Source organism: Klebsiella sp. KTE92, assembly GCF_000398905.1.
GTDB lineage: Bacteria > Pseudomonadota > Gammaproteobacteria > Enterobacterales > Enterobacteriaceae > Klebsiella > Klebsiella variicola.
Genome location: NZ_KB976100.1, coordinates 1,918,270 through 1,975,558 on the forward strand (window position 1 = coordinate 1,918,270; position 57,289 = coordinate 1,975,558).

The 57,289-nt window shown below is 51.5% G+C and carries 57 protein-coding genes and 4 pseudogenes (2 of these 61 running past the window's edge); 53 read left to right on the top strand and 8 right to left on the bottom strand.

Annotated elements, in window-relative coordinates; all coding sequences use genetic code 11:
• On the bottom strand, positions 1-193 hold the 5' portion of the coding sequence (locus A1WC_RS27450; RefSeq protein ID WP_064160814.1) for a hypothetical protein. It extends 143 nt beyond the left edge of the window; 193 of the gene's 336 nt are visible here — the first part of the coding sequence; it begins with the start codon at positions 191-193; its stop codon lies beyond the left edge, outside the window.
• Between the two features lie 1,022 nt (positions 194-1,215).
• Here A1WC_RS27450 and A1WC_RS16280 point away from each other — a divergent pair.
• From A1WC_RS16280 to A1WC_RS27875, 4 genes are all read left to right on the top strand, one after another.
• Positions 1,216-1,431 (top strand): class II holin family protein, encoded by a 216-nt coding sequence (locus tag A1WC_RS16280; protein WP_016160648.1) that lies wholly within the window; start codon positions 1,216-1,218, stop codon positions 1,429-1,431.
• Positions 1,431-1,928 carry a lysozyme gene (locus A1WC_RS16275; RefSeq protein ID WP_016160649.1) on the top strand — a complete coding sequence of 166 codons (498 nt, stop codon included), beginning with the start codon at positions 1,431-1,433 and terminating at the stop codon, positions 1,926-1,928. Before A1WC_RS16280 ends, A1WC_RS16275 begins: the two co-directional genes overlap by 1 nt.
• A complete protein-coding gene (locus A1WC_RS16270; RefSeq protein WP_016160650.1) occupies positions 1,925-2,275 on the top strand; it encodes a hypothetical protein in 351 nt (116 codons plus the stop codon). Before A1WC_RS16275 ends, A1WC_RS16270 begins: the two co-directional genes overlap by 4 nt.
• A gap of 942 nt (positions 2,276-3,217) precedes the next feature.
• On the top strand, positions 3,218-3,367 hold the full coding sequence (locus tag A1WC_RS27875; protein ID WP_181402670.1) for a hypothetical protein: 150 nt from the start codon (positions 3,218-3,220) through the stop codon (positions 3,365-3,367).
• Here A1WC_RS27875 and A1WC_RS16265 read toward each other — a convergent pair.
• A complete protein-coding gene (locus tag A1WC_RS16265) occupies positions 3,351-3,551 on the bottom strand; it encodes a hypothetical protein (protein ID WP_016160651.1) in 201 nt (66 codons plus the stop codon). The genes A1WC_RS27875 and A1WC_RS16265 overlap by 17 nt on opposite strands.
• 324 nt (positions 3,552-3,875) lie before the next feature.
• On the opposite strand from A1WC_RS16265, the gene A1WC_RS26010 reads away from it, so the two are divergent.
• The 9 genes and pseudogenes from A1WC_RS26010 (at position 3,876) to A1WC_RS16230 (ending at position 9,253) form a co-directional block, all read left to right on the top strand.
• Positions 3,876-4,238 carry an HNH endonuclease gene (locus tag A1WC_RS26010; protein ID WP_014228901.1) on the top strand — a complete coding sequence of 121 codons (363 nt, stop codon included), beginning with the start codon at positions 3,876-3,878 and terminating at the stop codon, positions 4,236-4,238.
• Positions 4,190-4,507 carry a hypothetical protein gene (locus A1WC_RS16260; protein ID WP_016160653.1) on the top strand — a complete coding sequence of 106 codons (318 nt, stop codon included), beginning with the start codon at positions 4,190-4,192 and terminating at the stop codon, positions 4,505-4,507. Before A1WC_RS26010 ends, A1WC_RS16260 begins: the two co-directional genes overlap by 49 nt.
• Complete coding sequence (locus A1WC_RS16255; protein ID WP_016160654.1) at positions 4,504-4,935, top strand: hypothetical protein; 432 nt, start codon at positions 4,504-4,506, stop codon at positions 4,933-4,935. Before A1WC_RS16260 ends, A1WC_RS16255 begins: the two co-directional genes overlap by 4 nt.
• A 248-nt stretch (positions 4,936-5,183) precedes the next feature.
• The gene (locus A1WC_RS16250; RefSeq protein ID WP_016160655.1) at positions 5,184-5,618 is read left to right on the top strand and encodes a phage terminase small subunit P27 family; all 435 of its coding nucleotides are present in this window, start codon (positions 5,184-5,186) and stop codon (positions 5,616-5,618) included.
• A pseudogene (locus tag A1WC_RS16245) lies at positions 5,618-6,262 on the top strand (terminase large subunit domain-containing protein); the annotation flags it as partial. The gene A1WC_RS16250 and the pseudogene A1WC_RS16245, both read left to right, overlap by 1 nt.
• Positions 6,263-6,427: 165 nt before the next feature.
• Positions 6,428-7,663, top strand: coding sequence for a tyrosine-type recombinase/integrase (locus A1WC_RS16240; RefSeq protein ID WP_016160657.1), 1,236 nt, complete (start codon positions 6,428-6,430; stop codon positions 7,661-7,663).
• Complete coding sequence (locus A1WC_RS16235; RefSeq protein ID WP_016160658.1) at positions 7,656-7,874, top strand: helix-turn-helix transcriptional regulator; 219 nt, start codon at positions 7,656-7,658, stop codon at positions 7,872-7,874. Before A1WC_RS16240 ends, A1WC_RS16235 begins: the two co-directional genes overlap by 8 nt.
• A gap of 62 nt (positions 7,875-7,936) precedes the next feature.
• Positions 7,937-8,176 carry an AlpA family phage regulatory protein gene (locus A1WC_RS26015; protein ID WP_016160659.1) on the top strand — a complete coding sequence of 80 codons (240 nt, stop codon included), beginning with the start codon at positions 7,937-7,939 and terminating at the stop codon, positions 8,174-8,176.
• 318 nt (positions 8,177-8,494) lie between these two features.
• On the top strand, positions 8,495-9,253 hold the full coding sequence (locus A1WC_RS16230; RefSeq protein WP_016160660.1) for a hypothetical protein: 759 nt from the start codon (positions 8,495-8,497) through the stop codon (positions 9,251-9,253).
• Positions 9,254-9,667: 414 nt separating this feature from the next.
• Here the strand turns inward: A1WC_RS16230 and A1WC_RS27880 are convergent, their stop codons facing one another.
• Positions 9,668-9,838 (bottom strand): hypothetical protein, encoded by a 171-nt coding sequence (locus A1WC_RS27880; RefSeq protein WP_162881841.1) that lies wholly within the window; start codon positions 9,836-9,838, stop codon positions 9,668-9,670.
• Positions 9,839-9,985: 147 nt separating this feature from the next.
• Here A1WC_RS27880 and A1WC_RS26020 point away from each other — a divergent pair, with 147 nt between their 5' ends.
• The 39 genes and pseudogenes from A1WC_RS26020 to A1WC_RS28255 all read left to right on the top strand — a co-directional run.
• Positions 9,986-10,264 carry a host cell division inhibitor Icd-like protein gene (locus A1WC_RS26020; protein WP_071599406.1) on the top strand — a complete coding sequence of 93 codons (279 nt, stop codon included), beginning with the start codon at positions 9,986-9,988 and terminating at the stop codon, positions 10,262-10,264.
• Positions 10,257-10,511 (top strand): hypothetical protein, encoded by a 255-nt coding sequence (locus tag A1WC_RS16225; protein WP_016160661.1) that lies wholly within the window; start codon positions 10,257-10,259, stop codon positions 10,509-10,511. Before A1WC_RS26020 ends, A1WC_RS16225 begins: the two co-directional genes overlap by 8 nt.
• Positions 10,508-10,876, top strand: coding sequence for a hypothetical protein (locus A1WC_RS16220; RefSeq protein WP_016160662.1), 369 nt, complete (start codon positions 10,508-10,510; stop codon positions 10,874-10,876). Before A1WC_RS16225 ends, A1WC_RS16220 begins: the two co-directional genes overlap by 4 nt.
• Positions 10,873-12,675: a DNA primase family protein gene (locus tag A1WC_RS16215; RefSeq protein WP_016160663.1), complete on the top strand. Its 1,803-nt coding sequence runs from the start codon at positions 10,873-10,875 to the stop codon at positions 12,673-12,675. Before A1WC_RS16220 ends, A1WC_RS16215 begins: the two co-directional genes overlap by 4 nt.
• A 292-nt stretch (positions 12,676-12,967) precedes the next feature.
• On the top strand, positions 12,968-13,309 hold the full coding sequence (locus A1WC_RS0125005) for a hypothetical protein (protein ID WP_032691155.1): 342 nt from the start codon (positions 12,968-12,970) through the stop codon (positions 13,307-13,309).
• A gap of 55 nt (positions 13,310-13,364) precedes the next feature.
• Positions 13,365-14,837: a YecA family protein gene (locus A1WC_RS16210; protein WP_016160664.1), complete on the top strand. Its 1,473-nt coding sequence runs from the start codon at positions 13,365-13,367 to the stop codon at positions 14,835-14,837.
• Between the two features lie 230 nt (positions 14,838-15,067).
• Positions 15,068-16,234 carry a phage major capsid protein gene (locus A1WC_RS16205; protein ID WP_016160665.1) on the top strand — a complete coding sequence of 389 codons (1,167 nt, stop codon included), beginning with the start codon at positions 15,068-15,070 and terminating at the stop codon, positions 16,232-16,234.
• 50 nt (positions 16,235-16,284) lie between these two features.
• A complete protein-coding gene (locus A1WC_RS16200; RefSeq protein WP_016160666.1) occupies positions 16,285-16,845 on the top strand; it encodes an HK97 family phage prohead protease in 561 nt (186 codons plus the stop codon).
• Position 16,846: 1 nt separating this feature from the next.
• The gene (locus tag A1WC_RS16195; protein WP_004174256.1) at positions 16,847-18,082 is read left to right on the top strand and encodes a phage portal protein; all 1,236 of its coding nucleotides are present in this window, start codon (positions 16,847-16,849) and stop codon (positions 18,080-18,082) included.
• Complete coding sequence (locus A1WC_RS16190; RefSeq protein WP_016160667.1) at positions 18,079-18,417, top strand: phage head closure protein; 339 nt, start codon at positions 18,079-18,081, stop codon at positions 18,415-18,417. The genes A1WC_RS16195 and A1WC_RS16190 overlap by 4 nt, the downstream gene beginning before the upstream one ends.
• A complete protein-coding gene (locus A1WC_RS16185) occupies positions 18,410-18,703 on the top strand; it encodes a head-tail connector protein (protein WP_016160668.1) in 294 nt (97 codons plus the stop codon). The genes A1WC_RS16190 and A1WC_RS16185 overlap by 8 nt, the downstream gene beginning before the upstream one ends.
• Positions 18,703-19,146, top strand: a complete 444-nt coding sequence (locus A1WC_RS26025; protein WP_032691156.1) for an HNH endonuclease — start codon at positions 18,703-18,705, stop codon at positions 19,144-19,146. The genes A1WC_RS16185 and A1WC_RS26025 overlap by 1 nt, the downstream gene beginning before the upstream one ends.
• 275 nt (positions 19,147-19,421) lie before the next feature.
• Positions 19,422-19,778 carry a phage terminase small subunit P27 family gene (locus tag A1WC_RS16180; RefSeq protein WP_016160669.1) on the top strand — a complete coding sequence of 119 codons (357 nt, stop codon included), beginning with the start codon at positions 19,422-19,424 and terminating at the stop codon, positions 19,776-19,778.
• Positions 19,762-21,423, top strand: a complete 1,662-nt coding sequence (locus A1WC_RS16175; RefSeq protein ID WP_016160670.1) for a terminase large subunit — start codon at positions 19,762-19,764, stop codon at positions 21,421-21,423. Before A1WC_RS16180 ends, A1WC_RS16175 begins: the two co-directional genes overlap by 17 nt.
• A 295-nt stretch (positions 21,424-21,718) precedes the next feature.
• Positions 21,719-22,024: a DUF3892 domain-containing protein gene (locus tag A1WC_RS26035; RefSeq protein WP_071599408.1), complete on the top strand. Its 306-nt coding sequence runs from the start codon at positions 21,719-21,721 to the stop codon at positions 22,022-22,024.
• 296 nt (positions 22,025-22,320) lie between these two features.
• A pseudogene (locus A1WC_RS16170) lies at positions 22,321-23,421 on the top strand (terminase large subunit); the annotation flags it as partial.
• Positions 23,415-23,594: a hypothetical protein gene (locus tag A1WC_RS26040; protein ID WP_017898992.1), complete on the top strand. Its 180-nt coding sequence runs from the start codon at positions 23,415-23,417 to the stop codon at positions 23,592-23,594. The pseudogene A1WC_RS16170 and the gene A1WC_RS26040, both read left to right, overlap by 7 nt.
• Positions 23,594-24,853, top strand: a complete 1,260-nt coding sequence (locus A1WC_RS16165) for a phage portal protein (RefSeq protein ID WP_012542166.1) — start codon at positions 23,594-23,596, stop codon at positions 24,851-24,853. The genes A1WC_RS26040 and A1WC_RS16165 overlap by 1 nt, the downstream gene beginning before the upstream one ends.
• A gap of 36 nt (positions 24,854-24,889) precedes the next feature.
• Positions 24,890-25,810 carry a S49 family peptidase gene (locus A1WC_RS16160; RefSeq protein ID WP_016160672.1) on the top strand — a complete coding sequence of 307 codons (921 nt, stop codon included), beginning with the start codon at positions 24,890-24,892 and terminating at the stop codon, positions 25,808-25,810.
• A gap of 77 nt (positions 25,811-25,887) precedes the next feature.
• The gene (locus tag A1WC_RS16155) at positions 25,888-27,174 is read left to right on the top strand and encodes a phage major capsid protein (protein WP_004148013.1); all 1,287 of its coding nucleotides are present in this window, start codon (positions 25,888-25,890) and stop codon (positions 27,172-27,174) included.
• A 58-nt stretch (positions 27,175-27,232) separates the two neighbouring features.
• Positions 27,233-27,493: a hypothetical protein gene (locus A1WC_RS16150; protein WP_016160673.1), complete on the top strand. Its 261-nt coding sequence runs from the start codon at positions 27,233-27,235 to the stop codon at positions 27,491-27,493.
• On the top strand, positions 27,474-27,791 hold the full coding sequence (locus A1WC_RS16145) for a head-tail connector protein (RefSeq protein ID WP_016160674.1): 318 nt from the start codon (positions 27,474-27,476) through the stop codon (positions 27,789-27,791). The genes A1WC_RS16150 and A1WC_RS16145 overlap by 20 nt, the downstream gene beginning before the upstream one ends.
• Complete coding sequence (locus A1WC_RS16140) at positions 27,788-28,126, top strand: head-tail adaptor protein (RefSeq protein WP_014228910.1); 339 nt, start codon at positions 27,788-27,790, stop codon at positions 28,124-28,126. Before A1WC_RS16145 ends, A1WC_RS16140 begins: the two co-directional genes overlap by 4 nt.
• A complete protein-coding gene (locus A1WC_RS16135; RefSeq protein ID WP_016160675.1) occupies positions 28,107-28,487 on the top strand; it encodes a hypothetical protein in 381 nt (126 codons plus the stop codon). Before A1WC_RS16140 ends, A1WC_RS16135 begins: the two co-directional genes overlap by 20 nt.
• Positions 28,488-28,491: 4 nt before the next feature.
• On the top strand, positions 28,492-28,905 hold the full coding sequence (locus A1WC_RS16130; RefSeq protein WP_016160676.1) for an HK97-gp10 family putative phage morphogenesis protein: 414 nt from the start codon (positions 28,492-28,494) through the stop codon (positions 28,903-28,905).
• Positions 28,906-28,925: 20 nt separating this feature from the next.
• Positions 28,926-29,405, top strand: coding sequence for a hypothetical protein (locus A1WC_RS16125; protein WP_016160677.1), 480 nt, complete (start codon positions 28,926-28,928; stop codon positions 29,403-29,405).
• Between the two features lie 14 nt (positions 29,406-29,419).
• Positions 29,420-29,764, top strand: coding sequence for a hypothetical protein (locus tag A1WC_RS16120; protein WP_016160678.1), 345 nt, complete (start codon positions 29,420-29,422; stop codon positions 29,762-29,764).
• 228 nt (positions 29,765-29,992) lie between these two features.
• A complete protein-coding gene (locus A1WC_RS16115) occupies positions 29,993-32,989 on the top strand; it encodes a phage tail tape measure protein (protein WP_016160679.1) in 2,997 nt (998 codons plus the stop codon).
• Positions 32,989-33,339, top strand: a complete 351-nt coding sequence (locus tag A1WC_RS16110; protein WP_016160680.1) for a phage tail protein — start codon at positions 32,989-32,991, stop codon at positions 33,337-33,339. The genes A1WC_RS16115 and A1WC_RS16110 overlap by 1 nt, the downstream gene beginning before the upstream one ends.
• A gap of 12 nt (positions 33,340-33,351) precedes the next feature.
• Positions 33,352-33,711, top strand: coding sequence for a hypothetical protein (locus tag A1WC_RS16105; RefSeq protein ID WP_016160681.1), 360 nt, complete (start codon positions 33,352-33,354; stop codon positions 33,709-33,711).
• A gap of 92 nt (positions 33,712-33,803) precedes the next feature.
• Entirely contained in the window at positions 33,804-34,553 is a 750-nt protein-coding gene (locus A1WC_RS16100) for a phage minor tail protein L (RefSeq protein WP_016160682.1), read from the top strand.
• A 2-nt stretch (positions 34,554-34,555) separates the two neighbouring features.
• Positions 34,556-35,263: a C40 family peptidase gene (locus tag A1WC_RS16095; RefSeq protein ID WP_016160683.1), complete on the top strand. Its 708-nt coding sequence runs from the start codon at positions 34,556-34,558 to the stop codon at positions 35,261-35,263.
• Positions 35,253-35,852: a tail assembly protein gene (locus tag A1WC_RS16090; protein WP_016160684.1), complete on the top strand. Its 600-nt coding sequence runs from the start codon at positions 35,253-35,255 to the stop codon at positions 35,850-35,852. Before A1WC_RS16095 ends, A1WC_RS16090 begins: the two co-directional genes overlap by 11 nt.
• A gap of 1,959 nt (positions 35,853-37,811) precedes the next feature.
• Positions 37,812-48,500 carry a phage tail tip fiber protein gene (locus A1WC_RS16085; protein ID WP_181402671.1) on the top strand — a complete coding sequence of 3,563 codons (10,689 nt, stop codon included), beginning with the start codon at positions 37,812-37,814 and terminating at the stop codon, positions 48,498-48,500.
• A 61-nt stretch (positions 48,501-48,561) separates the two neighbouring features.
• Complete coding sequence (locus tag A1WC_RS16080) at positions 48,562-49,986, top strand: tail fiber domain-containing protein (RefSeq protein ID WP_016160686.1); 1,425 nt, start codon at positions 48,562-48,564, stop codon at positions 49,984-49,986.
• Positions 49,987-50,408: 422 nt separating this feature from the next.
• Positions 50,409-51,467 (top strand): diguanylate cyclase, encoded by a 1,059-nt coding sequence (locus tag A1WC_RS16075; RefSeq protein WP_016160687.1) that lies wholly within the window; start codon positions 50,409-50,411, stop codon positions 51,465-51,467.
• Positions 51,468-51,823: 356 nt separating this feature from the next.
• A complete protein-coding gene (locus A1WC_RS16070) occupies positions 51,824-52,516 on the top strand; it encodes an EAL domain-containing protein (RefSeq protein ID WP_032691158.1) in 693 nt (230 codons plus the stop codon).
• 5 nt (positions 52,517-52,521) lie between these two features.
• Positions 52,522-52,845, top strand: a complete 324-nt coding sequence (locus A1WC_RS26045; RefSeq protein ID WP_071599409.1) for a hypothetical protein — start codon at positions 52,522-52,524, stop codon at positions 52,843-52,845.
• A gap of 317 nt (positions 52,846-53,162) precedes the next feature.
• A pseudogene (locus A1WC_RS28255) lies at positions 53,163-53,279 on the top strand (hypothetical protein); the annotation flags it as partial.
• Positions 53,280-53,551: 272 nt separating this feature from the next.
• Here the strand turns inward: A1WC_RS28255 and A1WC_RS16065 are convergent.
• The 5 genes and pseudogenes from A1WC_RS16065 to A1WC_RS16050 all read right to left on the bottom strand — a co-directional run bounded on the left by A1WC_RS16065 (position 53,552) and on the right by A1WC_RS16050 (position 56,604).
• Positions 53,552-54,265 (bottom strand): ArsR/SmtB family transcription factor, encoded by a 714-nt coding sequence (locus A1WC_RS16065; protein ID WP_016160689.1) that lies wholly within the window; start codon positions 54,263-54,265, stop codon positions 53,552-53,554.
• Positions 54,262-54,654 carry an amino acid-binding protein gene (locus A1WC_RS16060; protein ID WP_012542152.1) on the bottom strand — a complete coding sequence of 131 codons (393 nt, stop codon included), beginning with the start codon at positions 54,652-54,654 and terminating at the stop codon, positions 54,262-54,264. Before A1WC_RS16060 ends, A1WC_RS16065 begins: the two co-directional genes overlap by 4 nt.
• The gene (locus A1WC_RS16055) at positions 54,647-54,970 is read right to left on the bottom strand and encodes an antibiotic biosynthesis monooxygenase family protein (RefSeq protein ID WP_012542151.1); all 324 of its coding nucleotides are present in this window, start codon (positions 54,968-54,970) and stop codon (positions 54,647-54,649) included. The genes A1WC_RS16060 and A1WC_RS16055 overlap by 8 nt, the downstream gene beginning before the upstream one ends.
• Positions 54,971-55,171: 201 nt before the next feature.
• A pseudogene (locus A1WC_RS26050) lies at positions 55,172-55,303 on the bottom strand (DUF1272 domain-containing protein); the annotation flags it as partial.
• A 107-nt stretch (positions 55,304-55,410) separates the two neighbouring features.
• Positions 55,411-56,604, bottom strand: a complete 1,194-nt coding sequence (locus tag A1WC_RS16050) for a zinc-dependent alcohol dehydrogenase (RefSeq protein ID WP_008807708.1) — start codon at positions 56,602-56,604, stop codon at positions 55,411-55,413.
• Positions 56,605-57,214: 610 nt separating this feature from the next.
• Here A1WC_RS16050 and A1WC_RS16045 point away from each other — a divergent pair.
• Positions 57,215-57,289 carry the beginning of a general stress protein gene (locus A1WC_RS16045; RefSeq protein ID WP_004150795.1) on the top strand. 111 nt of this gene lie beyond the right edge of the window, so 75 of the gene's 186 nt are visible here — the first part of the coding sequence; the start codon lies at positions 57,215-57,217; its stop codon lies off the right edge, out of view.

Consider the following 57,289-nt stretch of genomic DNA (forward strand, 5'->3'; position numbering starts at 1 on the left):
CATCAGCCGTATTAAACAACAGAACCTCGGTCACATCTCCTTTGGCATTTTTCTTTTTTTCGATAAGTTGCCATGTTCCTGCTTGATTTTCGTATTTAGCATGCGGCTCGTCAGGAATTGGTGGGGGAGAAGATCTAGCATCATCACACCCGGAGATGCAAATCATGACAAGAACCGGAAGAAATTTGTTCATGTGATTACCTTGATTTGGCAGAATTTATCGGTAAGACGTTAGATGTTCATGAAAGTTCACTATTGACTTATTCAATTCGGTAACCTGTATGGCTCACATTCGCGGGCTTTTTCATCTATGCACCTGTGCCGGTGCATATCATCCTCAGAGCCTTAACAGGCGTGAGCCGATCAGTGGATCCTATGCATCCTGTCAATATCTGTAGGGGCTGGAAAAGGATTATGCCAAAGTCGAGAGCAACGCCAAAGGCGGTGCGCGCTCGCTGGCGAAATTCACCACAGGCGAGTATGACGCCTTCCTCTGGGTATCTGCGCCGGGCCGGTCGAATAAGTTTCTGGGCGCTGTTTGCCGTTGTGCTGGTTGTAGCATGGCACTGGCTGGCATGCTCATGGATGTGCTGCTGGTTATCCTCGAGGCGTTGGAGGTCTGCAGGTGCTGGTCATTTACAAGAAAAACGTGACTTTGTGCAAAAGGCATAGAAATGATGCCTTTGACAGAATGCCTGCTATTGACGATAAGAGTGATAGCATCATAGATTGTCGGCGTGGTGAATCCCCCTATGCGGAGGGGCGTAAACAGCATTGTTATTATCTGCTAAACCGTATGCGCGAGTCATGGTGGCTGACCAAATGCTCACCGGGAGGCACCCGGCACCACACTTCCACTAAACATATTTAAGATTTATGGCAGGTTTACTTTTGCGGTTGCCCTTCTATGTTTATAGAACGTAACGGCCAAAGTGAATGCTTCCTGGTAAATCGGTAGCTCGGACTATTAGGAGTGCCTTCGTTTCGTTACTACCTAGAATGCCTACTTTCTGCCCGCCTTCAGGCGGGCTTTTTTACGCCATTAATAAGGCGCTTCAGAAAGAAAAGGTAAACATCATTTGAAGGCTGCGCTTTGCGTGGCCTTTCTCGTTTCAGGCTCACGGGAATCATCATCGATACGGCTCGTTGTTAAATCAGCCCGATGGGCCTGACCCACTACACGCACAAAGCACCCCGTTAACCCGGAGGTGGAGTATGTATCGAATGGACAAGCTAACAACAGGTATTGCCTACGGAACGTCCGCAGGTAACGCGGGGTTCTGGATGTTGCAATTGCTCGACAAAGTATCCCCATCCCAGTGGGCCGCTATTGGTGTTCTGGGAAGTCTGGTATTTGGCTTGCTGACATACCTGACGAATCTGTACTTCAAAATTAAAGAAGACCGGCGAAAAGCTGCTCGAGGTGAATAATGTCTCCGACACTACGTAAAACTGTTCTTGCGGCGGTGGGCGGCGGGGCCCTGGCGATTGCCTCTGCACTCATCACTGGCCCGATGGGTAATGATGGGCTTGAGGGAGTGCGATACTCCCCTTATCAGGATGTGGTAGGTGTCTGGACGGTTTGCTACGGCCACGCAGGTAAAGACATCATGCTCGGCAAAACCTATACCGAGGCAGAGTGTCGGGCGCTACTAAATAAAGACCTGAATACCGTCGCCTGGCAGATCAACCCTTACATCAAAAAACCGATCCCAGAAACAATGCGTGGGGCTCTGTACTCATTCGCCTATAACGTCGGAGCCGGGAACTTCCAGACCTCTACTCTGCTTCGCAAAATCAACCACGGTGACCAGAAAGGTGCGTGTGATCAGCTGCGCCGCTGGACCTATGCCAAAGGTAAGCAGTGGAAAGGACTTATTACCCGGAGGGAAATTGAGCGTGAAGTGTGTTTATGGGAGCAAAGATGAGTCGCTTAACCGCCGTTATCATCGCAATAGCAATCCTGCTAATGTCCTGTGCCATTTCATGGCGTATGGGATGGAGTTCCCACGCTGATCACATCAATGCTCAGGCTGCGAAGAAGAGGGAGAAGGCCGAGAATGCCATTAAGCCTGTAGAGGAAAAGGCCGCGACTGCTAACGAAGCGGGTAAGGTCATCTACAAAACAATAACCCGCGACGTGGTGAAATATGTTCAGTCTCCGAATCGTACTGTGTGTAGGTTTGATGATGCTGCTGTGCAGTTGCGTCAGCGCGCCATCGATGCTGCCAACTCCATCCCCGGATTTGATGAGTCCGCCGTGCAAAGCAAGTGACGCAGGGAATGACAGCGATGAAGATTTACAGTCTGATGTAGAAACCGCTCAATGCCTGCGCCAGCTCCGTTTGGATAAGTATCGCTGGCAGGCGTACTATCGGGCGGTGAGTAAGTAACAGGCATAGCACATGAAATAAGTGGCCTTAAGTGAACAAAAAATCTGAAAACAAGACATTCAAGCTTTCAGCATCGAAATGTTTGTATCTAATTCAGGGGATGTCATGCACTATAGGATCTCAAACCACTCTTAACTAAGTAGCCACTCATGACAGTAAACTTACTACCACAACTACCATGCGGTTATCGTTACGGCATTGAGCGCTCGATCCGGCCCCAGACTGGTGCGGAATTTTTTCCGCCACAAGGGTGTGTTATCAAATCTGTTAACTTTGGGGATGGTGTGGTTATTTGTGTGCCCATCCAATGGTACATTAAACAATTAGATTTATGGGTCACTGTCTAAGGAACCATCGAATAATATGTTAGTTACTGGTGACTAACGGATCATTGCGCTAAAAAAATAAGCACAGACGTCTGTTGTTCTGGTTAATGTTCTTGAGAATCGCGAATTACTAGTCTAATAAGCTATTCATCCATTTAAATGATATCGATGGCTGAAATGAAGCTATCCTCACGTTACCACTGCCAGCCAACACCGAAACGGCAGAGGTCATTTAGCAAGCAGAAAATCTCTCCCGGGTGGCTCCTGAGAGATTTTAGGTTTCTAACTGTTACTAACCAAAGGTCGCATACCTATGCGGCCTTTTTTTAGTCGGTTTAATGGTTTGAGGACATCCTGGACGAAAATATTTGATAAAACCAATCAGGGGAAACAGGAATGACCTGTGAGCGGATTTACGAATCGGCGCGAACGTCTATCCCCGATAAGGGATAAAATAACCGATATCCCTTGTCGGGGATAAAAATGAGGAACAACAACATGAAAACGCTAAAACTTACATTTTCAAGATTTGAATCTGTCTCAGGCGAAAGGGATGAATCCACTATTACGCCTGAGATCCAACCCAATCATTCACAAGGTTGGAAAATTAATATAGTAGGTTTGGCAATTTTTAAAGGAACTGAGTAAATTCCTTGGCTGAATCATTTAGTCCAAATTCTTTCAAGTTATCAATGACAGCCTGCCTGGAATCAGGTGTTAATTGAGTCATCAAAAAACCAACGACACATTTCAATTGCCCAATTTCCTTGTTCAATTCGTCGATTGTTTGGGCGTTTGATTCCATTTCTAGGCGTATATGCTTCTTGATCATATCTATTCCTTAAGCAGAGCTAATCAGCCATTCCTCTGCAAGTACAATGTTTAACTGTGTCCCACCACAGATAGGCTGAGCCGCAACCTTACACTCTGAGCTTTCACAGTAACACCCTGATATTTAAACAGTAGCCTCGCATCTGCGGGGCTTTTTTATTCGCAAAAGGTAACGCGATGAAGAACTTAAAAATTGCATACGTAGACGAGAAGCTGGAGGGGATTGAGTGTGACGGATTGTCCTGCTTATCGCTGCCCGTTTCAGAGTTTCCCATCGACAGTACCGCTTTAACTCTTCTCCCTCAACTCATGCTCGAGGATGCTTATGCCACCACGAGCTAAACGACCTTGCCGGCACAGAGGATGCGCGACTGTGACCAATGATGTCGGTGGATACTGTGAGATGCATCGGCAGCAACACGCTGGTGATGGCTGGCGTAACTACCAGCCCGGAAAAACTCGGCAGGAACGTGGTTATGGTCGACCGTGGGAAATTAAACGGGCCCGTATCATGAAGAGGGATAAATACCTTTGTCAGAACTGCAGGCGAGACGGTATTGCCACGAAAGCCTCAAGTGTCGACCACATCATTCCTAAAGCTCATGGCGGTACCGATGATGACTTTAATCTGGAGTCATTGTGCTGGACCTGCCACAGCAAGAAAACAGCAACAGAGAGAACCCGATGAAGAGTTTCAAAATTGAATACGTTGATGGCGTTTTGACCGTTCTGGAGACGGATGGTCAGTCACGAATGAATGAAGCCGTGCATGGCATCCATTTTGAGCATGTCCAGGGCGGCCGCCCACTGCTGAAACTGACGATTGCGCATGATATTGCACCGGCACCGGCTGCTGAGTCGGCTCAGGAACCTTTAGTGGGTGAGCTGGTACAGGAGCAACAATCTCCGCTTCCCGGCGGTCGTCGTTCCCGCCATCGTAGGGGAGGTAAGCAATGATGTATCAACGCACGGATCTGACGCTCTCCATGTTCTATGCATCCAGCGCTGATGCAGACGGGAACAAAGTGGCTACGTTGACGATGCAGGTAATTGCGGCAGAGGTTGGAGCCGTCCAGACCAGCCAGCTGCGATGTATCACCGATAGCGCGAAGAAAAAAACGTATAGCGTAGGTGAACAATCTGTCAGTAATGGTTCTGATCCGTTACTGGTCGCGATTGAGAATTACTGGCGTCAGAGTACGGATGTCGTCGTTAAAGGATTGATCGCCGAGGTGACCGACTTCATCGCAGGGAACATCAACTCAGTCAGCACCTGGATCGGTCAGTTTGGGATGAAGGTGTTCGAGAACCAGCCATTAGGTGAACGGCTACCAGAAAGCGTACTGCAGGCCGATGGAGGCTCCGCTACCGCGACAGGATCCTGAACGCCGGTATAACAACTGGTGTTCATTGAACGTCTGAGATATGCCGGCCCACGCAATGCGAACCATATTCGCCGCCGGCGCAGCCGGAATGACGACCTCCACCTCGACTGAGGCAGCCGCCGCCAGGGGTAGGGGGGAGCAAATCCCTGACCCCTTTCGCGTTTTGGGACTGCCCGTTGAAGTCTATTTTTACACGCCAGAAATAAGAAACTTTTTTCCGGAAGGTTTCATCTATCAAAGGAACGTTTATGGCCGGAGGAATTCGATCGTCCGGTGGTGGCCGAAAACCCACTTTACCCACCGGGCAAAAAAGCAAATTAACACGTATTGCGCCTCCTGCTGAGTTAATGGGGGAGGCGGCAATAAGAATGTGGAAGACGCAAAGCAAAATACTCATCGACCGAGGGGTGTTTGAGCTGGAGGACGCACCTTTGTTGCTGGCTTACTGCAATGCTTTTCATCTGATGCTCGAAGCCGAAAAAATGCTGGCCAGCGGACTGACCTCAGAAAGTGAAATGGGGGGGCTGAAAAAACACCCTGCAGTTAATGTCCGGAATGACTCGGTTTCCCAGCTTGCCCGCCTGGGCTCTCTGTTGGGGTTTGATCCGCTCAGTCGTCTTCGCATGACCAGCGGACAAAAGGATCCGGACGATGACGGGAATGAATTCGATGAGTTTGACTGATGGCAACCTATCCGAACGTCAATGCAGCGAACCAGTATGCGCGGGATATCGTTGGCGGGAAGATTCTGGCGTGTCAGTTAACGATACTTGCCTGTCAGCGACATCTGGACGACCTCGAACGAGCAAAGGATCCCCACTGGCCCTACCGCTTCGATAAAAACAAAGCAGAACGATTTCTTCGTTTTGCCCAGAAAATGCCTCATACCTCAGGGGAATGGGCCCGGCGTAAACTCCGGATTGAATTTGAAGCCTGGCAGAAGTTCGCTCTTGGCGTACCGTTTGGATGGGTACACAAGAAGACAGGCCTGCGTCGTTTCTCTGAAATCTATATCGAGGTGCCCAGAAAGAACGGGAAATCCGCTATTGCCGCTGCTGTAGGAAATTATATGTTTTGTGCAGATGGCGAGCATGGTGCAGAAGTCTATTGCGGCGCCACGACTGAAAAACAGGCATGGAAGGTATTTTCTCCGGCGCTGCAAATGGTGAAAAAGCTGCCGGCATTGCGGCAAAAATTCTCGATAAAACCCTGGGCAAAAAAAATGACGCGCCCTGACGGTTCGGTTTTTGCGCCTGTGATCGGTGACCCGGGGGATGGTGATTCGCCATCATGCGCCATCATTGATGAATATCACGAGCATACAACATAGAGGTTTCAGAGGAACGGTAGTGTTCGTGATTGTTCGTTAACTTAATGAGAGTTATGGTTTTTTTTGATTTTGATGTTCGAGCATGATCGCATCCGTTTTCTCCGTTACGGGCCACTGTGTATTGCAGTGTGTATTGCTTTTGTGTGTGCAGAGAGTGAGAAGATGGCTGCAGAAAATAAACTGAGTGATAGGCAACTAAAAGCGCTACAGGGTAAATCGCAGACTAAGCAGCGGTTGATTTCAGACGGTCGCGGAATGTCGGCGCGAGTTAGCAAGAATGGGGCTGTGAGCTTTGTCATGTTCTACCGTTTGGGCGGTAGGGATACTTCCCCAATATGGCTGACTCTGGGCAAGTATCCGGATATGTCATTGAAAATGGCACGAGATAAACGTGATGAATGCAGGGCTTGGCTCGCTGAAGGTATCGACCCACGTCACCGTATCGGCTTAATCACTGATGTATCGGAAAGGCCAGTCACTGTAAAAGATGCGCTTGATTATTGGTTAGAGTATTACGCCAAGCCTAAGCGCAGAACTTGGGAGGTCTGTGAACAACGGTTTGCCCGATACATTTATGGTCGCCTGGGGGATGTACCTCTAACCCTGTGTAATGCTGCAATGTGGGTAAAGTGTTTTGATGAAGTGAGAAAAACAGCTCCGGTAGCTGCTGGCCATACATTCCGAGACGTAAAACAGGCACTCAAGTTTTGTCGGGTACGCCGTTATGCTATCTCCAACGAACTGGAAGATTTTACCGTTATGGATATGGGGGAAAGGGCTCAAAAAAGGGATCGTGTACTCACAGCTGATGAAGTGAGGGACGTTTGGTATTGGGCGAATACTGAGGAAAACAATACCAAATTATCACCAGTTAACAGGGTGACACTTGTCATAATGATCGTATTCGGTTGCCGTGGACGTGAATTGCGGGAGTCGCTCTGGAATGAATGGGACTTTAAAGAGTGGATTTGGACAGTGCCCAAAGAACACAGTAAGAATGGGCGCGAAATTATTCGCCCAATCCCCCCGCAAATCCGTCAATGGCTTGTAAACCTTCGTGCAATTGCAGAGGAGGAGGGTACCGAGCGCCTACTTAATGGTGAATTTTCAAAACAGACAGTTATGAGCACGGTTGGTAGCCGTTTTTGGCGTAAGTTTAGGCATGAAAAATCATGGTGCCTGCATGACCTTCGTAGAGTTCTTGCAACCAATCTAAATGACATGGGGGTTGATCCCCACGTTGTCGAACAGCTCTTGGGACATACGCTACCGGGGGTTATGGGAATTTACAATCGTAGCCAATATCTGGCCGCAAAACTTGATGCACTGACGAGATGGGTAGACTACCTGAATTCGTTGATCCGTTCAGATGCTAAGGAGGAAAGTTCCAATGTATAAATTCATGAGTAAAGCAGAACTTGAACTGATACCAGATCTGGAACGTGTTATCCGAGAACAGGAATGTTTTTGGATGACTGGTCTACCAAAATCTACTCGTGCTTTTATGGAGAAAAAGGGACAGTTTCCAAAGCATCTTGTGCTGGGCCCTAAAATTTGTGCTTGGCGACTCTCTGAAGTGCAAGAATGGATAAAGACCAGGGCACAGTAAACCGACACTTTTCAAATCACACCCGCTTCTTCAGGCGGGTTTTTTTATAGGATTTTCTGCTGATGAAAAAATTTATTGAACCAACCCCAGAGGAACGCCGGCAGTTACTAAACGAGTACGGTGTTCCATACGACCGTATTGTTCGTGAGAAAGAGCGTCGTGAGATTACTTCGCTTTGTAGATCGTCAGCGTGGGAGATGGAGCAGAATGAAGCATACCCGCAGCGACGCAAAATTGGTAAAGCAGGTGCAGGTTGGCTTCTTAGTGACCTGCTTTTCTGGCTAAGAACTCTTGAGAGGTAATTTCTAGATGTTAAACCTTCAACCTACTGTAATTTATGAAGAAAAGGTGAAGGACTTCCAGTGAAAGATTGATCATCATGAAAAAATGGCAGTTGTTGATAAGGATGGTCTGGAGTAAATTATTACATTGATCGCATTCTTTGTAAGAGACACTGTTTGGATTTAATCGCTCTGGCGAACAGAACTCGTTGGAAGGTAGTCAAAGTTTGAAAAAGGTTAAACTTGGTACTTCTGGTGTTGCATAAATCCTTTCTGAAATCCAAGTGTGGATAAAGGGGAGGAATAAAGTTTATTTAGACTTATTCGGGTGGGTAATAAATGGACTATATAACTGAAGGCGTTTTAGATAAAGTAATTAATGATTTAACTTATAGAGCTAATAAAGCCAGAAAAGCAAGATTTTTAATCGGTGGTTCGATTATCCTCATTGCAACCATGCTTTCTGGGTTCATCACTTATAGATTAACTACTAATCAATCAGATAGTAGCCTTGCTAATACATTCATGGCTTTTAGAGATCGTTTTGTTGTCAGTGAAGATGGTGGTTTGAGAGGATTTATTAACAAAGAATTAGGCCAGGTTTATGAGAGTGAAAAAGATGTAGTTCGTTTGCGAGTAGAGAACGAAAGTTCAATACCATCTGAAAAAAACAAAATTAACAATGACGGGAATGGTAGGCAGATCACACAAACCACTAATAAGAAAGAGGCTCTGGATAATGCAAGTAGGTTGGTTGATTTTTACACAAAAGTGGTTGCGGCGAATAACGGTAAACCAATAAATAAAACGGATGATACTTATAGTAATTTAATAAGCTCCATAGCATTATCTGCAGGTATTGTAGGTTTTCTACTCTATATACTTCAGATTGCTGTAAGTTTTATAAGATATTATTCTAGGCTTGCAGAGTTGTATGACTCACAAAAAACAGCTTTAATTGCTTCTGATGGTAATGTCGAATCCGCAGAGATTTTAATGAAGATATTATCTAATGACCATATTGGATTAGGGAAGGAACCTACTACCTTATATGGAAAAGCATTAGATGTGATTGGTGAGGTAGCGAAGTCAAAATAAGATTTATTAAAAGGCGCGTTTTAATGCGCCCTTCTATATTTATTGAGAATGAAAAACGAATTAATTTAATGATGGTTTTATTTTATGGCGTATAATAGGGTTTTATTACTCAAGGCTTTCATATATAGCTTGTAGATAAATGTATGTCTGTGCCGTACTTTGAAATATGAGTAACTGCATTTCGGGATTGCTCTTTCCTACTCCTATGAGTTGGGGGGTATAGACTGTGTAATATATTAGTGATCCGCGCAATTCGGTGTCGACATGAAATATTGCATTCTCCCGCTTCACGATTGCGCGTCATGATGAAATCTACTGGTTCATATAGCACTGTCAGTATACAAGCATTCATGCTACCGCTGCTTTGGGAGAAAAATCGTATTTTATTATCACTTTCCTTGTAAAGAATGAGAATCAACCCATGGGCTTGATACCGCGTGATTGCAATTCTTTTCGGATAATCCGTTTGATCCAGGTTGCAAGTGATGAGTCACCATCTTTGCGCATTTCTTCTTCAAGTTGCGCACGCAGTTCATGGGCTAAACGGATTTGGTACTGATCAGTTTTTGATTTTTGTGTTGACATTGTAATTACAAAATTCCTATCATCGTCTCGTGTTTGTAATTACAACGTAACTTTCGTTTTTTTGCAACCATAAGAAACGACGAAGCCCCGATGTGCTCGAACACTATCGGGGCTTCTAACCACAAACCGTTAACTGGAGTAACGACTATGGCTGGAACACAGCATACCCAAACTCACCCCAAATTTACATGGCTATTCTTGGCTACCCGAGAAGCGCTTTCTGAATGTTCACCAGTAGTCCTCAGGTGTGATGCAGATTCGGAGGAGGATGCTCGAGCAATCTTCCCCGAGTGGCATCTAACCTTTGCAGCAAAAATCCGTACTGAAAGTCCCTATTCGTTTACATGGACCGACAAAAATCGAGCAACTCTCTGGTCAATTATGGGAGGCGAAATCAGCCTCCCTCAGGAGGCTCGAAATGTATAAGCCACAACTGCGCTATATCGCAGAACTAAAAAATCTTGAGGAGCATGAACAGGAATTGCGTACTGCCGCGCTTAGTGCTGCCCAAGCCAAAATCGTGGCGACTATGCTGGTGTGTTATCCCAATGCAATGGAGGACGGCGAATTCACCGCGCTTGGACAGCTGTTTGAGTCTTTGGCCTCTAATCTGGATAGCTTCTTAAAAGCAGAGCGCGAGCGTTTTGAAACTTGTTCGGAGGTTCAGTCATGATCAGCAACGTCAAATTCAATGAACTGGAAAAACGCTTTGATCTGCTGGTAGAGAAAGTCAACGTTCTTGAAGAAAAAGTAAGAGCGCTGACTGATAGTCAGGGCGGTGAAATCCCTCCCGGTATGACTCCTGTCGCTACGCTGGCGGCTGAGTATGGCATTTCTACCAAAAAAGCGGAGGAACTGGCGAAAAATACGGGCGTTATGATGGTTAAGCTGAAATCAGGTGGCTTTATTGTGCCTGATGAGAAATTCAGGGAAGCGGCCCGACTGGTTCTCCGTAGCGCAAAACGAAAATACGGTTCGGCCTACTGGTTTCATCCGCTGATAGGCAAATTCCAAATGAGCGGAGGGATCCCGAAGTGAAAAATGCACCTAACGTAAAGGCGCTGCCGAAAGACAAGTTTACAGAAGCGATTATTTTCGCGGGTGCCGACGCGTGGAGTCATGCCAAAGGCTGGGAAGAGGGGTTAGGAAAGCAGATCGCGGAAGATACCACGCCTCCTGTTTATCTTGGCCCGCGGCAACTGGAGGAACTGGATAACCTGCGCATTATCGATGATGGCCGCCGAGCTGCGCGGGTGTACCTGGCTGGCGATATCGAGACGTCGATGATTAGTGCCATTGGTGCCAAGCTGGCACAGGCTGGGGTACAGGAGGCAAAACTTTATAAGGGTATTCCCGATACTCATCCGGAGGACTGGCGCGATCATCTTAATCGGATTAGGGAAGGAAAAAGCACAGTAGTAAATCTGCCAGTGACGAAAAGAGAACCAGCGCATGATGAAGTTAGCCCGGCACTTAATCAGATGGGGGCCAGCCAGCGCGGGCAAGTGCTGCTGGCCCATTACGATGGAGACCTGGCTATTCATGCTGATTCGGACATGGTTCACCACTATAACGGTGTGATCTGGAATCCACTCCCGGATAAAGAGCTGCAACGGGCAATGGCGCAGATTTACATTGATGCTGAGGTAGCCTATTCGCAGAACGCCATCAAATCGGCGGTGGAAACCATGAAGCTGAGTTTGCCGGTGATGGGCGTAACAGCCCGCAACCTCATTGGCTTCAGCAACGGCGTATTTGATACCCGGACGGGGCAGTTCAGGGAGCACAGCAAAACCGACTGGTTGTTGATTGCCAGTGAACTGCCATTCAGTCCACCAGCTGAGGGGGAGACACTGGCCAGCCATGCGCCGAACTTCTGGAAGTGGTTACGCCGTTCCGTGGCCAACAACGACCGCAAAACAGACCGTGTGCTGGCGGCGCTATTTATGGTGCTGGCGAACCGGTACGACTGGCAGCTGTTCCTTGAAGTTACGGGCCCCGGCGGTAGCGGCAAAAGTGTGATGGCGGAAATATGCACCATGCTTGCGGGCAAGGCCAATACTGTATCAGCCAGCATGAAAGCGCTGGAGGATGCCAGAGATAGAGCGCTGGTGGTTGGATACTCACTTATCATCATGCCGGATATGACCCGCTATGCTGGCGATGGCGCCGGGATTAAGGCAATTACCGGCGGTGACAAGGTTTCTATCGATCCTAAGCATAAAGCGCCATATTCAACCCGTATTCAGGCTGTGGTGCTGGCGGTCAACAACAATGCAATGACCTTCAGCGACCGGAGTGGTGGGATATCGCGCCGCCGAGTTATATTCAACTTCACGGAAATAGTTCCGGAAAACGAGCGCGATACGATGTTGGCTGAAAAGATAGAAGGTGAGCTGGCCGTCATCATTCGCCATCTGCTGACCCGTTTTGCAAGCCAGGACGAAGCCAAACAGCTGCTGCACGAACAGCAGAAGTCAGAAGAAGCACTGGCTATCAAGCGAGAAGGGGATTCGCTGGTGGATTTCTGCGGTTATCTGATGGCGTCGGTAGTTTGCGATGGAATGTTTATCGGTAATGCGGAGATTGTGCCATTCAACCCGCGCAAATATTTGTATCACGCCTATCTGGCTTACATGCGAGCCAATGGTCTGAGTAAGCCGGTTTCTCTGATGCGGTTTGGAACCGATATGCCAGGCGCAATGGCTGAGTACGGCAAGGAGTACCTAAAGCGCAAGACCAAACATGGTATACGTTCCAATGTAGCTCTGCATGACGATTCAGAAGACTGGATGCCATCATGTAATAGTATATCTGCAAGTGGTGGGGTAGAGTAAAGTTATTGATAAAGTGTTCACCACTATTCATCATGGTAAAAAGTCCTTTTATTACATGTTATTAGATGGTGAACACTACTTTGTGAAGTATTCATCAGGTATTCACCTGTTCATCTTTTGCTTGTTTTATGTTCTAAAAGGTGAAGGGGGGAGGTGAACACTTGTGAATACTTAAAGGTGAGGTGTTCACCGCTTAACTTAATGAATTTTAACGATAAAAAGATAAGGGTGAACGGGTGAATACTTAAGCATATACTATTTCTATTAAATTTCATTTGCTACGGAGTATTGGATGCAACGGCTTATTGAAATCAAAGAGCGTCTGGGTGTCATCGAAAGGTATCTTGATATACAGGCCCCGTTTTACAAACGAGATCTTAATATCTCAACTTTAATCACTGATCTAAAGGACTGTGTAGAGAGAAACCATAAATGGTTACAGCGCCAGAAATGTCAAGGTATGTTAACTGAGTTTGAATCAATATTTATTGAGCCAGCAATTAATGATATTTATCTATCTTCGATAGTTAAGCTTAAACGAGGCGTAAAGCCAAGTGATACAGTAAATAATTATATATCTGAATCCTTATCCACTGTTGACTATTGGATTTCACATATTCCTAATGATCAATGAATTATGAATGGTGTGTTTTTTCTTTATATTTAATCTAAATGCTTGTGGTGATGGTATGTTGACTGAGATTGTTAAAAGGGTTGGTGTTAATCGTACTGAAAAAATATTGGCATCGTTAGGTGATAAAACTTTTTTAGGATTGTGGTCATTTCCAAATGTATATAGCGATGAAGGTATAACTAAAAGTAAAGTAGGAAAAGAAGTTTGTGACCTTTTAGTAGTGTTTGAGAATAATGTTATTATCTTTTCTGATAAAGACAATAAGTTTCATGACAATATTGATATCTCTGTAGCTTGGAGAAGATGGTTTAAAAAGTCTGTTGTTGGTTCTGTAACACAATTGTATGGCGCTGAAAAGTTCATTAAGGAGTATCCTGAACGATTATTTTTAGATGAAGTTTGCACAACAAAATTTCCAGTTGAATTTCTTGATCATATGCGTTTTTTTTTAATTGCAGTCACAAACAATAGTTGTGTGCAAGCGAAGAGATATTTCGATGGTATATCAGAAGGAAGTTCAGGGACGTTTGTGAATATTTTCCCATTTAACGCTTCTGATTGCATGGATGAACCATTTTGTGTAGGAGATTTATACCCAAGTAAAACATTTGTGCATGTTTTAGATGAGGTCTCTTTGAAATTGCTTCTAACTGAGTTAGATACTATAAATGACTTCATAGGCTACTTAGCAGAGAAGGAAAGGGTAGTTAGAAATGGTACGCTGCACACAAGCAGCGGGGAGGAGGAGACACTAGCAACATACATTTTAAACAATAAAACGATTGTAAATAGTGATGATATCCCTGCTAATTCTATTGTTATGATTGATGAATATAGGTGGAAGGAATTAATAGAGTCATTTGAATATGCAACTCATTGCTCCTTTAAAATCGGAAGTGTTTTTTGGGATAAAATGATAAAAACATTCTCTGATTCAATTTTGTCTGCAAATGTTGGTGCTGGAAGAAATATGGACTTTGGTGTTCATGAGATGGTTTTAAGGCAATTGGCATCTGAAAGTAGATATTCCAGATATATTTTGTCCCATAATTTTCTTGATAAATTAAAGCAAGTCCCGAAAGATCGCAGGAGTGCGAGAGTTATAGAGTCTCCTGATTTTAAAGGAAAGTATTACTTATTCCTTTTTTTCCCTAGAGACCGGGGGCAAGGATATGATGAGTACCGTCAGGAAAGACAGGGATGTATGCATTCATACGCATTGGTGGCTAATTATAAATACCCTGAAATAAAAGAATTGATAATAATCGCTACAGAGCCTAAAGATGCAGAGGGTCGTTCGGAAGATATAATTTACTTTAACACTTCAAACACTTTAACAAGAGAAGAGAGACGATTGGCGAAGGAGTTAATGAGGGAGCAAATGGTTCTGACTAATTTTTTATCGGAAAGGAATGTTGGACCGAACATGGAGCGTTCTTCTGCTGCAATAGAATTACCCAAAGTTGGTCGTAATGAAAAATGTCCCTGCGGTTCCGGTGAGAAATATAAAAAATGCCATGGGAAATAAGTGTAAATTATTTGTTTGTATGTATTCATGGGTGTTTTTATAAAGCGGGTGGGGTTTACTTAATTAACTTCATGTATAACTTAAAGAGTGGCACTCAGACGTGAGCCGCCACAGGCCGTTTAATCAAGCTGTAGTGAGCACAGCCTGAGAGAGTCAGAAAAAGGTTAAACGGCCTTACCCCTTCCCGCGCTGGTTTCACGTCTTAACGTTAATTGTTACGGAAACCACTCATGAAAAAATTACTCGAATTACGCCAGCAGAAAGCCGCACTCAAAACCCAGATGCGTTCCATGCTGGATAAAGCCGACACCGAAAAGCGCAGCCTGAATGATGATGAGGGCAAGCAGTTCGACGAACTTCGTGCCCGGGCTGATGCGCTTGAAGTTGAAATCACCCGTCTTGAAGCCGTCGCCGACGATCAGCGCAATCAGCCTGGTACTTCCGTTGAAGGTGAGCAAGTAAGCAACGACGAACTGCGACACTACATCATGACCGGTGATACCCGTTCTCTCTCCACGCTGGTTCCTGCTGAGGGCGGCTATACCGTTATCCCTGAGCTGGACAAAGAGATCATGCGCCAGTTGCAGGATGATAGCGTGATGCGATCTATCGCGACAGTGAAGACAACCAAAACCAACGAATACCAGAAACTGGTATCTGTGGGCGGTGCTGCCGTTAAGCATGGGGCAGAAGGTGAAGCGCGTGCCGAAACTACCACACCGAGAATGGAACGTGTGGATATCAAACTCAGCCCGATCTATGCATACCCGAAAACCACTCAGGAGATCCTCGATTTTTCCGAGGTGGATGTTCTGGGTTGGTTATCTTCTGAAATCTCCGACACCTTCAGCGCTACTGAAGAAAATGATTTTGTTAACGGCGATGGTGTGAAGAAGGCTAAAGGCTTTCTGGCTTATGACCGAGTGGCCACCGGCGATAAAACCCGACCTTTCGGTACGCTGGAGAAAATGGAAACGACTGCTGTTAACTCAGATGGTTTGATCGACCTGCTATACAAGCTGAAAGCGAAATACCGCAAGAACGCCGTATGGGTGATGAACTCGAATACTGCGGCCACGCTTCAGAAGCTGAAAAACGATAACGGGGACTATATCTGGCGCGATCGTCTGGTCGCTGACTCTCCTGATACGCTGCTGGGCCGTCCGGTTCAGTATCTGGAAACTATGCCCGATGCAGCTCCGGGAGAAGCATTTCTGGCGGTTGGCGACTTTAAGCGCGGTTACTTCATTGTCGATCACACCACTGGCGTGCGCACCCGTCCTGACAATATCACCGAACCGGGTTTCTACAAGGTGCATACCGATAAATACCTGGGCGGCGGCGTGGTGGACTCCTGCGCCATCAAGGTGCTTGAGCTTTCCGGCTCCGGTTCCTGATCTGACGTTTAAGGGGCTTCGGCTCCTTTTGCCCTCTGTGGAGTCCAGTAATGAAAACAATCGATTTTGAAATCCGTACCTCTGAGCTGAGCGCCAGCAACAAAAAGCTGGTGGGCTATGCCGTGCGCTGGAACAGCCTGTCAGAAGTTATCTGGGATGAGTTCCGCGAGCAGTTTGTACCGGGGGCGTTTAAAGATAGCCTGGCATCCGGTAGCGATGTGCGCGCACTGTACGAGCATAACTATACCCAACTGCTGGGGCGCACTAAATCCGGCACGCTGGTGCTGTTCGAGGACGATACCGGGCTGCGCTTCGAGCTGACCCCGCCGAATACCCAGCTTGGGAATGATGTGCTGGAGCTGGTGGAACGTGGGGATATTTCCGGCATGAGTTTTGGTTTCCGTGCGCTGAAAGAGGCGTGGGATATCGGCCAGTCTCCGTACCTCCGTACTGTAATAGCTGCCGACCTGCGGGAAATCACAGTTACGTCTATGCCTGCTTATCCTGAATCTGGTGTGGAAATCGCGCACCGTTCACTTTTCTCCCAACATCCTGAACTGCGTCGCGCTGGCGATAATCGTCGCCGCTGGGCTGAATTAGCGGGGCTTTGATATGTGGAATATCTGGCCGTTTGGCCGTAAGTCTGAACCCTCCGAGCAGCGCAGCATGACCATTGATGAGTTTCTGGCGATGGCAGGGATTCCAAATACCGGATCAGGCGAGTACGTGTCTGCGGGTACTGCGGAATCTCTGCCGGCGGTGATGAATGCTGTTTCCGTTATCAGTGAAGCTGTGGCGACAATGCCCTGTTACCTCTATCGGGTACGAAATGATAAAGGACGAGAGGCGCGGGAGTGGCTGAGCAATCACCCGGTGGATTTTCTCCTGAACGAACAGCCTAACGACTGCCAGACGCCTTACCAGTTTAAACGCACGATGATGCGCCACTGCCTGCTGAATGGTAACGCCTATGCGGTGATCCAGTGGGGCCGTGACGGCCAGCCGCAATCCCTGCATCCGTATGCGCCGGGGGCGGTTGTTCCCGAACGTATCGGCCAGCATAAGTACAAATACACCGTTACTGAACCGTTTACGGGGGCTGTGCGCACCTACTTGCAGGAAGAGATGCTGCACCTGCGTTACTCCACCGACGATGGCTTTCTGGGGCGTTCGCCGATCACCGTCTGCCGTGAGGCGTTGGGGCTGGGCCTCGCTCAGCAGCGCCACGGTGCCAGCATTATGAAAGATGGCATGATGGCGGCTGGCGTGGTCACTACTGCTGAATGGCTCGACAGCTTAAAGGGCAAACAAGCTCTGGACGCTCTGGAACGCTACAAAGGTGCCAGAAACGCCGGGAAAACGCCGATCCTTGAAGGTGGCATGGACTATAAGCAGCTTGGCATGAGCAATCAGGATGCTGAGTGGCTGGCCTCCCGTCGCTTCACCATTGAAGATATTGCCCGCATGTTTAACGTTTCTCCCATCTTCCTGCAGGAATACAGCAACAGCACCTACAGCAATTTTAGTGAGGCGAGCCGCGCCTTTCTTACCATGACAATGCGCCCGTGGCTGGCGAACTTTGAGCAGCAGATTAAATCCGCGTTGCTGGTGGCATCGCCTGTACCCGGAATCCGTTATCAGGTGGAGTTCGACTCTGCCGATCTTCTTCGAGCCACTCCAACCGAACGTTACGCAACTTATGAGCGCGGTATCAAGAACGGGATCATGAACCCGAACGAAGCCCGCGAACGTGAAGGGATGCCGCCGCGTGAAGGTGGCGACGAATACAGTCAGGCATGGAAGCAGGAAGTGAAGGTCAGTAAGGACAACAAGGACGGTGACGAATGAGAGCCGGAAAGATGAAACGCCGCGTCACTTTTCAGAAGTCAGAATCTCACCGTGATCAGATGGGGCAGGTTATCTATGTGTGGTCTGACCTTGCCACCGTCTGGGCTGAAATCCGCGCTATAAGTGGGCGTGAGCGTATGTCTTCCGGGGCGCTCTACTCCGAAGCCACTGTACGAATCTGGACGCGCTACCGCGACGATATCACCACCGCAAACCGCATTTTGTACCGCTCGCCAAATGTCCGGGGGCAGGTTTACGGCATTGTGGCCGTCATTCCTGATGTGGATCACACCCGGCTTGAGCTGCTGTGCAAGGGAGGTATTTTCAATGAATGAGTTAATCGGTCTGGAAGAAGCAAAGCTGCATTGCCGTATTGATGATGATTATGAAGACACGCTGATACAGGCGTACATCGATGCGGCGCTGGAGGTTTGCCAGAAGCATATCGGCAAGCGGTTTGATAACGGGCTGGAGTTTACGCCAGCTATCAAGATTGGCTGTCTGATGTACGTGTCTCAGTTGTACGAGTACCGCACGATGATTGGTGATACTGACGCCAAAGAGATACCGATGGCTGTCTCTGCGTTGTGGTCTGTCTATCGTGATGTGGGGGTGTACTGATGCCGTGGCAACCACTACGCCGATGCACTGAGCCGGGATGTAATAAACGGGTGAAGTCTGGCAAGTGTGACGAGCATAAGCGGGATGCCCGCCGACAAAGCGACAGCCGAAGAGGTACGCGAACAGAGCGTGGTTACTCCAACCGCTGGGGCGAATACCGTCGTCATTTTCTGAAAGCTAATCCGCTGTGTGTCCATTGTCTTAAGGCTGACGTCTATACATCGGCAACTATCGTCGATCACATCATCCCTATCGAGGGTGAGGCCGATGTGCTGTTCTGGCCCGCCAGTAATCACCAGTCGTTATGCGCTGCCTGTCATGGACGGAAGACAACCACAACAGACCCGGTGACGAAGCAGCAGCGTAAAGCCGGTAAGTTCCGTGAGCAGGAAGAAGCAGCACGTCATCGCACCGACTGGATCTATGAGGCAAACAATGACTGAGCAGGAACAGCAGCGGCTGATTAGTGGGCTGATAAAGCAGCGTGAGTCATGGCAACCAGCCAGACAGAGAGCGCATAAGAAGCCCGCAGCAAAGCGCATGAGCCAGCGTGACCGGGAGCTTATGGAATGCTTTCGCAACCGCTGACAGGCCGAATGGACGGGGTGGGGGAGGTTTTCAGGACAAACCCCTCTCAGCGAGGAACCACCCGCCCCCTCAAATTTTTACGCTCGGTAATTTTTTTGAAAATAAAACGCGATGGAAACGAGAAATTTTTATGGCAAGACCACCAAAACCGCCAGCTTACCTTGATGAGCTAGCCGCGCAGCAGTGGAAAGCAAAGGCGAAGCAACTGGCGGAGCGCGGGGATCTGACTCCCGCCGACTGGAATAACCTTGAGCTTTTTTGCGTCAACTATTCGTTGTACCGCAAAGCCGTGGAAGACCTTGCCAGCCGTGGGTTCAGTATTGTTAACAGCCAGGGGGGCGAGAGTCGGAATCCGGCGCTGAGTGCAAAGGCCGATGCTGAAAAAATCATGATTAAAATGTCGTCGCTGCTGGGTTTTGATCCGGTAAGCCGCCGCCGTAATCCGGTGGAAACGGAAGAGGAAGACGAGCTTGACTGTCTGGGATGAGTACGCAAACGCGATAAAAACGGGCGAAATTCCGGCCTGTAAGCGCGTAAAACAGGCCGTGGAAAGGTACTTTTCAGACCTGAGTGACCCCCGTTATGAGTTCGATACGGTGACCGTAGAGCGGTTTATTGCGTTCTCCCGGCTCTGTCCTCACGTCAAAGGACCGCTGCGCGGCCAGCCTATTGAACTGGAGCCGTGGCAACAATTTGCCTTTGCTAACCTGTTGGGATTTAAAGTCAGGGAATCAGGCCGCCGGAAGTACAGCAGCGCCTTTATTGAGGTGCCGCGCAAGAATGCCAAATCTACCGTTGCAGCCATGCTGGCTAACTGGTTCTTGGTGATGGAGAAGGGCCAGCAGGATATCTACACGGCGGCGGTGAGCCGGGATCAGGCCCGAATCGTGTTCGACGATGCCCGCCAGATGTGCCTACTGTCAAAACCGCTAAAAAAGCGCGTCAATATTCAGGCGCATAAGGTCATTTTTCCAAAGAGCAACAGCCTGTTGAAGCCGCTGGCGGCGAAAGCGGCCACCATTGAGGGGACTAACCCCAGCCTGGCGATTGTCGATGAATACCATCTTCACCCCGATAACGGCGTTTATTCCGCGCTTGAGCTGGGTATGGGCGCACGACCGGAGGCGATTTTGTTCGCCATCACGACCGCCGGAAGTAACGTTGTCTCCGCCTGCAAACAGCATTATGACTACTGCTGCCAGATTCTGGCCGGGGAAGAGAGTAACGATTCGCTGTTTGTCCTGATCTACGAGCTGGACGACGAAAGCGAGGTTGAGCAGCCTGAAATGTGGATCAAGGCTAATCCTAACTTGGATGTGTCTGTTGACGCGGCGAAACTGGAGTCCACCATCCAGAAAGCGCGGGGCATACCGTCGCAGTGGGTGGAAATGCTGACCAAACGTTTCAATATCTGGTGTCAGGGCTCCACTCCGTGGATGGGGGCCGGTGCATGGGGCGCCTGTGCGCTCGACTATACCGAAGAAGATCTTGCAGGGATGGAGTGCTACGCAGGATTTGACCTGTCCTCAACCAGCGATATCACCAGCGTGAGCTACGCTTTCCCGTTCGACAGGGAGATCCGCCTGCTGACCCGCCATTATCTGCCGGAAGCGCAGTTGCTTAACGTCGCCAACAAAAACCGCGCTATCTACCGCCAGTGGGTGAAAGCGGGCTGGATACGTACCACACCCGGCGACTGTATCGACTATGACCGCATTCGTGACGATATCCTGCGCGACGCTGAAATCTTCAATATCAGGCTGGTGGGCTTCGATACCTGGAACGCCACACACCTGCGTACCCAGCTACAGGGGGCTGGCCTCGATGTGGAGCCGTTCCCGCAAACCTATCTCAGATTCAGCCCGGTAGCTAAATCCTTTGAGGTATTCGTCAACCGCAGGGTTGTGCGTCATCGTGGCGATCCTGTTCTGTCCTGGGCGATTGGTAACGTGGTGATGGAGTCCGACGCCAACGCCAATATCAAGCCTAACAAGAAGAAATCCGCTAACAAGATCGACCCCGCTGTATCAGCGTTGATGGCATTTGGTACTTTCCAGTCTGAGCACGAAGACTTTGCTTTTGATATGAGTGACAGTCACAAAGAACGACTAGCGACATTTAATGGTATTTGAGTTTTATATCAGTTTGTTCAAACGTTATATCCTTAATTTTATAATGATTTTATAAAATAGTAATTTGTTAATACGAGGTGAGGGTGGGTGAGCAATTTAGGATGTACATACTTTTACGTGTCTGGGAGAAAGAGGGTTAGCAATAAAATTAGTATAATTTGATTTATTCATTTGTTAATCAATAGCACCTCAATGTTGATTGGGATCATTTTTTTTGTTAATTCAATGGGAAGTTTGCCAATTTAGAGTTATATAAATATTGCAGGAGCTTTCCTGTTCAAACTTCAGGTGGCATATGGTTGATAAATGGGCTCATTATCTGATTTCTAAAGTCAGATATAATACCGCACATACACATATAACAGATGTAATTGTGCATGTAGATAACGGTGATACTGTTGCGGCGGGAGTATCACAGAGCCGACAATGGATTGTTGATAGGATTAACGTTGGTTATGTGTTTTGTACAATTTTTTCTAGTAATGGAAACTGGAAAAAAGGGCAGGAAGTGGTAAAGGATCGTGTTAACGGAGTGGATTATATTACTACTAAACCTAACCGTACTGCTAAAGACAATTTAGAAAATTTACCGGAGTATTGATATTTGATGAGAATAAAGCATTAGATTAGCTCTGATGCTTTTTCTTTATGGCTCAATGGAATATGTACAATGATAGCTTTCGAGTGCCTCGTTCTTATATGAAATAAGTTTCTCAGTAGCTACGATCTTGCATCGAAAGTGTTTTTGCATAACTTTGTGAAATTGATAGGTCAATTGCCAATGCCACAATGTCGAGCTTCCTCTCTGTGTATTGCTGTGCGTATTGCATTCTTAGTTCACTATCGTTTTATAGTGCTTAAAAATCCATATGAATCATAAAGTTAAAAAAACCTTGCAATAAATATCACGAACATACTACTGATGCGCTTTACACCACCATGACCACCGGTATGGGGGCTCGTGAACAACCGATGACACTGATCATCACCACTGCCGGCTATGACATTACATCCCCTTGCTATGAAAAGCGTACTCAGGTTGTCGAGATCCTGCGGAGAACCCGTAATGGCGAGGAAAATGAAACCATATTTGGGCTGATTTATGGCCTTGATGACGATGATGACTGGACGACTCCTGAGGCATTAATCAAGGCAAACCCCAACTATGGCATTTCGGTAAAAGCAGATTTTCTCCGGGCGAAACAATTATTGGGTATGTCGACGCCCGGGCAGACAAACAAGATTCTGACCAAACATTTCAATCGCTGGGTAAGTGCAAAATCAGCTTATTACGACCTGAGAAAATGGATGGATGCGGCCGATAAAACCCTTAAGTTGTCAGATTTTGAAGGGGAGGAATGCTGGCTGGGTATCGATCTGGCCTCGAAAGTTGACCTCAATGCCGTGGTTCCGGTTTTTCGTCGTGAAATAGACGGAATAACACATTTTTACTGTGTTTCTCCTCTGTTCTGGGCACCGGAAGAAACCATTTACTCGCAGGAGACCGCGCTGAAGAGTACCGCAGAACGTTATCAGTCCTTTGTCCGGCAGGGGAAGTTGATCCCGACCGATGGCGGTGAAGTTGATTACAGACTGATATTTGAAACGATCCTGAAATTGCGGAATACCGTAAAAATTGCCCAATGCCCCATTGACCCTTATGGCGCGACTTCATTACGTCACATGCTCGAGGAAGAGGGGCTTGAGCCTGTCGAGATAAGACAAAATTTTACCCATATGAGTGATCCTATGAGAGAGATTGAGGCTGCGCTCATCTCGGGGAGATTCCATCATGACGGACACCCTGTCATGAACTGGTGTATTTCCAATATTGTCGGCCAGTATCTTCCCGGAAGTGACGATATTGTGCGTCCCGGGAAGGAAGGGCGGCAGAACAAGATAGATGGTGCGGTTGGTTTAATGATGGGGCTGGGGCGCGCCATGCTTAACAGTTCAGTGATGACATCCGTATATGATGAGGAAGATATAGCATGCTAATTTCAGTTCTGAGTTTTATTGTCGGCCTCACTGGTGCTGGATTGTTATCAGCAGGCGCCTGGCTTATTTCTCCATCAGTGGGATTGATAACAGGAGGGATTATTTGTCTGGGCTGGTCATATATGACAACCCGGGCCTTTTCCTCCGGCGTCAGCAATGGCGGAGGTAAATAATGTTCCTACCCCAGATGTTCAGGGGCCGACAATACTCGGGTAATAGCTTCTGGGAAGCCATGCTGGGCGGGGTTCGTTCAAGCCAGAGCAAAACTGGCATCATAATCACGCCGGAAACCGCTCTTGGACTTTCAGCGGTCCGGGCCTGTGTCACCCTCCTGGCGGAGTCCGTCGCGCAGCTGCCGTGCGAACTCTACCGGCGGGATAAAAATGGCGGGCGCCAGCGTGCGACGGACCACCCGGTTTATGACCTGATTCACTCCCAGCCCAACAGGAAAGACACCTCATTCGAGTATTTCGAGCAGCAGCAGGGGTTGCTGGGGCTTGAGGGAAATTGCTACTCGATCATCGAACGGGACGGAAAAGGCTACCCGAAAGAGCTGATCCCCATTAACCCGAAAAAGGTCATTGTGCTGAAAGGGCCGGACGGTATGCCGTATTACGAACTCCCGGAAGTCGGTGAAATTCTGCCGATGCGCATGATGCACCATGTGAAGGTCTTTTCTCTGGATGGCTATATCGGCAGTTCCCCCATTCAGACGAACGCCGATGTTCTGGGGCTAAATCTGGCGGTTGAGGAGCATGCGGCCGCGACATTCCGGCGCGGGACAACGATGAGCGGGGTGATAGAGCGTCCGAAAGAGGCCGCGACCATTAAAAGCCAGGATGCTATTGATCGCCTGCTGGCGAAATGGACCGAGCGCCATTCCGGTATTCACAATATGTTCTCTGTGGCATTGCTGCAGGAGGGCATGAGCTACAAACAACTGTCGCAGGATAACGAAAAGGCGCAGCTGCTACAGTCGCGGCAGTGGGGCGTGGAAGAGGTCTGCCGGCTCTATAAAATCCCGCCACATATGGTGCAGATGTTGGCGAAAGCGACCAACAACAACATTGAGCACCAGGGGCTGCAGTTCGTGATGTACACGCTGCTGGCATGGCTGAAACGCCATGAGGGTGCGCTGCAGCGCGATCTGCTTCTGCCCAGCGAACGCCGCGATTTGTACATCGAGTTCAACGTTTCCGGGCTGCTGCGAGGCGACCAGAAGTCACGCTATGAATCGTATGCGCTGGGCCGCCAGTGGGGATGGCTATCCACTAACGATATCCGGCGTATGGAGAATCTGCCGCCAATTGCCGGCGGGGACAAATACCTGACGCCGCTCAATATGGTCGACAGCGCGAAGATCCTTCCTGGCGATAAGTCGCCGACAGCAAAACAGCTGGCCGAAATCGAAACCCTTCTGGCCAGAGCCTGATTATTTCCCGCCGCGCGGGATGACCTGGAAGACAACATGACAACGAAATTAATTAACCTGCCGCACCTGGCAGATATGGTCTTTGGCGTGCCGCATTACGTGACGCGGCAAACAATGGACTCCGTGAAAGCGGTGCTCATCCCCCGTATTCAGGGGATCACCGAAGATGCCGCCATTCAGATGGCATTGAATCCGGGTAAATCACCTGCTGCTGAGCAGGTCCAGCCCACCGGCGGGGTGGCGGTGATCCCCGTTCACGGCATTCTCGTTCCACGCCGGGGGCAGATTACGGCGATGTGCTCCGAGCTGACCAGCTACGAGCGGATCCGCGGGCAGTTGCAGGCTGCGTTAAACGACCCCTCAATCAGCGAAATCGTTCTGGATATTAACTCCGGCGGCGGCGCAGCGGTGGGGTGCAAGGAGCTGGCCGATTACATTTATCAGTCTCGCGACACGAAACCCATCACGGCGATTGTGAACTACAGCGCGTATTCCGCCGCGTATTTCATCGCATCGGCCTGCAGCAAAATCATCGTCAGCCAGACCAGTGGCGTAGGGTCGATTGGTGTGATCATGGAGCACCTCGATACGTCGAAGATGGAAGAAAAAATGGGGCTGACGTTCACCACCATTTACCGGGGAGATAACAAAAATAACGGCACCCAACATGAACCACTGAGTGAAGAGTCGCTGGGTATGTTCCAGGGCATGATCGACGAAATGTACGAGACGTTTACGGGGTCGGTGGCCGAATATCGCGGCCTGAAGCAGCAGGCCATCATTGATACGCAGGCGGGGCTGTATTTTGGCCCTGGCGCTGTGTCAGCCGGCCTGGCGGATGAAGTCTCTGACCCCCAGGCGGCGATCAATGCTATCGCGGCAAAGTATCAGCAACCCCGTCAAAAAACCTCCATTCAGATGCAGGCAGCCGCGATGGACCTGCAAACCAAAATGTAACCCGGCGCAAACACAAACCGCGTCACCTTAAGCAGCCAGCAGGCTGCTTTTTTTATGTCTAAAAAGAGAGAAATAAAATGCCACATATTGAAGAATTGCGTCGTCAGCGTGCGGGTATCAACGAACAGGTTCAGGCCCTGGCAACCATTGACGCCAGCGGCGGCACGCTGACTGCGGAGCAGATGACGGAGTTTGCGAACCTGCAGCAGCAGTTCACTGATATCAGCGCCAAAATTGAACGTCTGGAAGCCGCCGAACGTGCTGCGGCGCTGGTCGCAAAACCCGTGAAAGCGACTCAGCAGGCCCCCGGCATTATTGTTAAGCAGGAGCCGAAACAGTACACCGGTGCTGGCATGACCCGACTGGTTATGTCTGTCGCCGCAGGCGCAGGGAATCTGCAGGACGCGGCAAAATTCGCTTCAGAAGAGCTGAATGACCAGTCCGTATCGATGGCCATTTCCACCGCAGCGGCGTCCGGGGGTGTGCTTATTCCGCAGAACCTCCACAGTGAGGTGATCGAGCTACTGAGCGACCGAACCATCGTCCGCAAGCTGGGTGCCCGTCCCGTTCCGCTGCCTAACGGTAATATGACGCTACCACGCGTGGCCGGTGGAGCAACGGCAAGCTACACAGGAGAAAACAAAGACGCCAAGACATCAGAAACACGCTTTGATGATGTAAAACTTACGGCGAAAACTCTGATTGCGATGGTGCCTATTTCCAATGCACTGATTGGCCGCGCCGGATTCAACGTCGAGCAGCTGGTCCTGCAGGATATTCTGACCGCCATCTCAGTGCGTGAGGATAAAGCCTTTATGCGCGATGACGGTACCGGCGATACACCGATTGGTATGAAGGCGCGCGCGACGCAGTGGAACCGCCTGCTGCCGTGGGAAGCTGATGCAGCGATCAACCTGAACACGGTTGACGAGTACCTGGACAAGATCATTTTGATGGCGATGGACGGCAACAGCAATATGATCAGCAGCGGCTGGGGCATGTCGAACCGTACCTATATGAAGTTGTTTGGGCTGCGTGACGGCAACGGCAACAAAGTCTATCCGGAAATGGCTCAGGGATTACTTAAAGGATATCCGGTTCAGCGTACCAGCGCGATCCCTGCGAATCTGGGGACCGGGGGTAAGGAGACTGAGATTTACTTTGCTGACTTCAATGATGTGGTTATTGCTGAAGACGGCAATATGAAAGTCGACTTCTCGAAGGAAGCCTCTTACATCGATGCCGATGGCACCCTGGTATCTGCGTTTTCCCGTAACCAGTCGCTAATCCGCGTTGTTACTGAGCATGATATTGGCTTCCGTCATCCGGAAGGCCTGGTGCTGGGTACCGGCGTCCTGTTCTAACCCATCCCTCAGTAAATACGGCCCGCATATGCGGGCTTTTCCCTTTCAGGAGAATGTTATGGCTGCGAAAAATAAAGCAGTGGAGTCGGAAGAAACGGTCGCACAGGACAACCATGCGACCGTGGTCGCACAGGCAGAGCGTAAATCCGTTGTGTTCCTTGGGCCGCACCACCGTTATTCCCGTGGAGATATCGCGTGCTTTGAAGGAACGCGCGCCGAAGAGCTGGTTAACCGGCGTATCGCGGTATGGCCGGAGGATGCCGAACGTGCGCTGAAACCGAAGCCGGGAGACAGCGATTTTGATACTGACATTGGATGATGTGAAAACCCAGCTACGCCTGGAACTGGATTTCACGGAGCATGACGCCATGCTCACGCAAATGGTGAACGCCGCGCAGCGGAGCATCGAGCGTGATTATTACTGCAAGCTGGTCACCAGTGATGAAGAGCTGCAGGCACTCCCGGAAACCGTCCGCGGATTTATCGCGGATGAAGATATCCGGCTGGCCATTCAGTTTCTGATCAGCGATGCGTATCTGAATGGCCATACCGGACAGTGGCTGGAAACCGCTGCGGTGAGGCATCTTCTTTTCCCCCTGCAGGAGCATACGCTATGAGCCTGAAACCGGGTGATATGAACTGTCGCATTGCGATTAGCTACGTTCAGTCCGGTCGGGGGCCGCTGGGCGAACCGCTACCGGAAAAGCAGGTTGAATCGGGAAAAGCGTGGGCAAAACGGGAGCTGGTATCGGGGCGAAAAGTCCGCACGCTGGATCAGCAGCAGGTGGTGGAAACCTGCCTGTTTACGGTCTATCCGGGTGTGCTGGTTGATATCGACTGGAAAATCACGACGAAAAACCTGGTTTATACCGTCCGGAATATCGACCGCAAAACGGACCGGATCATTATCACGGGGGAGGCTGACGGGCGGCATGATAGAGCTGGCGATTAAGGGTGCGCTGGAGCGCATCACCGGCATGAATGCGTATCCGCTTTTACTGCCGGACACGGTCCAGGAAGGGGTGACATACCAGCGTATTTCGGATGCGCCGGTAGGGGCTGGCCTGGCCAGAACCGGGATTTCCTCTGTCCGCATACAGGTGGCGATTTATCTGATCGATAACTACAGCCGCCTGCTGATGCTGGATAAGCAGCTTTGGTCAGAATGGAAAGCCATTGTGCAAAGCCGGCTTGAGGATTGTCCGGTCAGTTACGTGACGCGCGGCAGTATCCAGCAGGACAAGATCACGCTGACCAGTGGTCGCATCCAGTACCGTCTGGTGCGCGACTTTATATTCACCACTCCGGAGTAACCCCATGCGCATTGAGATGAAATTCCCGTCGGGGAAGGATTTTGAACGCCTGATTTCCGAGATGGACAAGAAAGTCAGCACCAGGTTGTTGCGTGATGCCGGGCGCCGGGCGCTGGCCATCGTGCAGGAGGATATGCAGCAAAACGCCGGCTACGACGAGTTAAGCGGCGGGCCGCACATGCGCGACACGATCAAAATCCGTAGCTCAACCAGCGGAGCAAAGAGCGAGCGCTACGGGACTCTCATCACGTTTCGAGTCGGTCCCAGCAAAGCGCATCACATGAAAGCGCTGGCGCAGGAGTTCGGCACGGTGAAACAGGTGGCTAAGCCGTTTATCCGTCCGGCGCTGGATTACAACGTCGAAAAAGTGCTGTCGATACTGGCAGCTGAAATTCGCTATGGGCTGGAAGGCCGGTAGTCAAAAAGAGAGAGAAAAAAATGAGTGAAGACGTCATTAAAAGCCCTTCGGAATATGCAAGCATTCCGGCGGGAACCCGCACGTACTGGGGTATGAAAGGCACGCTGAAGGCGGCGGCAAAACTACTGCAAAGTACGATGGCCATCGGTGCCGTAGGCAAAAAGGGCACCTTCATGAAGGTGACACGCCTGATTGACCGTGATCCGAAATACATGGCCGATATGGGCGAGGGTGAGGATAAGACCCTGGTGTTTATTGCCGATCCGACAGATGCGAATCAGCAGGCATTGCTGGAAGCGGCGGAGGCCAATAAGACCGTGGTGTTTTTCTTCGACTTCCCAAATGGCCGCTCGGCGGAAATGGAGCTGGTGCTGTCCGGATGGGCGCAGCAGGCCGTTGACCAGCCTGATGGTAAAGTCCTGCAGGACGAGGTATACGGCAAGCAGAACGGCGGCGTGAAGTGGACTACCACGAACGCCGCCAATAGTGGCACTGAATAAAAGGAATAACGACTGTGAATTATCAAAACCTTCTCAACCCTATTATCAAAGCCCACCCGATTACGCTGCTTGGCCAGCAGATCTTTATCCGCCGCCTGACGCAGGAGGAACTATGGGATTATGAAGCCGATCTGCAGGCACTGGAAAAGAGCGATGACAACGCTCGCCAGACCTCTATCCGTGGCATCACACTGTTTCTATCTGCGCTGGTAAATGAGGACGGAAGCCGCCCGGCAGCGGATGAACTCCCGGCTGCAGAGGCTTTTCTGTCAGCCCATTCGGGAGCAGATCTGCTGGAGGCAGTCATTGCTGTACAGCGTCATGCTATCGGCACACTGGAAGATGCCAAAAAAAACTAACCGAATCACCCCAGCTGCGCACCCTGTTTGCGCTGGCAGATCGCTGGGGTGAGCCGGACCCCACGAAACTGGCCGCCATGCCTGCGAACATCCTGACCTACTGGGAGGCGTACTTTGCGCTCCTTAAAGAAGAGGGAAAACCACCGCTGGCGGCTCCACAGTCATCTGCAGCACCCTCTGCCGTGGCCCGGGATGATGATTTTGAAAACTGCCTGAGGGTTCTTGGAAATGGCTGATGTAGCATCACTCGCCGTCGCATTGCACCTCAACCGTGCGACGTTTAATTCGCAGTTCGCTGACGCAATGCGTCAGGCGGATGGCAACGCACAGCAGTTCAACAAAAAGGCACAGGCTGATGCGGCAAAAACTGAGGCTGCCTTTAAGGGGATCGGCGTAGGTGTAAAAGCCGCTGATGCTGAATTTTCTAGGCTGGATAAACGTATCGAAAAGCTGGGGTCACTACGGCTTACCGGGCTGGATGAGATGCGTAACGTACTGGCGAATCTGTCTGCCGGTAGTGGCGTTACCGGCAGCAGTTTCACCACTGCGGCGATCTCGGCGCTGACCGAAGGTATGAGTACTGCGCTGACCAGTAGCACCCAAAGTCTGGAGCTACAGCGACAGGCTCAGATTGCCGCATCGCAGGCGGCGGTAGATGGCGCGCAGGCGTCTATCAACAATGCCCGCACGCTGCGAGAAGAGGCACTGGCGCGGCAGAAAGCAGCCGTACAAACCATTCAGGCGGCGCAGGCGGAGCGCGAGAAGGCGTTTGCGCTGGATGAGTATTATGCCAAACAGGCAGAGGTGAATAAGCAGTATGGCATCACGGCCAGCTATGAAGCAGAGCACGCGAAAAACGCCCGCACCATCAGCGAGGCCAATATAGCTGAGGCACGCGGGAAAAAGAGCCTGGCAGAAGCCACAAAAGAGGTTCTGGCTGCAGATATCGCTGAGTCTGACGCCAAGCGTACCCTGACCACCTCAACGCGAACGCTGGCCACGGCCAGCCAGGAGCTGACGTTCCGGCAGCGCGCAGCGGCGGCGGCGGCGGGAACACTGCGTGGCGCCCTGGCGCTGGTCGGTGGCCCGGTCGGGATCGGTATTATGGCGATCGCCGGCGCGGTGACGATGCTCTATTCGTCGTTTTCAAAGTCTCAGGAAACTATCAGCGGCTACAGCAATGCGTTATTCAAATCAGGGCAGCAGTCGATTATGTCGGTTCAGTATCTCCAGAGCCTGCAGTCGCAGCTGGGAGATACTGATGGTGCCGTAAAAGCGATCACCGCGTCTGTTAATGCCGGATTCGGTGGGGAAATGCTGGACCGTGTTGCCGGACTTGGCGCCCGGATGGAAGAGCTGGGGCAGAGTTCGGGGGATCTGGTCTCGATGCTCACGAATCTGCAGGGCGATCCTGTCCAGGCGATGGAGAAGCTGAACAATCAGGGAATTCAGCTAAACGCGACGTTTATCGATCAGATAGTCACGCTGCAGCGCCAGGGCAGGGAAAGTGAGGCTACGGCGCTCCTGCAAAAGCAGGCGATGGCCGAGCTGGAAAAGCAGATAAAGGATCAGGAAGATAAGGTTGACGGGCTGAAAGGGGCCTGGAAATCGCTGAAGGATTATGTCAGCAGCGCGTTTAAAACAATGGGTGACGCCCAGATGGCCACAGCCCAGGCGCAGGCGTCAGCATTGGGAATAAACCTGACACCCAGCCCGGACCCGGCGATAAAACAGCGCGAAGAGGTGGAAAGGCTGCGGAAGGATCAAGAGAAGCTGCGGAAAGATACAGCTGATCGCCTGAAGGCCGAAAATACCGTTCAGGGACTGATGGCTGCTGGCGTGACAAAAGAGAAGCAGCGCGCCGATGCACTGGCGGTTCTCAATCGCACTCTCAAGAAAGGAACGGAAGAGTACGCGCAGGCGTTACGCGGTATAGATAAATTGTACGGGGAGAAGCAGAAGAAACCGGCGGCGTACAAAGATGACCAGGCCACCCAGCGTCTGCAGAGTCTGCGCGAGCAGGAATCGGTTCTTCGTCAGCAAAACCAGCAGACCGTTAACCTGACCGGTTCAGAGCGAAAGCTGCTGCAGTTCAACCAGGAGATCGCCGATCTCAAGGCAAAAAAAATCCTGACCGCCGGGCAGCGCAGCATTCTCAATGCTGAGCAGGAGCTGCGCGCTCAGCTGAGCATCAACGTACAGCTGGAGAAGGCGAACGTGCAGCGCCAGCTGTCGCTGAAAATGCAACAGGAGAATAATGAGCTGCACCGCTCAACCATTCAGCTACAGGCCGAGATGGATGCCAACGTGGCCAGGATGACGATGAGCAGCGCTGCCTATGACCAGATGGCGAAGGAGCAGCAGGTCAGGTCGAAATTCGCGAAGCTGCGTGAGGATGCAGAGAAAACAATCAAACCAGCTGATGAGGCTGCTTTTCAAGAACGAACACGCCTTCTTAATGCAGAAGAACAAAAGCAACTGAGTATCGTTCGCAATGGTGCCCGGGATAAAGCGCAGGTTGAGGGTTCCTGGACCGAGGGGTTACGCGCCGGGCTGCGTGAATGGGGCGCCGATGCAACCAACATTTATGCCCAGGTTCGTGACACCTCCGTCAATGCAATGGACGGCATGGCCAATTCTATCTGGCAAATGGCGTCGCGGGGGAAATCGTCATTCAAGGAGATGGCGCTGTCTATCATTGACGATATTGGGCAAATGATAACAAAAATGCTCTTTTTTCAGTCTATCCGATCTGCAGGCTCAGCTATGTCGGGGTCCGGGATTGGCATCCTCGCGGATTTTGGCGGGTTTCTGTCTGGGTTCTCCGGCGGCGGGTATACCGGTGATGGCGGGAAGTATGAGGTTGCCGGGCCAGTCCACCGTGGTGAGTGGGTTGTGCCGCAGGAGGTGGTTAAAAGGCCAGGCATGCTCAGCTTTCTGAACCAGTTAACTTACGGCAGTGGCTACGCCAATGGAGGGCTGGCTGGCGCGCCGAGCGGGCCGCTTCCAATGAGTGGTGAGAGCCAGCGCGCAGCCGGTGGGATAACGGTTAATATCCCGCTACAGGTGGTCAATAGTAACGGTAATCCGGATCAGTCCGGGAAGCGGTCAGAGAGTGGTATCGCTCAGATGAAGCAACAAATCGTTCAGATAGTTTTGAGCACCCTGGATAAGGAGATGGGTAACGGTGGGATGATCGATGTGAAACTGAGGAGCATGCGCTAATGGCCGCACTGGAAACCTTCGACTGGTCGCCGCTGAATGGTCCCACTGCGGATATTAAATATGCGACGAGGTCCGTGAAATATGGTGATGGTTATGAGCAGGTCACTGGTGATGGTATTAATCCTGAATCGCAATCATGGCCGCTGACATTTACCGACTACAGGGAGGTGGTCATGCCGATCCTGCAGTTTTTGCGCCGTCATGGCGAGACACGTGCATTTATATGGGTTAATCCGCTGGGCGAGCGGGGGCTATACCGTGCGACACAGATAAAGCCTCAACTGCTTGATTTTGCGCGCATGACCGTTACTGTTACGTTTGTGACGGCATACAGAGCCGCACCGATATAATGGAGAATGATAATGCAAAAAATGGTACTGGCGCTGGCCAGCATCGCCCTTCTTTTTTCCGGTACAGCGGCAGCACGTGAGTTAACGGCGTCGGAAAAAAAGGTCATCGAAGAGTCTGCGAAGCAGAAGCTGAAAGATCCGGATAGCGCCAAAATTTATTGGCAACCGGATATGGGTGGGGGTGTTTATTGCGCTCAAATTAACGCCAAAAATTCCTATGGAGGTTACGCAGGGAAAGCGCTTCTGTTTGCAGGCGTTAAACGTGATAGTCAAGGGAAAATCATTGGGGCTGGAGTATCTATTGACAGTGATGATATAGCCGAACTGATGATGCCAATTTGCACCGATGCCGGCTACCACTTTCCCGGTTAACCTCCCGTGCCGTCCGGCACCTACACCATCAAATTAACCCCGCTCAGCGGGGTTTTTTATTATTGGGACTACGGTCCTGCAGCGAGGACATTATGGGCATTGCAGCCGACGATCAAAAACTGGAACCCGGTAACGCCATCACTCTGTTCGAAGTGGATGGCACCACTTTTGGTGCAGACGTACTGTATTTTCACAACCACGCTATTCCGTATACCGAAGAAGAAATTATCGCCGCTGGCAGCGATGCGGAAAAGCTGACGGGCAAACCGATTTACTGGCAGGGCGTGAAATATACGCTCTGGCCATGTGAGATCGAGGACGTTGAGTCCAACGGTGAAGGTTCGCCAGCTTCCCCCAGGCTGTCCATTGCGAACCTGGATGGCTCAATCAGTGCGTTATGCCACATGTTCCAGGATATGAAGCAGGCGAAGGTAACGGTTCACCGCACGTATGCGCACTATCTCGATGCCAGGAACTTCCCTGGCGGCAACCCACAGGCTGACCCGACAGCAGAGCAGATTGATGTTTTTTACATTGACAGTAAATCCAGCGATGACGATGAACAGGTCCAGTTCAAGCTTAGCTCGCCGGTGGATGTTACCGGACAGAAGTTGCCTGCACGCCAGATGACCAACCGTTGTGCCTGGTGCATGCAGGGCCAGTACCGTGGTGCTGACTGCGGCTATACCGGCACGCGTTATTACGACAAATTCGGCAATCCGGTAGACAACCCGGCACTGGACGTCTGCCCGGGAACGGTCGCGGGCTGTAAGTTACGTTTTGGTGATGATGCCATGCTGCCGTTTGGCGGATTCCCGGCTATTGGTCTGCTGAGGATGTAGTCATGCTGAGCCAGAGACTGAAAACCGCTATTGAGGCGCACGCCGCGGATGTTTACCCGAACGAATGCTGTGGCCTGATTACCCGGGTCGGGCGGCAGCGCCGATATATTCGCTGCGAAAACAGTCATGAAATGCGGACGGAGCATTTTCGGATCGCCGCCGGTGACTGGATTGCCGCAGAGGATGCCGGCGACGTGCTGGCCGTGGTGCATTCGCATCCGGATGCCGGTCCGCACGCATCCGCCGAGGACCTGCAGGGCTGCCAGAAAACAGGTCTGCCGTGGATCATTATCAGCTGGCCAGGAGGCGACTACACCGTCACGACGCCGGATGATTCCCCGCCTCTTCTGAACCGTCCGTTTATCCACGGTAGCTGGGATTGCTACGGACTGGTCCGCGACTGGTATATGCAGGAGCGTGGTATCGAACTGCCTGATTTTCCCAGAGAGGACAACTGGTGGACCCGGGGGGAAAACCTGTATGTACGGCACTATGCGGAGGCCGGGTTTTATTCTCACGCCAGCGAGCTGCAGGCAGGCGATGTGATCCTCATGCAGTACAGAGCGGACGAAATCAACCACGCCGGCATTTACCTGGGCAACGGAAAAATGTTGCACCACATGTATGGCCAGCTGAGTGGTGAGGTTCCATACGGTGGGATCTGGCGGGAGCGAACCATGCTGACGCTGAGGCATAAAAATGACGACTAATACGATAGAGAAAATGGTTCTGGTTCGCCTGTACGGCAAGCTGGGCAAGTTGTTCGGCCGGGAGCATCGCCTGTCGGTATCTTCTGTACGGGAGGCTATCCGCGCGCTGTGCATCATGGTTCCAGGACTGGAACGATGGCTGGAGACCAGCGAGGGACGTGGAGTCACGTACATGGTCTTTAACGGTGAAAAAAACCTGAGCCAGGATGACCTGTTTCTGAATGGTGTGCATGACGTAATCAAAATTGCGCCTGTGATTATTGGCAGCAAAAAAGCAGGGGTGTTCCAGACCATCTTTGGTGCCGTACTCGTTGCCGTTGGTATGGTGCTGAGTTTTACCCCTGCCGCTGCTGCCTCGCCGTTCCTCTACAAAATGGGGGCGGCGATGATGCTGGGCGGCGTTGTACAAATGCTGGCGCCCAGCGGTACCCAGGGTATGACAACGGATCGGGATACGAAAAAATCGTACTCATTTGGTGCGCCTGCTAATCAGGTCGCTGCCGGCAACGGTGTACCGATCTTGTATGGCCTGCGTGAAATAGGCGGCGTCATTATCAGTGGCGGTATTTATACCGAAGAACAGCAATAAAAAAATGCATTTTACCCTTCCCGCCACGGCGGGATTTTTTTTGCCCGGAGTTTGAGAATGGCTGAAATAAAAGGAATCGCTGGCGCTAAAAATAACGGTGGTAGCAAGGATAACGGGCAGAATCGCGGGACGGAAATTGCCTCGGTCGCCTATATGAAAATCTTGCTGGCACTGTCAGAAGGTCAAATTGCCGGTCAGTTTACCGGTCAGGATATTTGCCTCGACGGTACGCCGTTGCTCGATGCCGATGGCCATGAAAATTTTCCGGGCGTGACGTGGGAGTGGCGCAGTGGTCTGGTTGACCAGGATTACATTCAGGGTTTCCCGGCGGTCGAAAACGAAATCAGCGTCAGCACGGAAATCAAGTCTGGCACCCCGTGGGTAAAGGCGATCAACAACACGCAGCTGTCGGCTGTTCGCCTGCGTATTAAATTTCCGAACGGGGTCTACAGCCTGCGTGACAGCGGTGGCAAAGATGGTTACCGCATTGAGTTCGCCATCGATGTTTCAACAGACGGCAGCACGTATACCGAATATGGCCGCGATACCGTCGATGGCATAGCTAACACTGGCTATGAGCGCAGCTACCGCATCGATTTGCCGCGGGCAAACTCCGGCTGGCAGATCCGCGTTCGCCGTCTGACTGAGAATAAGAATAATAACAAAACGGCGGACGTGAGTCGTATCGAGTCGATAACGGAAATCGTTGACGCCAAACTGCGCTATCCGAACACCGCGCTGTTGTTCGTTCAGTTCGATTCAACGCTTTTTGATGGCCGGACACCGACCGTGACGGTCAAGGCAAAGGGGCTGGTCATTCGCGTACCGTCGAACTATGACCCTGTCGAACGTACCTACAGCGGAAGCTGGGACGGGACCTTCAAGTGGGCCTGGTCGAATAACCCCGCCTGGATTTTTTACGATCTGGTGCTGAACAAACGCTATGGACTTGGAAAGCGTATTTCGTCCGACCAGGTGGATAAATGGACCCTGTATCAGATCGGCCAGTATTGCGATGCGCCGGTCTCAGATGGTGCCGGCGGAAAAGAGGCCCGTTATCTCTGCGATCTCTATATATCCCAGCGGACTGACGCCTGGACCGTATTAATGGATCTCGCGAACATTTTTCGGGGCATGATTAGCTGGTCGAATAATCTGCTGTCGGTTGATGCCGATATGCCGCGTGAGATGGACCCCGATTTTGTTTTCAACAAATCGAATATTGTCGGCTCCTTCACGTTCTCCAGCACGTCCGAGCGGACCAACTATAGCGCGGCCATCGTCACTTACAGCAACCCACAGAATAACTATCAGGACGATCAAGCCAGCGTCTATTCGCAGGAGGTTGCAGACCGCTTCGGGTTTAACACTATCGAGCTGTCCCGCATTGGCTGTACACGGGAATCCGAGGCGCAGCGCCACGGCGCCTACGCCATCGAGACAAACCGCGATGACAATGGTGTTGAGTTTAAAACGGGGATGGAGGGGCGTATTCCCCGAGTCGGCAAAGTTATCGGCATCAACAATGCCCCTATGGCTGGCCGGCAGAACGGCGGTCGTGTGGCGGCGGTCTCCGGAAAAAGGATTACTCTCGACCGCGCTGTCGCGGCAAAAGCCGGGGATACGCTCATCATTAACCTGCCGGACGGAAAGTCGCAGGGGCGTAAAGTTCAGGGTGTGCAGGACCGTATTGTTACGGTAGAGCAGGAGTATAACCCGGCACCGCAGGCGGAGGCGGGATGGATTCTGGATCAGTCAGACCTGGCCATTCAGCAATTCAGGGTTAAGCGCGTTGTGAACAATAACGATGGCACGGTCACTATTAACGGCCTGCCGTATAACCCGAACAAGTTTCCCCGGGTGGATGATGGCGCGGTGATCGAAGACCGTCCTGTGACCGTTGTTCCCCCACGGGGACAGGAGGCACCGGACGACATTACCATTTCCAGCCTCTACCGGGTGTCGCAGGGGATTGGCATCACCACCCTGGTTGCCACGTGGTCGCCGGTGAAAAATGCGATTGCGTATGAAATGCAGTGGCGTCAGAACAATGGTGACTGGATTAACCTGCCGCGCACCGGCAATACGCGGTTTGAGGTCGATGGTATCTATACCGGTCGCTACGTTGTTCGTGTGCGGGCGATTAACGCGCAGGATATCGCGTCCGTATGGGGGATCTCGAAAGAAACCGAGCTGACCGGTAAGTCTGGTGCCCCACTTCCGCCGCTGGCGCTGGCAACCCGTTCGCTGGTTCATGGGGTCCAGGTTAGCTGGGAATTCCCGACCGGCTCGGGGGATACGCTGCGCACGGAACTACAGTACAGCAAAAATCAGGATGGCAGTGCGCCGATGCTGTTATCAGACGTGGCCTATCCGGGGAAAAGCTATCAGCAGATGGGCCTCAGTATGGGCGCAGAATTCTGGTATCGGGCGCGCCTTGTGGATCGTCTGGGCAATGAAAGCCCGTGGACCAACTGGGTCCAGGGGATGGCCAGCGATAACTTTGACGACTACTACGAGAAGCTGACGGAGGCGGTTAAAGGGACCGAAGCCTGGAAGGAAACTGAGCGCACCATTAGCGAAACGCAGGAAGGTATCCGCAATACGCAGCAGGAACTGGAGCAGACCGCTGAAGCTCTGCGTAAGGAAGCTGAAGACCAGGCGAAGCAGGTCAGCCAGGATATTGATGCATCGGCGAAAAACATCACTGCTGATGTTGACGGGAAGATCTCCGCCGTGAATAAAACCATCACGGATGAGATCACCTCGGTCAATGAGGCTCTCGATTCTGGTCTGGCTCAGGCAAACAAAGGTGTTCAGGAGGCAAAATCCGCCGTCGCAGATGCGAACAAGCAGATCGCAACTGTGAACAAGTCGTTGACCGACAGCATCACCCAGGTCAGACAGTCAGTCACTGATACGGCTGCGGAAATCAACGCCACCATCGACCTGGAGATTGCCAGGGTCAGCAAAACGCTGGCCGACGGCGATGCCGCATTGAATGCGCAGATAAAGACTGCCGAAAATGGCCTGAAGCAGTCGCTGTCTCAGGTCAACACCACGCTGACCAATGCGGTGAAGCAGGAGACCGCGGATCGTATCGTCGATGTTAACGCGAAGGCCGCACAGGCCGCTGATGAACTGCTGGCGGCAACGCAGGGGATTGAGGCGAGTATCGAGAGCCTGACTCAGGTGATGAAGACCGCCGATGAAAATCTGGCGCGGGAAATGTCCAGCCTCGCTGCCGGCGCTAATATCCAGTTCGATTCGCAGGTTATCTGGCATTTCAACAATCAGACGACCGAGGGCTGGACCGGCAGCGCCGGCGTACCGGGTGTGTCACAGGATGGCTGGTTACGCCCGGCGGACAGCGCCACCGATCCGTACATTACCTCTCCTGGCGGGCTGGCTGTCGATGGTGCGGCGTACCGTTTCATCATGCTGCGCTTTCGTAAAACCGGCAAACCCGTCTGGGCGGGTGAGATCCGCTGGGTGTCTGCCGGCGAAAACTTCAATAACACGAAGCGATACATTGTTGCTGAGCCGGAATATGCCGATGGGGTGGCAACCCTGACGGTGCGTGATATTCCGTGGACAGGGAACATTGATCGTATTCGCCTGGACCTGACGAACCAGCAGGATGCCAGCAACTTTATCGAATTCGACTGGATCGCCGTTGGCCGGCCAGCACCCGGCGCCAGTACGGCGGCTCTGCAGGATGTGCGCAGTACGCTGAGTAACGCGCTGACCGCCGAAGCGCAGGCACGCAGCACGCTGGCGGCGCAGATGCGTGGCTCCTATGATGGGAGCGATCTGGAGAAAGTCACCTCCGGGCTGCTGTACCAGGAAAAAACCGCGCGCGTTACCGCCATCTCGGCGGAAGTTAAGGCCAGAGAGTCCCTGCAGACGCAGTTTAACGACAACAAAGCTGCTGTTTCTGGTGAACTGAGTTCTCTGACGACAGAGCAGAGCGCGCAGGCGAGCCGTATCGGTGGACTGGAAACCAGCCTCGGGAAAAAAGCCGATGCGGCCGCGCTGACGTCCCTGACGCAGAAAGTTGAGCAACAGGGCGCCACGCTGACATCGCAGGGCGCCGCGTTAACATCGCTCACTAACCGGGTTGGCCAGACGGAAACGGGCCTGGCTGGTACGAATGAGGCGCTGAGCGGGCTGCAGTCTGTTGTTACCCGGCAGGGTGACAGGATAACCAGCCAGGGTCAGTCCATCACGAAACTGACGAGCGATTTGGGCACGACAAATGCCGCGCTGGCGAAGAAAGCCGAAGCGGCTGCGGTCACTGCCTTAACGCAGCAGGTAGAGCAAAACGGCCAGGATATTCGCAGCAATACTGACAGCATCACCAGCCTGTCGAATCAGCTGGTCAATGGCCAGCCGAATCGCTGGTCCCGTCGACTCTATCCTGTGCAGCTGGCTACCGCCGGGACAGTCCCGTCATTCAGCGATGTTCGCGCCGTGGCGCCAACGGTCGTGGATGAGGTGGCCGACGCGGCCAAACTGGACTTTACATCCGCCGGCAGCTATCTGATCGCGCTGTATTCCTGCCAGGTGAAAGTGGCCGCAGATACCACCATCACACTGGCGCCCGGCGCCAGGGTTTTTGATGATACCGGCGCCATATTTGTGAATGGGGTGCAGGTCGCCTGGGGTAACGCCAGCTGGAATACCGTCAGTTTTGAACTGAAAGCCGGCTGGAACACCGTTGAGTTTCTGGTGAATCAGTGGACCGGCCAGGCGTATATCAACCTGGGTCTGAAGCTGTCAGACAAGGTTGCTGAGATGTACTCCGGTCTCGGGGTTTCCGCGCTGGCAAACGCAGCCGGCGTGCTCAGCTCGAATGTCAGCCAGATTGGCAACGATGTGGTCAGCAATTCGCAGAACATCACCCAGCTCCGGAATGCGCTGACGCAGACAGACGCGAACGTGGCCAGCAAAGCGGATCAGACGGCGATGAACTCGCTAACCGGACGAGTGGAGAAGACGGAGTCCGGGCTGACGGCGGCTAACGCCAACATTACCTCGCTGAAATCCGCTGTACGGGCCGGAAACGCATCAGGCGGGGATTTAATTCCCAACCCGACGTTTGACCCGGCGTATGACCAGATGGGGTTCAGCGTGGTAGCCACGACGGCTGAGGAGGTCCCGCCGGGCTGCCCGTATGGTTATGCGGCCCGAATTGCCAGCCGGGATCACCATCCTAACTTTGCCGCGTTCCCGGCCACGCTTAACGATGTGATTGAGATCAGCGCACTGGTTGCCTGCGGCGCCGGCACGGCGAATTTTAATCTGTATGTTGGCACCGCCGTTCGGCCAGATACGAGCACCGGTGCGCCACTCATGGCGGGGGGCGGGAAATCCCCCTCCGCGACCTGGCAGAGAACCACCTGGCGCTTCAAGGTCACGCAGGCGATGGTGGACAGGGGGTATATCCGCCCGTTCCTGCAGATCTCGCAGAACAGCCCGTATGGCACCGTATGGTTCGTTACGGACTGGCATATGCGAAATGTGACAGCGGCGCAAAAGGTTCAGGATACTGCGGATGCCACGGCGGCGGCGGTTGACTCCCTGACCACCACCGTGACGCAACAGGGTAATCTGCTGACCTCGACCGGCAACCGGACAACTCAGCTGGAAAACGGGCTGGCAACCACCAATGCCGCAGTGGCCAAAAAGGCTGATGCGACAGCGGTGCAGGATTTGACCAATACCGTTACACAGCTGGGCAACGACCTGACTGCTGCGAACAGCGCCATCACGAAACTGACCGGAAATCTGGCTAATACCGATAAAGCGCTGGCGCAGAAAGCCGATGCGACTGCGCTGGCCACGCTCGACACGAAAGTGACGCAGCAGGGCAAAACGCTGGAGAGCCAGAGCAATTCGCTGACGAACCTGTCGAACAGCCTCTCGCAGGTCGCGGCAGATATCGATGCCAGCGGGCAGATACCGGGTAACCTGGTCGTGAATCCCTCGTTTGAACGCGGGCTGGATGGTTACACCGGGCGGTCAACCGCGACCAGTGTGGTGGAGGTTTCCGTTCCTCATAGCGGGACGCGGGCGCTGAAGGTTGATCCGGGGAATGTGACTCCGGGGCAATACATCCCGTTTGTTCAGGGGCGAACCTATGAAATCGGGGTGTGGGTCAAGGAACCCGGAGCGACGACGGATAATGGCGCGGGGAACAACAAGCTGCGGATCGGCAACTCTGCCGGCCAGCCGGTTTTTGAGCGTCCATACAACAGCGGTACGGTGGGGACAAACTGGACCCTGATTTCCGGTCGCTGGAAAGCGACGGAGACAGCCAGCCTGCCGGTGACGCTGAGTAACTATCTGATTAGCGGCAGCCGCTACTTCGATGACTTTTACGTCACTGACGTTACCGACCGGGTGGACATCGATGCCACCGCCGGCGCCGTGACCGGACTGACGAGCCGGGTCAGCACAGCGGAAGGGGCCATCACCTCACAAAGCCAGCAGCTGACGAACCTGCAGAACAGCCTGAACACGACCAACAGCAATGTGTCGAAGAAGGCCGATGCAACGGCACTGACTTCGGTCGATAACCGGGTGACAGAGGCGGAAGGGAAACTGACCACACAGAGCCAGCAGCTGACAAATCTGGCGAATGTGCTGACGGCCACCCGCAACGCCGGCGACAACCTGATCCCGAACTTTGATTTTCTACAGGGCAGCACTGCCTGGGATATTCAGTATCCAGCCGGTGTGACCTTTGGCGATTTCGGGGACGGGAAAGCGGGGGTCCGGCTGAACCGGACGACCACTACCAGCCCAGGCATTTTCTCCAACAACAACAAGCCGGTGCCACTGAATGGCCAGCGCAAGTACCGGGTGGTGGTGAAGGCCAAAGGTGTTTCCGGCGCGATGAGTCTGCTGATCCGTCGCCAGAACAAAATCGGCCAGACGGACAGTACGTATGAGGATAAAACGGTCACGCTGACCACTGACTGGCAAACCATCACCTGGGAAACCGGATTGACGGCTGCCGGCGCGGACGGGCAGAACTTCAAACTTTATTCTCATCCGACAAACGGTGAAATCTGGCTCGATTCCGTCCGGGTGTTTGATATCACCGATGAAACCAACATTAAGGCGACCAGCGATGCTGTTTCGTCTCTGACCGGGACGGTGACGAACCAGGGGAACACCCTGACATCGCAGGGGCAATCCATCACGGCGCTGAATAACGCGCTGGAAGGGGTCAAAGGCGATGTGGCGAAGAAGGCTGATGCGTCGGCGGTCAGTTCACTGACCAACCGGGTTACCCAGACTGAAAAGGATATCCGTAGCCAGGCCGACAGCCTGACCAGTCTGAATACATCGCTGAAGCAGCAGGCGACACGGGGAGCCAACGTACTGCCGGACGGCAGTTTTGAATCCTATGCCGTCGGCGATGTTCTCAGTAATGCCCGCGCCGTTATCACCAGTGAAGCTGCGCACAGCGGGACCAAAAGCCTGCGTGTTACGCGCAGTACGGAGTACAACCCGAACGCGACGGATAATAACGATACCCATATCTTTTCAGGCATGCAGGTTCGCGATAACGCGGTCTATTACGTGGAGGCGTGGGTTAAGTTGCCGGCTGGCTCGACCGCCGATCCGACCGTTTATATGGTGCTCGGATTTTCCTTCCAGGATTCTGCCAATGGCTGGTCGTGGCCTGGCCTGAACGTAAAAGTCTCCGAGTTGTCGGTGGACAACTGGACAAAAGTCAGTGGCTATCTGACCAACAACCGAACCGCGCTGAAACAGGCAATGGTGAGGATCTCCATCCCGAACACACCAAAAGTTCGCCTGGGTGACGCCTTCCTGATTGATGATCTGATCATCACTGACGTGACCGATGCGAAAGCGGCGCTCGATGCCGCCGATGCGAATGCGCAGGCGCTTTCCAGTCTGTCCGCGTCAGTCACGCAGAACGGGAAGAATATTACGTCTCAGGGCAGCGCGATCACGAAACTGCAGTCAGATGTGACGCAACTAGGAAAGGATATCAGCGGCAAGGCCGATGCCAGCGCGCTGACGAATCTGACGACCCGCGTGACGGCTACCGAAGGCAGCCTGAGATCGCAGGGAGACAGCCTGACCAGCCTGCAGAACAGCCTGAACACGACCAACAGCAATGTGGCGAAGAAGGCTGATGCAACGGCGCTTCAGAGCCTGCAGAACACCGTTGAACAGCATGGCAGGGATCTGACCACGCAAAGCAGCGCGCTGACGAACCTGGAAAACAACTTTTCCTCCCTGGCCGTGGGCGGGACCAACCTTATCCGCAATGCGAACACACTGGAGGGATGGAGCAGCCGCCACGCCACAGAGACCTATCTGGGCGACCGCGTGGCCTACACCCGGCTGGCGAAAGGTGCATCCGGTTATACCCAGCTGGATGAACAGACGCTGGACGTTACCGGGCGTACGGAATTTGTATTCAGTTTCTATGCGAAAGGGGCTTATGACGGGCAGGAGATGGCGAGTTATTTCTATAACCCGTCGAACACCACCACCACGGAAACCAGCCAGGGCGTTAAAGGCGGGGCCGGTGACGGCAAGGCGGTCACGAAACTGACCACCGCATGGGCGCGTTACTGGGTGAAATGGGTTATTCCTGCCACCAGTGGCACCAAACGGCTGATTGCCGCGCGTCTGGAAAGCGCGACGTCTGCCGACAAAGAAGTCTGGCTCTGCCGCCCTCAGCTGGAAACCGGGACCGTGATGACCGACTGGTCACCGAGTCCGGATGATGCGGCCAGCGGTATTACCGCGAACACATCGGCCATTAACAGCCTCACCAGTCGGGTGACGAATGCCGAGGGGCAACTGACCGCGCAGTCTCAGAGCATCACGAATCTGCAGAACAGCCTGAACACCACCAACAACAACGTGGCACAAAAGGCCAGCGCGCAGTCGGTGAGTGATCTCACCAGCCGGGTCACCAGTGCGGAAGGCAAAATCACCTCCCAGGGGCAGGCTATCACGAAGCTGCAGGGCGATTTGAGCAGCACCACCGATAAGGTCAACACCAAAGCGGATCAGACGGCGCTTAACGCGCTGACTGGCCGGGTGGAGAAAACCGAGGCAGGCCTCACGGCAGCCAACAGCAACATCGTCAGCCTGACGGCGGCGGTGAACGCCGGGAATGCTGCCGGGGATGATTACATCCCAAACCCGTCATTTGATCCGGCGTATGACCGCATGGGTTATGACGTGGTGGAGACCACTGCTGCAGGTGTGCCGGCTGACTGCCCGTTCAGGTATGCCGTCCGGCTGGCCGGGCGAGACCATGTGCCAAAAATTAACAACATCGCCGTGACGCCGGGCGACGTTTTCGAAATGTCTGCTCTGGTAGCGTGTGGTACCGGCAGCGCTGACTTTAACTTCTATATCGGTCGGGCCACCACCGCCACCGGTGGCATCGAAGCGAAAGCGTCCGGGGGTAACACCAAGACCACCACCGCGTGGAAACGAGCCACCTGGCGCTTTACGGTGCCATCCGATACCAGCTTGCTGCGGCCGTTCCTGCAGGTTAATCAGAGCAGCCCGTTCGGCACCGTCTGGTACGCTGCCGACTGGCATATGCGTAACGTGACGGCGGCGAACAGTGCGCAGAAAACCGCAGATGCGACTGCAAAAGCGGTGGATTCACTGACCACCACGGTTAGCCAGCAGGGCGATACGCTCAGCAGCATCGGCACGCGGACCACCTCGCTGGAGAACAGCCTCCGGTCGACAAACGATACGGTGAGTAAAAAGGCTGACACGACAGCGGTGACGCAGCTGCAGGGCAAGGTGACGCAGCAGGGAAATGACATCGCGGCGGCCAACAGCGCGCTGACTAAACTCAGCAGCGATCTGGCCACGACGAATGCGAACGTGAACAAAAAAGCGGACGCAAGCGCGATGAACACCCTGCAGAACCAGGTCACGGAGCAGGGCAAAACACTCAGTGCGCAGGGGGATTCTCTGACGCAACTGAGTAACAGCCTGAGCCAGACAGCAGCGGATATTGACGCCAGCGGGAAAATGCCGGGCAACCTCATTGTCAACGGCAGTTTTGAGCGCGGCGCGGCGGGCTTTACCGGCTGGAGCAGTACCGCGACGGTGGCCGATTTACAGGTTCCGCACTCGGGTAACAAGGCGCTGAAAATGTCCGCCGGCCAGTCGAACCTGGTCGGACAGGAAATCAGTATCACCCAGGGTCGCACCTACCGCATGGGGGTATGGGCGAAGCAGGACCCGGGGACCACGATTAAAGATGCGGGTAACACGAAGTTTCGTGTGGCTGACAGCACTGGCCTGCTGGTTGGCTCAAACTACGGACCGTTTAGTTCTGGCTGGCAACTGGTAACGTTTGACTGGAAAGCCACGAAGACCACGACGGCCAGTTTCCAGCTGACGACCTTCCTCAGCGCGGGGGCCATGTATTTCGATGATTTCCATGTTCTCGATGTTACGGATGAAAAGGATATCGCTGCTAATGCCGGGGCCATCTCACAGATGAATACCCGCGTCACCGCTGCGGAAGGGGCTATCACCACCCAGGCGCAGCAGCTGACGAAACTCAGCGGCGATCTGGCCGTCACGAATGCGGCGGTCAGTCAGAAAGCAGAGCAAAGCGCTGTCACCGGGTTGACCACCCGGATGACGTCTGCCGAGGGTAAACTGGATTCGCAGTCGCAGCAGCTCACCAGTCTGCAGAACAGCCTGACCACGATGAATACGGAGCTGGGTAAAAAGGCTGACACGTCCGCGGTGAGTTCACTGACCGGTCGCGTAAGCCAGGTGGAAAACACCATCACCAGCCAGTCGCAGAGCATCACGTCGCTGACCAGCACCATCAATACCATCCGCACTCAGGGAGCTAATCCGTGGGTTGACGGTACGTTTGAAAGCTACAGCGATGGCCAGGTGCTGGGCGGGAACGGCACCGCCGTTGTGGTGGTGTCTCAGAAATTCACCGGCGGTAAGAGCCTGAAGTTGAGACGGGATGAGAACAACAGCGGCAACAGTGATAAACAGCTTGGCACCTGGCAGTCAGTCCGTGAGGACGCGAAGTTCCGGTTTGAGTTCTGGGCCATGATGCCGGCGGATCAGGCGCCCTCATCCGGGTGGACAACGCTGGTCGGTATCCAGTCGCAGAATGCTGCCGGGCAAAATGCGTGGCAGGCGGCGGTCACTGTCAGCGAAGCCTCTCTGGGCGCGCGCGATAAGTGGGTGAAATTCACGGGTATCGCCAGTAACAACGGGGCGGGCAGAACACGCGCGGTGGTCTGGATCTCCACCCGTGGCGCCACCGGCAACGGTACCCCTGGCTATTCACTGTATATCGACGATCTGGTCATCACGGATGTTACCGATGCGAAAGCGGCACAGGATGCCTCTGACGCGACGGCGAGCGCCGTGAGCGGCCTGACGGCGCGCGTAACGGATGCCGAAGGGAAAATTACCGCTCAGGCGCAGCAGCAGACGGCACTGGCCACGAAAGTGGATAACGCCAACTCCCGCGTCGATAACATGGCGAAAACGCTGAGCGACAGCCAGAGCACACAGGCCAGCCTGAATACCTCGCTTCAGTCGCAGATTGACGCGCAGGCGGCCGCCAACATCAAAAACCAGACGACGCTGGACAACACGATTAAATCGGTGGCCAGTATCACCAGTACCCAGCAGACGCATGCAACGGCACTGGAGGCGCTGGCAACGCAGCAGACGACCCTGACATCCAGTGTCGGGGATCTCAGCGCTTCCGTTCAAAACACCGCTAAAACCGTGGCGGATGTGAATGGTACGGTGAGTTCGCTGTGGTCGATGAAGGTTGAGACGGTTAACGGGAAGAATGTTGGCGCGGGGATTACGCTGGGCAGCAATGGTGAAACGAGCGACATGATCCTCTACGCCGACCGCTTCTCGCTGTTTAACCGTAACAATGCGACGGCAGTGCCGGTGATGATTGCCGAAGGCAATGAACTGTATATCGATACTGCACGTATCAAAAACAGTTCCCTGACCTCAACCAAAATCGCGGACGGTTCCATCACGAACGCGAAGATCGGCAACGAGATCCGCTCGAATAACTTTGTTGACGGGTCGCAAGGCTGGCGTATCGCCAAGGATGGCTCTTCGCAGTTCAATAACGTGATCGTTCGTGGCAGGGTCGAAGCGAATAGCGGCGTGTTCCGTGGCACTGTCCAGGCGGATGCGTTCATCGGTGACATTGCGGTGGCAAAAGGTTACGACAGCCTGACCTTCCGCCGCAACCAGACGGTACAGCGGAACGGTGCGTATCAGAACAGGGGGTATAGCATGACAGTGGTTCTGGCCTGCACCCTGGTGTGCCAGACCTATGGGACGGGCAGTGGCCTGGGGTATACCTCTGATATTACGTTCAACATTGGTGGGCAGGAGGTAACCCGCCGTATCTTCGTCGATGCCGGTAATATCACAGCTGGCACCACGGCCTTTGAATTGCGGTTTGCCGCGCGCCTGGATGCTGACTACAACAATGTCGGCTTCTTTATCAAGGCTACAGGTCGAAATGCCGCGATTGATTACACCTGCACAGTCGAGAACATCACCGCAACCGCCTTCCGAACGGACAGCAGTTCATTTAGCTAACAGAGGCCCCGCCAGGGGCCTTTTCTTTTTCCAAGGATAATCATACAGGAGGAACTTTATTATGGCGATGTATGAAGTCGGCACCGTCACGGGTGCAGCGTCGCAGGCACGGGTGACAGGTGCGACAACAAAATGGTCACAGGTGGCGCTGGGGATACTGCCCGGGTCGATTCTGGTGGTCTACCGCAGCGGTAGTGCTGACCTGTATGCGATCAAATCCGTGGACAGTGACACGCAGCTGACGCTGACCCGGCATATCACCACCGCATTTTCCGGCGCCAGTTACGGCATTATAACCGCTGAAACCGCCAGTACCTCGTCGTTTGCTAACCAGCTGGCCAGCGCATTTGCATTCTGGCGTAGTGTGGTGGAGGGCTGGTCGATGGCCCTGACCGGCAGTGGCAATATCACCCTGACTGACCCGATCACCGGAAAGCAGGTGACCGTGCCGGCGATAGGCGGGATGGCGAAGGCATCGGATCTTAACGCGCTGGCAAAACTCACCGGAGGAAACAAACTCGACGGCTCGCAGGTTATAACCAGCGATAATGCCGGTTTTATTCTCGGTAAGAACTCAGATCTGGCTCTGCTCAAAAAAAAGGGGCAAGGCGGGACAATTGCCGTTGGCTCGGGAACACCGTTCAGGGTTCAGCGTTCAAGAGCGACCACTGTGTCACCGTCAGATACCTTTGATGACATCCTCGTTATTGGGACCGATAACCAGACGACTTTGCCCGGTGGGTTATCAGCTGGCGGCAACATCGATAACACGTCAAAGGGGAAGGTTCTGACGCAGGCGATCGAGCTGTCAATGAGCACGCCTTACATTGACTTCCACTACAACGGCAGCAGTGCGGATTATACCGCTCGCCTTATCCACGACAGGCAGAACCGCCTGAACGCGCAGGTACAAAGTTTTTGGGTAACGGACGGGAGGATCACAGCATCATCGACCATGCCAGCAAACCCAGCCATCGGAACGCAACTGACCTCCAATCCGGTACGCTCATTGATGGCCGGGCGCGGGGCCTATGGTGACGTGGACGGGGCTTACGTACAGATGTACATGGAAGAGCAGGTCGGGACTGAGCACCGGCTTGTGCTGTACGCGGATGGGTTCGGACGTACTGACGCATGGATATTCCGTGCTGGCGGCACCATTTCCACTGGCAAAGGGGACGTCCTGACTACCGGCTCAGACGTGCGGCTGAAAGAGGATTTTACGGAATCTCAGGAAGGTGCCTCCAGGCGCATTAACGCGCTGGGGGTATGCGAGTTCAATATGAAGGGCGAAACACGCAGGAGGCGTGGGTTTATAGCCCAGCAAGCTGAGAAAGTTGATGACCTGTATACCTTCCCCGGCATCGAGCAGGAGATTGATGGCGAAAAATTCAGGGTGATGAATGTGGATTACACGGCCATCATCGCCGATTTGGTGACCGTGGTACAGGATTTGATTAGGCGAGTTGACGACCTAGAAAGTTGAGGAGCATAAAAAATCCCCCGGAGGCACTTGCCGGGGGCAACTGAAACGACATTAATTGCTGTGTACATCACAGAATAATTTGCAGTAAACGATAAGTAAGTTCAAGTAAAGTTCTACTGGTCAGATGTTGTGTCGTTTTTTAATAACCTACCAAAATTAATAATGCAATAGTGCTAAATCCTGTTGGGTTTTCATGTTTAAGGATTTAAAACTAAAGTAATACTTTCCATCAGATAGAAATCATAAAGATAGATTCAGGGAAATGGATGCTAAATATTATTATTGACACGTTTATAATTAATTGAAGTGCAATCTTGTAATTTTTACACCCATGTTATAAATTTGTAATGCAGGGCGGTTTTATCTTGTTATTTCGTGGGTTGTAGTGATATCGGTTCTTAGCGATTTTTAATAGGCTTTCTATGTTAACAAATTTCCCGGATGAAAAATACATATCTGATAGAAATTCATCGTTTATTAAACGAGTATTTTTTTTACGTCAGATTGGTGTCGTTCTTTGCTTTCTTCCTATATATTCTGTCCTCCAGGAGCAGTCACATCAAAAAATAACAATAGCCTTGTTAATTCTGAATGCACTCATCTGGCCATCGGTTGCTTATCTGGCAAGCATGATGTCGAAGGATATGCTGGGTACTGAAAAAAAGAATATGATACTTGATTCATTCTGGGCTGGTATCTGGATAGCCGTAATGCAAGTTAGTCCAATTCCATCATTATTCATAATTTCAGTTCAAATAGCTGATCGCTATGCTGCTGGTGGATGGAAAATTTTAAAACCAGCATTAACGTGTATGATGATTAGTTTCCTGGCAGTTTGGTTAGCAAATGATTTCAGATATACGATTGAATTCAGTACCCGAACGGTATTGCTTTCTTTACCCTTGGCAACCTGCTATCCCATTGTATTGAGTGTAGTTTCAAGACATTTATCTATAAAGTTGAGGAAAAGAAGGGAGTTACTGGAAAAGCAGGCCCTGATGGATCCTGGTCTAGATCTTCCAAATCGCCGTTTTTTTGAGCAGAAAATGGAAAGTGCTTTTCGTGCGACGCGTAAAAAAAGAACTCATTCATATCTTATGCTCATTGATGTTGATAATTTTAAAAAAATTAATGATACCTATGGTCATGAAGTAGGCGATGCGGTGTTATCTCGTATATCAACAATATTACGAGAGTGCGCTGGTGAGAAGGACGTGCCAGCAAGAATTGGTGGCGATGAGTTGGCTATAATTGTTAACAACAGTAATAGCAAGCTTGTTATAGCTATGGTTCATTTAATTCAAAAAAATATTAAAGATCTTTCATTGCCTTCCCACAAAGATATGTACTGTACCGTCAGTATCGGTATTTCTTGTGCAGAAAATAAAGAATCAATCATCGAGTGGATCAAAGAGGCTGATGAAATGCTATATGAAGTTAAACGTAACGGAAAGGATGGATATTGTATACCAAATAATTGAAGATGATATGATTTCTTTTCTCATTATTTTATACATATATATGTTTAAGAACGTTTATTATCCACGGTTTTAACAAGGATTAATCTCTTCGAAACCACAAGCGCCTTTCAACTTACATTGGACATCTGCCACCCAAGTCATTCGCTTTATGCAACTATCTGATCCAAATAGTTTTAATAATGAAATCATGTTTCTTTTTTTACCTTTTGTTTCATTTGATTTGAATAATCGATCGATACTCAAAGTATGATAGTTTTCACCTATCATTAGATCGTTATCGATCATTTTAAACTATTTCTCTTTCATATTTAATTATGACACGATTAGGATTATTCTTAGTTCCGGTGTTTTTTTTAATGATAAAGAACAGTGTGGAAATAGAATCCTATAGATTTGTTTTAGAACCATCTTACAAAAAAGATGGTTCTGTACATTCTTGGGAAATTCTCACGAAAAATGTTAAAAAAAAGAATGCTAATGGTTATCTTGCTAATGAAAATGCTTTTTGTTTCAGCGCACTAAGTGACAAAGAAAAAATCGATTTGTTTAATAAACAGATATTGACAATTGAAGAAATTGACGCTTCTAAATTGAAGTTAAAGCCAGTTTCGTTGAATGTTGACAGCCTAATTAGCGATTACATCTTGAATGATAAATATATTAGCGATTACTTAAAAAAACAAAAAAACATTGCCTTTGAGATTAACGAAGAGTTTCATGAATTTAATACTAAATGCTGTATGAGTGACTTAAAGTGTCTTTCGAAATTGTGTCCAGTATGGCTGGATGATTTTGGGAGGGGCTTAACAAGTATTACAATTATTCAGATGTTTAATTTTGAATGTATAAAAATCGATAAAGATTATTTCTGGGAAATACAGTATGAGAGTAAATTATTTAAGATATTAAATGAAGTAAAATCATACTGCAATTTCGTAATTGTTGAGGGAGTTGAGACAATAGAACAAAAAAATAAAGTACATTCTGTTGTTGATTGCGCTTGCCAGGGAAGGTTGTGGATGAGCGATTACTATTATGTCGAGATTTAAAATAAATGATAACAAAAGATGAAAAATGTCCATTTTGTGGTGCATATTTAATTGCTGAGGACCGCTGCCAAAGTTGCCATGCATTTCAGATTAAAGGGTATGTATCAAGAGACGCTCGCAAAAGAATTAATTTGGTATCTATCGGTACGTCTTTACTGGTAGCGCTCTTTGGAATCTTAGTTGTGTTTCTGGTATCTTTCGGTATCGGTGCATATATTACTATAATTGCGCTTTCTCTTGTTTTTTATTTTATTATGAAAAAGATTCTGTATGTAAAAGAAGAGAAAAAAGGGAAGGTGGTTTGGAAAAGAGCAATAATTACATGGTAGATAATTATTAAAATAATATTATAGTGATGGCGCTTTCAATCAAAGCCTCGAATTTCGAGGCTTTTTTATAGTATTTTTATAATGCTTTCAAAGCATGAATTAGAACATCCGAAATATTTAACCCGACTCACAGGGAGTGAGTATTATTGGCTAATAATTCACTATCCAGATGAGCTGAAAAACTCAAAGCCAGTTATCAAAACTGAAAATATACTAATGAATTTCAATAGGTTAGGGCTTAGGCTAAAAACATTAACCACATATCAAAAACACCTATTTTTCTTTTTAAATCAATAAGTAATGATGTTGTTAGTTAACTACTGCTGCGCCACATGCAGTGGTTCGAAGCCGAAGACCTGATCGTTAAAGGCATGGAAGGCGCGAAACTGCTGAAATGTTCAGAGTTTGGCGACGCGATTATCGCGAACATGTAATCCCGTTGGTGGATTAAGTAAAAGCGGGAGCCGATGGGCTCCCGCTTTTTTTGATATTCAGTCAATGCTTTTGCCGGGCGCTCGCTGCGCGATGCCAGCGCCGATTTCCCGCAGCACAACGTCCATCAATGCCATGCACTTCGTGACAGGAATAGCGCAGTTTATCGCCAGATCGCAAGTGGCCAGGGATTGAACGCCAGGCGTCTTACTGATGGCCCGACCGGCCTAAACCGGAGCAGGTCGGCGAAAATGTGATGTAACCTAAACTCAGGCTATCCGCTCACCTTCAGGTTAAACAGCCGGGACAGCGCCACTCTGCCGCTGTCGGTCACTTGCACTTCCCGGTATCCCGGTGTGCGGGTTATCCATCCTTTCTGCTCAAGCAGCACCATCAGCGCCGATCCGGCATCGCCGCCCAGATGAAAACGTCTTTCGCTCCAGTCAAGACAGGGGCAGCAAGGCTTACGTCGTGGGCGGGTGTTCAGTACTGCGCCAAGGCGTTCAAGCTGGGCTTTACCGGCTGATGTCAGGGCCAGTCCATCGGCCGCCAGCCATTTTTCCCGCAGCATAAACTCATAAATATTCACCGCCAGTTCGCCAGCCAGATGGTCGTAGCAGGTGCGTGCGTAACGAAGATTAACCGGCGTGCTGGGGAGAAGCGTCTTATGCGCCTGCATAGAGACGCCCATCAGGTTTTCCAGCAGCACGGCGATATGCGCGCCCGCCAGGCGGTAATAGCGGTGACGCCCCTGCGTGAGACACACCACCAGCCCGTTGCTGAGCAGTCGGGCAAGATGCCCGCTGGTGGTGGAGGCAGACACCTCGGCAACCGTACTGAGTTCGGTTGCCGTCCATGCGCGCCCATCCATTAGCGCGCATAGAATACTGACCCTTGACGGGTCAGAGAGGGCGGAGGCCACCATCGCCATAGCGGTTTCCAGCGCCTCCTCTGGCTCACTGTCTTGCTGCGTTTTCAGGAGATTCATTCAGAAAGTATGGCCCATTTTTTGGTCACTTCCGCTGCCCGGGTGTCATCATCGGTAATGAGAATGAGCCGGTTACGGTGGTCACTGTACTGTACCAGAATATTAATGCCATTGCGGGCCAGGGTGTCTGCGATGTCTCCCAGTTCACCAGGTCGTTCCTGAGGTAACTTTCTGATCAGAGGACGGCATACACTGCTGACGGCAAAACCAGCCTCGGTCAGTACCCTGCGGGCTTTCTCACCGTCTTCCACCAGAAAATGCGCATGTCCGGCATCAGGCGTGGTGAATACGCCACCGCCTTCGAGCCCCACGCCGTTGTTACCCAGCGCCATACCCATTGCGCCAAGCGAGCCCGGCGTGTTGCTGAGAATCACGTGAATGTCATACATCTGGCTGTGCTCCCCGATCCGATGCGTAATCCCGGAACACGCGGGCAACGCGTATTCTGTAGTATGAAAAAATCGATGCTTTGCCTTCGCGCTGGGCAGCCAGATGCCGCTCATTTTGCTGCCAGTTGGCCACCGATGCTTCATCTTCCCACCAGGATAGCGAGAGGATTTTGCCGGGCGTACTCAGGCTCTGAAAGCGCTCAATGGCAATAAACCCCGGCGTGTCTGAAAGCAAAGGCGTCAGCCCGGCCGCCAGCTGTAAATATCTTTCCTGTGCTTCTGGTAAGGCGTCGGCTTCAAAAAGTACCGCAATCATCAGTGTGCTCCGTGGTGAATGTCCCCGCAGTCTACTGACGGCCCGAGCAGGATGCTTCGGTGGGCAGCGAAGTATGCCTGTAGGCAGATAAGCGATGGTAATGGCAGTTTGCCAGTATATTTTCGCGCTTGTGAACGGCAAAAAAAGAAAGCGTTTGATGCCCTGGTGCGACTTGCGGCCTTATGGTTTGAACAGGCCAGAGCAATAGCCGTGCAGCCGCGCCGTCATGCAGTCCCGGCAAAAAGTACACTCGAACGAGCAGATAAACGCCTCGGGTGAGTCTGGCGGCAGATCTTTATCACAGCATTCGCAATTCGGGCGTAACTCGAGCATTAACTTCTCCTGTGGTTAACGGCTGTATCAGCGACGGCGGGTCAACGCATGCTGTTTTTATATCACGGCCCGGACTGGCTGCCGAGAAGGGCGGATTAACTTCCGCCTCAAAGCGTTGCCTTCCCGGGCTGCATCCCCGGCACAAGGATGACTTTGCGGCATGCCTCTTCGCGTTTCTCAAAGATCTGATAGCCGCGCGCGGCCTCCTCCAGCGGCATATGGTGAGTGACGATCTCCTCCGGGGTGAGCAGCCCTTGCTCAATTAGCGCCAGCAGGTCCGGCAGCCAGGCATGGACGTGGGTTTGCCCCATCCTGAAGGTCAGTCCCTTATCAAAGGCATCACCAAACATAAACCCATGAATGAAACCGGCGTAAACCCCGGGCACGCTGACGATACCGCCGCGGCGCACGGCGGCGATGCACTGACGCAGGGCTTTTCCGCTGCTGCCCTCGATTTTCAGGTTGCTGAGGACGGTTTCCGTGAGGCTGCCTTTCGCCTCGAAGCCCACGGCGTCAATCACCGCGTCGACGCCGCGATGTCCCGGCGTGTTATCGATAATCCACTGCGCCGGGTCGTCATGGGTGTCGAAGTTTATCGGGATCGCGCCATAGCGTTGCTGCGCGAAATCGAGTCGGTAATCGTTATGATCGATGATAAATATCTGCTCTGCGCCATTGAGCCTGGCGCAGGAGGCGCACAGCAGCCCTACCGGGCCGGCGCCAAAAATAGCCACGCTGCTGCCGGGTTTGACCTCGGCGTTTTTTACTGCCTGCCAGGCGGTGGGCAGAATATCTGACAGAAACAGCACCTTTTCATCGGGTAAGGTGTCAGGCACTTTAAATGGACCGGTATTGGCTTTGGGGACCCGTACATATTCTGCCTGGCCGCCCGGGATGCCGCCGTACAAATCGCTATAGCCAAACAGGGCCGCCGGTGGCGAAATGCCTTTTCGGTTGAGTGTCGCCCCCTGGCCGCTATTGGTGCTTTCGCAGGCGGCATACTGCTGCAGGCGACAAAAGAAGCAGTCTCCGCAGGCGATCACAAACGGGATAACCACCCGGTCGCCTTTGCGGACCGCGGTGACCTCGGAACCCGCTTCCACCACTTCCCCCATAAATTCATGGCCGAAAATATCGCCGTGGTGCGTGCCGGGGATCTTTCCGCGGTAAAGATGGAGATCGGAACCGCAAATCGCCGTCGCGGTGACGCGCAGTATAATATCGTCCGGCGCCTCAAGGGCCGGGTCGGGCATGGTGTCGACGCTGACATGATGGGGACCATGATAAGTGAGTGCTTTCATTGCATATTCTCCTGGAGAGAACGGCTGACCGCATCAGGCGCAAAGGCATATTGACCTGACGCGATGGCCACCGATAAACCACCGTAAAAATAAAGCGTAGAGTACAAGTAATGGAACTGCGTGATATTTCAGTTGTTGGGTGTGTTTTACGTTTCGCTTATTTCACGTTTGGTTTGTTGGGTTATTTGCATATTCGGATGAAGAAGGCTAGCCTTAATCAGGCATGATATTCGCTCCATTTTTTTATTTGATAGCCGCTCCCCCAGCGGCTTTTTTTATTGGTTATCTTTAGAAAAGTTCTGAATTTCATGCCGACGAAGCCTCGCCGCGCCGCTTCGTTATATACCTCAACAGGAGTACTCCGATTGTATCGATAATACGAGGTCTGCAGGTATTATTTCCCCGCACACGGTAAGTTAGCGGTGATGTGCCGTCTGGTTATTTTTAATGTGTGTTGTAGAATTATTCCGAATTACTGCTGAAAGACGTCGGGAAAACGGAATAATAATTTGACTAACCAGCATTACCCGCTAGAGTTAAATATCGAACGACGAGTGATACGGAATATTTTCGTATCGTACTGACATAACCGATATACATGAGGTGAAATATGGCAGAGCATCGTGGTGGTTCCGGTAATTTTGCTGAAGACCGTGAAAAAGCTTCTGAAGCAGGTCGTAAAGGT

Excerpts from the sequence above, each read along its gene's own strand:
- A1WC_RS16155 (WP_004148013.1), top strand. The coding sequence starts at position 25,888 with ATGCCACATATTGAAGAATTGCGTCGTCAGCGTGCGGGTATCAACGAA.
- A1WC_RS16185 (WP_016160668.1), top strand. The coding sequence starts at position 18,410 with ATGAATGAGTTAATCGGTCTGGAAGAAGCAAAGCTGCATTGCCGTATT.
- A1WC_RS16135 (WP_016160675.1), top strand. The coding sequence starts at position 28,107 with ATGATAGAGCTGGCGATTAAGGGTGCGCTGGAGCGCATCACCGGCATG.
- A1WC_RS16070 (WP_032691158.1), top strand. The coding sequence starts at position 51,824 with ATGATAAAGAACAGTGTGGAAATAGAATCCTATAGATTTGTTTTAGAA.
- A1WC_RS16050 (WP_008807708.1), bottom strand. The coding sequence starts at position 56,604 with ATGAAAGCACTCACTTATCATGGTCCCCATCATGTCAGCGTCGACACC.
- A1WC_RS16100 (WP_016160682.1), top strand. The coding sequence starts at position 33,804 with ATGGGCATTGCAGCCGACGATCAAAAACTGGAACCCGGTAACGCCATC.
- A1WC_RS16275 (WP_016160649.1), top strand. The coding sequence starts at position 1,431 with ATGTCTCCGACACTACGTAAAACTGTTCTTGCGGCGGTGGGCGGCGGG.
- A1WC_RS16235 (WP_016160658.1), top strand. The coding sequence starts at position 7,656 with ATGTATAAATTCATGAGTAAAGCAGAACTTGAACTGATACCAGATCTG.
- A1WC_RS16190 (WP_016160667.1), top strand. The coding sequence starts at position 18,079 with ATGAGAGCCGGAAAGATGAAACGCCGCGTCACTTTTCAGAAGTCAGAA.
- A1WC_RS16095 (WP_016160683.1), top strand. The coding sequence starts at position 34,556 with ATGCTGAGCCAGAGACTGAAAACCGCTATTGAGGCGCACGCCGCGGAT.
- A1WC_RS16090 (WP_016160684.1), top strand. The coding sequence starts at position 35,253 with ATGACGACTAATACGATAGAGAAAATGGTTCTGGTTCGCCTGTACGGC.
- A1WC_RS16125 (WP_016160677.1), top strand. The coding sequence starts at position 28,926 with ATGAGTGAAGACGTCATTAAAAGCCCTTCGGAATATGCAAGCATTCCG.
- A1WC_RS16180 (WP_016160669.1), top strand. The coding sequence starts at position 19,422 with ATGGCAAGACCACCAAAACCGCCAGCTTACCTTGATGAGCTAGCCGCG.
- A1WC_RS16110 (WP_016160680.1), top strand. The coding sequence starts at position 32,989 with ATGGCCGCACTGGAAACCTTCGACTGGTCGCCGCTGAATGGTCCCACT.
- A1WC_RS26010 (WP_014228901.1), top strand. The coding sequence starts at position 3,876 with ATGCCACCACGAGCTAAACGACCTTGCCGGCACAGAGGATGCGCGACT.
- A1WC_RS16115 (WP_016160679.1), top strand. The coding sequence starts at position 29,993 with ATGGCTGATGTAGCATCACTCGCCGTCGCATTGCACCTCAACCGTGCG.
- A1WC_RS26015 (WP_016160659.1), top strand. The coding sequence starts at position 7,937 with ATGAAAAAATTTATTGAACCAACCCCAGAGGAACGCCGGCAGTTACTA.
- A1WC_RS16255 (WP_016160654.1), top strand. The coding sequence starts at position 4,504 with ATGATGTATCAACGCACGGATCTGACGCTCTCCATGTTCTATGCATCC.
- A1WC_RS16240 (WP_016160657.1), top strand. The coding sequence starts at position 6,428 with ATGGCTGCAGAAAATAAACTGAGTGATAGGCAACTAAAAGCGCTACAG.
- A1WC_RS26040 (WP_017898992.1), top strand. The coding sequence starts at position 23,415 with ATGCTAATTTCAGTTCTGAGTTTTATTGTCGGCCTCACTGGTGCTGGA.
- A1WC_RS26045 (WP_071599409.1), top strand. The coding sequence starts at position 52,522 with ATGATAACAAAAGATGAAAAATGTCCATTTTGTGGTGCATATTTAATT.
- A1WC_RS0125005 (WP_032691155.1), top strand. The coding sequence starts at position 12,968 with ATGCAACGGCTTATTGAAATCAAAGAGCGTCTGGGTGTCATCGAAAGG.
- A1WC_RS16210 (WP_016160664.1), top strand. The coding sequence starts at position 13,365 with ATGTTGACTGAGATTGTTAAAAGGGTTGGTGTTAATCGTACTGAAAAA.
- A1WC_RS16195 (WP_004174256.1), top strand. The coding sequence starts at position 16,847 with ATGTGGAATATCTGGCCGTTTGGCCGTAAGTCTGAACCCTCCGAGCAG.
- A1WC_RS16220 (WP_016160662.1), top strand. The coding sequence starts at position 10,508 with ATGATCAGCAACGTCAAATTCAATGAACTGGAAAAACGCTTTGATCTG.
- A1WC_RS16055 (WP_012542151.1), bottom strand. The coding sequence starts at position 54,970 with ATGATTGCGGTACTTTTTGAAGCCGACGCCTTACCAGAAGCACAGGAA.
- A1WC_RS16150 (WP_016160673.1), top strand. The coding sequence starts at position 27,233 with ATGGCTGCGAAAAATAAAGCAGTGGAGTCGGAAGAAACGGTCGCACAG.
- A1WC_RS27875 (WP_181402670.1), top strand. The coding sequence starts at position 3,218 with ATGAAAACGCTAAAACTTACATTTTCAAGATTTGAATCTGTCTCAGGC.
- A1WC_RS16130 (WP_016160676.1), top strand. The coding sequence starts at position 28,492 with ATGCGCATTGAGATGAAATTCCCGTCGGGGAAGGATTTTGAACGCCTG.
- A1WC_RS16105 (WP_016160681.1), top strand. The coding sequence starts at position 33,352 with ATGCAAAAAATGGTACTGGCGCTGGCCAGCATCGCCCTTCTTTTTTCC.
- A1WC_RS26035 (WP_071599408.1), top strand. The coding sequence starts at position 21,719 with ATGGTTGATAAATGGGCTCATTATCTGATTTCTAAAGTCAGATATAAT.
- A1WC_RS16225 (WP_016160661.1), top strand. The coding sequence starts at position 10,257 with ATGTATAAGCCACAACTGCGCTATATCGCAGAACTAAAAAATCTTGAG.
- A1WC_RS16160 (WP_016160672.1), top strand. The coding sequence starts at position 24,890 with ATGACAACGAAATTAATTAACCTGCCGCACCTGGCAGATATGGTCTTT.
- A1WC_RS16065 (WP_016160689.1), bottom strand. The coding sequence starts at position 54,265 with ATGAATCTCCTGAAAACGCAGCAAGACAGTGAGCCAGAGGAGGCGCTG.
- A1WC_RS16140 (WP_014228910.1), top strand. The coding sequence starts at position 27,788 with ATGAGCCTGAAACCGGGTGATATGAACTGTCGCATTGCGATTAGCTAC.
- A1WC_RS16250 (WP_016160655.1), top strand. The coding sequence starts at position 5,184 with ATGGCCGGAGGAATTCGATCGTCCGGTGGTGGCCGAAAACCCACTTTA.
- A1WC_RS16200 (WP_016160666.1), top strand. The coding sequence starts at position 16,285 with ATGAAAACAATCGATTTTGAAATCCGTACCTCTGAGCTGAGCGCCAGC.
- A1WC_RS16060 (WP_012542152.1), bottom strand. The coding sequence starts at position 54,654 with ATGTATGACATTCACGTGATTCTCAGCAACACGCCGGGCTCGCTTGGC.
- A1WC_RS16075 (WP_016160687.1), top strand. The coding sequence starts at position 50,409 with ATGTTAACAAATTTCCCGGATGAAAAATACATATCTGATAGAAATTCA.
- A1WC_RS16280 (WP_016160648.1), top strand. The coding sequence starts at position 1,216 with ATGTATCGAATGGACAAGCTAACAACAGGTATTGCCTACGGAACGTCC.
- A1WC_RS16230 (WP_016160660.1), top strand. The coding sequence starts at position 8,495 with ATGGACTATATAACTGAAGGCGTTTTAGATAAAGTAATTAATGATTTA.
- A1WC_RS16265 (WP_016160651.1), bottom strand. The coding sequence starts at position 3,551 with ATGATCAAGAAGCATATACGCCTAGAAATGGAATCAAACGCCCAAACA.
- A1WC_RS16165 (WP_012542166.1), top strand. The coding sequence starts at position 23,594 with ATGTTCCTACCCCAGATGTTCAGGGGCCGACAATACTCGGGTAATAGC.
- A1WC_RS26020 (WP_071599406.1), top strand. The coding sequence starts at position 9,986 with ATGGCTGGAACACAGCATACCCAAACTCACCCCAAATTTACATGGCTA.
- A1WC_RS16080 (WP_016160686.1), top strand. The coding sequence starts at position 48,562 with ATGGCGATGTATGAAGTCGGCACCGTCACGGGTGCAGCGTCGCAGGCA.
- A1WC_RS27880 (WP_162881841.1), bottom strand. The coding sequence starts at position 9,838 with ATGTCAACACAAAAATCAAAAACTGATCAGTACCAAATCCGTTTAGCC.
- A1WC_RS16270 (WP_016160650.1), top strand. The coding sequence starts at position 1,925 with ATGAGTCGCTTAACCGCCGTTATCATCGCAATAGCAATCCTGCTAATG.
- A1WC_RS16205 (WP_016160665.1), top strand. The coding sequence starts at position 15,068 with ATGAAAAAATTACTCGAATTACGCCAGCAGAAAGCCGCACTCAAAACC.
- A1WC_RS26025 (WP_032691156.1), top strand. The coding sequence starts at position 18,703 with ATGCCGTGGCAACCACTACGCCGATGCACTGAGCCGGGATGTAATAAA.